The sequence below is a fragment of the Dyella lipolytica genome, from assembly GCF_030160075.1.
Classification (GTDB): domain Bacteria; phylum Pseudomonadota; class Gammaproteobacteria; order Xanthomonadales; family Rhodanobacteraceae; genus Dyella_B; species Dyella_B lipolytica.
This window is the reverse complement of sequence record NZ_BSNQ01000003.1, coordinates 2224128-2281798: the sequence shown is the minus strand read 5'-3', so window position 1 is coordinate 2281798 and position 57671 is coordinate 2224128. Positions and strand designations below refer to the sequence as shown.

At 61.5% G+C, this 57671-nt stretch carries 43 protein-coding genes (1 of these 43 only partly in view); 18 read left to right on the top strand and 25 right to left on the bottom strand.

All coding sequences use genetic code 11. The annotated features are described in order from the left end of the window. From QQL64_RS11610 to lpxC, 5 genes are all read left to right on the top strand, one after another. Positions 1-415, top strand: the final stretch of a protein-coding gene (locus tag QQL64_RS11610; RefSeq protein WP_284399505.1) for a D-alanine--D-alanine ligase. 521 nt of this gene lie to the left of the window's left edge; only the last 415 of its 936 coding nucleotides appear in the window; its start codon lies beyond the left edge, outside the window; the stop codon is at positions 413-415. Further along, a complete protein-coding gene (locus QQL64_RS11605) occupies positions 412-1149 on the top strand; it encodes a cell division protein FtsQ/DivIB (protein WP_284399502.1) in 738 nt (245 codons plus the stop codon). Before QQL64_RS11610 ends, QQL64_RS11605 begins: the two co-directional genes overlap by 4 nt. Next, the gene (gene ftsA, locus QQL64_RS11600) at positions 1146-2378 is read left to right on the top strand and encodes a cell division protein FtsA (protein ID WP_284399499.1); all 1233 of its coding nucleotides are present in this window, start codon (positions 1146-1148) and stop codon (positions 2376-2378) included. The genes QQL64_RS11605 and ftsA overlap by 4 nt, the downstream gene beginning before the upstream one ends. 114 nt (positions 2379-2492) lie before the next feature. Then, the gene (ftsZ, locus tag QQL64_RS11595; protein ID WP_284399497.1) at positions 2493-3674 is read left to right on the top strand and encodes a cell division protein FtsZ; all 1182 of its coding nucleotides are present in this window, start codon (positions 2493-2495) and stop codon (positions 3672-3674) included. Between the two features lie 477 nt (positions 3675-4151). Beyond that, the gene (gene lpxC / locus QQL64_RS11590) at positions 4152-5066 is read left to right on the top strand and encodes a UDP-3-O-acyl-N-acetylglucosamine deacetylase (protein WP_284399495.1); all 915 of its coding nucleotides are present in this window, start codon (positions 4152-4154) and stop codon (positions 5064-5066) included. Positions 5067-5270: 204 nt separating this feature from the next. Here the strand turns inward: lpxC and QQL64_RS11585 are convergent, their stop codons facing one another. Continuing rightward, complete coding sequence (locus QQL64_RS11585) at positions 5271-5753, bottom strand: DciA family protein (protein WP_284399492.1); 483 nt, start codon at positions 5751-5753, stop codon at positions 5271-5273. Positions 5754-5782: 29 nt separating this feature from the next. Between QQL64_RS11585 and QQL64_RS11580 the strand changes: the two genes are divergently transcribed. Further along, complete coding sequence (locus tag QQL64_RS11580; protein ID WP_284399490.1) at positions 5783-6715, top strand: peptidoglycan DD-metalloendopeptidase family protein; 933 nt, start codon at positions 5783-5785, stop codon at positions 6713-6715. A 187-nt stretch (positions 6716-6902) separates the two neighbouring features. Further along, a complete protein-coding gene (gene secA / locus QQL64_RS11575) occupies positions 6903-9623 on the top strand; it encodes a preprotein translocase subunit SecA (protein WP_284399488.1) in 2721 nt (906 codons plus the stop codon). A gap of 47 nt (positions 9624-9670) precedes the next feature. On the opposite strand, the gene QQL64_RS11570 is transcribed toward secA, so the two are convergent. From QQL64_RS11570 to QQL64_RS11545, 6 genes are all read right to left on the bottom strand, one after another. Continuing rightward, positions 9671-10519: a symmetrical bis(5'-nucleosyl)-tetraphosphatase gene (locus QQL64_RS11570; protein ID WP_284399487.1), complete on the bottom strand. Its 849-nt coding sequence runs from the start codon at positions 10517-10519 to the stop codon at positions 9671-9673. A gap of 48 nt (positions 10520-10567) precedes the next feature. Next, on the bottom strand, positions 10568-10951 hold the full coding sequence (apaG, locus tag QQL64_RS11565) for a Co2+/Mg2+ efflux protein ApaG (protein ID WP_284399485.1): 384 nt from the start codon (positions 10949-10951) through the stop codon (positions 10568-10570). Positions 10952-11017: 66 nt separating this feature from the next. Continuing rightward, on the bottom strand, positions 11018-11806 hold the full coding sequence (gene rsmA, locus QQL64_RS11560) for a 16S rRNA (adenine(1518)-N(6)/adenine(1519)-N(6))-dimethyltransferase RsmA (RefSeq protein WP_284399483.1): 789 nt from the start codon (positions 11804-11806) through the stop codon (positions 11018-11020). Further along, positions 11803-12846 carry a 4-hydroxythreonine-4-phosphate dehydrogenase PdxA gene (gene pdxA / locus QQL64_RS11555; protein WP_284399481.1) on the bottom strand — a complete coding sequence of 348 codons (1044 nt, stop codon included), beginning with the start codon at positions 12844-12846 and terminating at the stop codon, positions 11803-11805. The genes rsmA and pdxA overlap by 4 nt, the downstream gene beginning before the upstream one ends. Before the next feature lie 25 nt (positions 12847-12871). Next, complete coding sequence (locus QQL64_RS11550; RefSeq protein ID WP_284399479.1) at positions 12872-14224, bottom strand: peptidylprolyl isomerase; 1353 nt, start codon at positions 14222-14224, stop codon at positions 12872-12874. Positions 14225-14328: 104 nt separating this feature from the next. Then, a complete protein-coding gene (locus tag QQL64_RS11545; protein WP_284399475.1) occupies positions 14329-16761 on the bottom strand; it encodes an LPS-assembly protein LptD in 2433 nt (810 codons plus the stop codon). Between the two features lie 83 nt (positions 16762-16844). Here QQL64_RS11545 and msrB point away from each other — a divergent pair, with 83 nt between their 5' ends. Next, positions 16845-17246, top strand: coding sequence for a peptide-methionine (R)-S-oxide reductase MsrB (gene msrB / locus QQL64_RS11540; RefSeq protein ID WP_284399472.1), 402 nt, complete (start codon positions 16845-16847; stop codon positions 17244-17246). A gap of 18 nt (positions 17247-17264) precedes the next feature. On the opposite strand, the gene QQL64_RS11535 is transcribed toward msrB, so the two are convergent. From QQL64_RS11535 to QQL64_RS11525, 3 genes are read right to left on the bottom strand one after another with little or no spacing between them, the layout of a single operon-like run. Continuing rightward, positions 17265-18185, bottom strand: a complete 921-nt coding sequence (locus QQL64_RS11535; protein WP_284399470.1) for a histone deacetylase family protein — start codon at positions 18183-18185, stop codon at positions 17265-17267. 11 nt (positions 18186-18196) lie between these two features. Continuing rightward, positions 18197-18763, bottom strand: coding sequence for a cob(I)yrinic acid a,c-diamide adenosyltransferase (locus QQL64_RS11530; RefSeq protein ID WP_284399467.1), 567 nt, complete (start codon positions 18761-18763; stop codon positions 18197-18199). Between the two features lie 2 nt (positions 18764-18765). After that, positions 18766-19371 carry a hypothetical protein gene (locus QQL64_RS11525; RefSeq protein WP_284399464.1) on the bottom strand — a complete coding sequence of 202 codons (606 nt, stop codon included), beginning with the start codon at positions 19369-19371 and terminating at the stop codon, positions 18766-18768. 104 nt (positions 19372-19475) lie between these two features. Here QQL64_RS11525 and ubiH point away from each other — a divergent pair, with 104 nt between their 5' ends. From ubiH to QQL64_RS11510, 3 genes are all read left to right on the top strand, one after another. After that, positions 19476-20702, top strand: coding sequence for a 2-octaprenyl-6-methoxyphenyl hydroxylase (gene ubiH / locus QQL64_RS11520; RefSeq protein ID WP_284399463.1), 1227 nt, complete (start codon positions 19476-19478; stop codon positions 20700-20702). Continuing rightward, positions 20699-21901, top strand: a complete 1203-nt coding sequence (locus QQL64_RS11515) for a UbiH/UbiF/VisC/COQ6 family ubiquinone biosynthesis hydroxylase (protein ID WP_284399460.1) — start codon at positions 20699-20701, stop codon at positions 21899-21901. Before ubiH ends, QQL64_RS11515 begins: the two co-directional genes overlap by 4 nt. Before the next feature lie 64 nt (positions 21902-21965). Beyond that, positions 21966-22760, top strand: a complete 795-nt coding sequence (locus QQL64_RS11510; RefSeq protein ID WP_284399457.1) for a dienelactone hydrolase family protein — start codon at positions 21966-21968, stop codon at positions 22758-22760. Between the two features lie 43 nt (positions 22761-22803). On the opposite strand, the gene QQL64_RS11505 is transcribed toward QQL64_RS11510, so the two are convergent. Then, positions 22804-23808, bottom strand: a complete 1005-nt coding sequence (locus tag QQL64_RS11505; RefSeq protein WP_284399456.1) for a polyprenyl synthetase family protein — start codon at positions 23806-23808, stop codon at positions 22804-22806. A gap of 181 nt (positions 23809-23989) precedes the next feature. Between QQL64_RS11505 and ssb the strand changes: the two genes are divergently transcribed. After that, positions 23990-24505, top strand: coding sequence for a single-stranded DNA-binding protein (gene ssb / locus QQL64_RS11500; protein WP_284399454.1), 516 nt, complete (start codon positions 23990-23992; stop codon positions 24503-24505). 78 nt (positions 24506-24583) lie between these two features. Here ssb and QQL64_RS11495 read toward each other — a convergent pair whose 3' ends face one another. Then, a complete protein-coding gene (locus QQL64_RS11495) occupies positions 24584-26533 on the bottom strand; it encodes an esterase/lipase family protein (RefSeq protein WP_284399452.1) in 1950 nt (649 codons plus the stop codon). A gap of 83 nt (positions 26534-26616) precedes the next feature. Between QQL64_RS11495 and QQL64_RS11490 the strand changes: the two genes are divergently transcribed. Beyond that, positions 26617-27606, top strand: a complete 990-nt coding sequence (locus tag QQL64_RS11490) for an Lnb N-terminal periplasmic domain-containing protein (RefSeq protein ID WP_284399449.1) — start codon at positions 26617-26619, stop codon at positions 27604-27606. Between the two features lie 48 nt (positions 27607-27654). Here the strand turns inward: QQL64_RS11490 and QQL64_RS11485 are convergent, their stop codons facing one another. The 5 genes from QQL64_RS11485 to QQL64_RS11465 form a co-directional block, all read right to left on the bottom strand. Beyond that, positions 27655-29634: a M1 family metallopeptidase gene (locus QQL64_RS11485; protein WP_284399446.1), complete on the bottom strand. Its 1980-nt coding sequence runs from the start codon at positions 29632-29634 to the stop codon at positions 27655-27657. Positions 29635-29647: 13 nt separating this feature from the next. Beyond that, complete coding sequence (locus tag QQL64_RS11480; RefSeq protein WP_284399443.1) at positions 29648-30865, bottom strand: AGE family epimerase/isomerase; 1218 nt, start codon at positions 30863-30865, stop codon at positions 29648-29650. Beyond that, entirely contained in the window at positions 30862-31839 is a 978-nt protein-coding gene (locus QQL64_RS11475; protein WP_284399442.1) for a carbohydrate kinase family protein, read from the bottom strand. The genes QQL64_RS11480 and QQL64_RS11475 overlap by 4 nt, the downstream gene beginning before the upstream one ends. A 75-nt stretch (positions 31840-31914) precedes the next feature. Further along, positions 31915-33162, bottom strand: a complete 1248-nt coding sequence (gene fucP / locus QQL64_RS11470) for an L-fucose:H+ symporter permease (protein WP_284399777.1) — start codon at positions 33160-33162, stop codon at positions 31915-31917. Positions 33163-33257: 95 nt separating this feature from the next. Beyond that, on the bottom strand, positions 33258-34310 hold the full coding sequence (locus tag QQL64_RS11465) for a LacI family DNA-binding transcriptional regulator (RefSeq protein WP_284399439.1): 1053 nt from the start codon (positions 34308-34310) through the stop codon (positions 33258-33260). Between the two features lie 145 nt (positions 34311-34455). Between QQL64_RS11465 and QQL64_RS11460 the strand changes: the two genes are divergently transcribed. The 4 genes from QQL64_RS11460 to QQL64_RS11445 all read left to right on the top strand — a co-directional run bounded on the left by QQL64_RS11460 (position 34456) and on the right by QQL64_RS11445 (position 40809). Beyond that, a complete protein-coding gene (locus tag QQL64_RS11460; protein ID WP_284399437.1) occupies positions 34456-36795 on the top strand; it encodes a GH92 family glycosyl hydrolase in 2340 nt (779 codons plus the stop codon). A 139-nt stretch (positions 36796-36934) separates the two neighbouring features. Beyond that, positions 36935-38710 (top strand): sensor histidine kinase, encoded by a 1776-nt coding sequence (locus QQL64_RS11455; RefSeq protein WP_284399435.1) that lies wholly within the window; start codon positions 36935-36937, stop codon positions 38708-38710. After that, positions 38707-39153: a response regulator gene (locus QQL64_RS11450; RefSeq protein WP_284399432.1), complete on the top strand. Its 447-nt coding sequence runs from the start codon at positions 38707-38709 to the stop codon at positions 39151-39153. The genes QQL64_RS11455 and QQL64_RS11450 overlap by 4 nt, the downstream gene beginning before the upstream one ends. A gap of 72 nt (positions 39154-39225) precedes the next feature. After that, positions 39226-40809 (top strand): response regulator, encoded by a 1584-nt coding sequence (locus QQL64_RS11445; protein WP_284399429.1) that lies wholly within the window; start codon positions 39226-39228, stop codon positions 40807-40809. 27 nt (positions 40810-40836) lie between these two features. On the opposite strand, the gene QQL64_RS11440 is transcribed toward QQL64_RS11445, so the two are convergent. From QQL64_RS11440 to pgmB, 7 genes are all read right to left on the bottom strand, one after another. Continuing rightward, on the bottom strand, positions 40837-42279 hold the full coding sequence (locus QQL64_RS11440; protein ID WP_284399426.1) for a sigma-54-dependent transcriptional regulator: 1443 nt from the start codon (positions 42277-42279) through the stop codon (positions 40837-40839). Positions 42280-42359: 80 nt separating this feature from the next. Beyond that, positions 42360-43421: an alpha/beta hydrolase gene (locus QQL64_RS11435; RefSeq protein ID WP_284399425.1), complete on the bottom strand. Its 1062-nt coding sequence runs from the start codon at positions 43419-43421 to the stop codon at positions 42360-42362. 54 nt (positions 43422-43475) lie between these two features. Then, complete coding sequence (locus QQL64_RS11430) at positions 43476-45128, bottom strand: trehalase family glycosidase (RefSeq protein ID WP_284399423.1); 1653 nt, start codon at positions 45126-45128, stop codon at positions 43476-43478. A gap of 46 nt (positions 45129-45174) precedes the next feature. Then, a complete protein-coding gene (locus QQL64_RS11425) occupies positions 45175-47421 on the bottom strand; it encodes a glycosyl hydrolase family 95 catalytic domain-containing protein (protein ID WP_284399421.1) in 2247 nt (748 codons plus the stop codon). 45 nt (positions 47422-47466) lie between these two features. After that, positions 47467-48729, bottom strand: coding sequence for an MFS transporter (locus QQL64_RS11420; RefSeq protein WP_284399418.1), 1263 nt, complete (start codon positions 48727-48729; stop codon positions 47467-47469). A 183-nt stretch (positions 48730-48912) separates the two neighbouring features. Then, positions 48913-51459 (bottom strand): TonB-dependent receptor, encoded by a 2547-nt coding sequence (locus QQL64_RS11415; RefSeq protein WP_284399415.1) that lies wholly within the window; start codon positions 51457-51459, stop codon positions 48913-48915. A gap of 66 nt (positions 51460-51525) precedes the next feature. Beyond that, entirely contained in the window at positions 51526-54558 is a 3033-nt protein-coding gene (gene pgmB, locus QQL64_RS11410; RefSeq protein ID WP_284399413.1) for a beta-phosphoglucomutase, read from the bottom strand. A 289-nt stretch (positions 54559-54847) separates the two neighbouring features. Between pgmB and QQL64_RS11405 the strand changes: the two genes are divergently transcribed. Further along, a complete protein-coding gene (locus tag QQL64_RS11405; protein ID WP_284399775.1) occupies positions 54848-55810 on the top strand; it encodes a LacI family DNA-binding transcriptional regulator in 963 nt (320 codons plus the stop codon). Between the two features lie 3 nt (positions 55811-55813). On the opposite strand, the gene QQL64_RS11400 is transcribed toward QQL64_RS11405, so the two are convergent. Continuing rightward, the gene (locus QQL64_RS11400; RefSeq protein ID WP_284399411.1) at positions 55814-57418 is read right to left on the bottom strand and encodes a sensor histidine kinase; all 1605 of its coding nucleotides are present in this window, start codon (positions 57416-57418) and stop codon (positions 55814-55816) included. Between the last annotated feature and the right edge of the window lie 253 nt (positions 57419-57671).

The following is a 57671-nucleotide window of genomic DNA, read 5'->3' as shown; positions in this document are numbered from 1 at the left end:
ATACCCGGGTGATCTGTTGATGGAAACGCTGATCGAGGGTGACGAACTCACGGTCGGCATTCTCGGCCGACAGGTGCTGCCCAGCATCCACATCGTGCCCAAGGGTGCGTTCTACGACTACAACGCCAAGTACATCGCCGAGGACACGCGTTACATCTGTCCAGGCCTTGAAGGCGAGGCAGAGTCTGTCGTGCGTGCGCTGGCGCTGGAGGCGTTCGATGCACTGGGCTGCCACGGCTGGGGTCGCGTCGACGTGATGCGCGATCGGCAGGGTCGCAACTGGCTGCTCGAAGTGAATACGGCGCCGGGCATGACCTCGCATTCGCTGGTGCCCAAAGCCGCGGCAGTGGCTGGTATCGACTACCAGGCGCTGTGCTGGCGCGTGCTCGAAACCAGTTTCAGGGAGGATGCATGAGGGGAAGCATCCGCCTCGTTGCCTGGTGCCTGGCCATCGCTTTGGTGGTCTTGCCGATCGTCGGCGTGCTGTGCGGCTGGTTTGCCGCCGATCGCTGGCCGGTGACCCAGTTGACGGTGCAGGCCGAGTTCAAGCACGTCAATGCGGAGCAGATTCGCGCCGCCGTGCAGCCGCGCCTGGGCAAAGGCTTCTTCGCCATGAATCTGGATACGGTGCAAAGCGCCGTCGCCGCGCTGCCGTGGGTGGAATCGGTAGAGGCAAGCAAGCGCTGGCCTGACACCTTGTTATTACGTGTGTACGAACGGCAACCGTTCGCGCGCTGGAACACCAGTCAGCTGATCAGCGGCGAGGGCAAGGTGTTTTCCGTGCCTGACGCTGCCGACTACAACAAGCTGCCCGATTTGCGCGGACCGGACGATCACCTTGCTGAAGTGGTGAGCTTCTTTGCCGACGTGCAGAAGGCGTTTGCCGGTACGCATCTGAAGATCACTGGCGTCACGCTGACCGACCGCGGCAGCTGGAGCGTAGCCACGGATTCCGGCGCGCAGATCGTGATCGGCGACCGCAACCAGGCGGGTCGCCGACTGCGCCGGTTCCTCGATGTGTATCCGCAGGTGATCGCCGGTCACGACCAGGGCTTTGAGTATGCCGATCTTCGTTACACCAACGGCTTCGCCGTGAAATGGCCGCAAGCGCCGGCCGCCCCCACCGCCGGAGGCACGCCCCGCACATGAAAGGCAAAAACGAAAAGCAGTTGGTCGTCGGCCTAGATATCGGCACCTCGAAAGTGGTGGCGATCGTGGGCGAGTACGAGCCGGGCGAACCGATCGAAGTGATCGGCATCGGCTCGCATGTCTCACGCGGCATGAAGCGCGGCTCGGTGGTGGATATCGAATCCACCGTGCACTCGATCCAGCGTGCGGTGGAAGAGGCCGAGCTGATGGCTGGCTGCGATATTCGCTCGGTGTATGCCTCGATTTCCGGCAGCCACTTGGAAACGCGCAATTCGCACGGCACCGCCGCGATCCGCGACCGCGAAGTGGCGCCGGGCGATCTCGATCAAGTGCTCGAAGCGGCCAGCGCCGTGGCGATCCCGGCTGACCGCAAGGTCTTATATAAAGAGTCGCAGGAATACCGTATCGATGGTCAGGACGGCATTCGCTCGCCGGTGGGCATGAGCGGCGTGCGCCTGGAAGCCTCCGTGCATCTGGTAACCGGCGCGGCGGCGGCGGTGCAGAACATCAGCAAGTGCATCCAGCGCTGTGGGTTGTCCGTCGATGAGCTGGTGCCGTCGGCCTTGGCCAGCGCGAAATCGGTGCTGACCGACGATGAGCGCGAGCTGGGCGTGTGCCTGGTCGATATCGGCGCGGGTACCACCGATATCGCGATCTATACGCAAGGTGCGATCCGCTACACCAAGTCATTGCCGGTGGGCGGCGATCAGGTCACCAACGACATCGCCTACGGTGTGCATACCCCAACGGCGCATGCCGAAGAAATCAAGATCAAGTACGCCTGTGCGTTAGCGCAGCTGGCACATGCGGAAGAAACCATCCAAGTACCCAGCGTGGGAGATCGTCCACCGCGACGTTTGGCGCGACAGTCGCTCGCTCAAAGCGTGCAGGCGCGTTACGAAGAAATCTTCGAAATGGTGCAGGACGAGCTGCGCCGCTCAGGCTACGACAGCCTGGTCGCGGCCGGCGTGGTGCTGACCGGCGGCGCCTCCCGCATGGAAGGTGCGCTGGAACTGGCCGAAGAGATCTTCCACAAGATGGTGCGCATCGGCGTGCCGCAGCACGTCAACGGGCTCGGCGAAGTGATCGCCAGTCCATTGCATTCCACGGGTGTCGGCTTGTTACTGCATGGCTCGCGTTCCGGCGGCATGCGCATGAGCGGCACAACGGGCGGCAGCGTAGGTGGTTTGGTCGACAAGTTGCGCGGCTGGATCACCAAGAATTTTTAAGTTTGGCGGCGCAGGAGGCGCAGCCCGGGCGAATGGAGGTTCGCTCACCACCTCGGCATGACAGGAGTCGTACCGCGGTTACAACGACAACGAAAGCTTTACGGAGGACGGGAAATGTTTGAACTGGTCGAAAAACTCGCACCGAATGCGGTGATCAAAGTCATTGGCGTGGGCGGCGGCGGCGGTAACGCTGTGGCACATATGCTCAACGCCAACATCGAAGGCGTCGATTTTGTCGTCGCCAACACAGACGCGCAGGCCATGAAAGGTTGCGGTGGTCGTATCCACCTGCAGCTGGGCGCCAATGTCACCAAGGGCCTGGGCGCGGGCGCCAATCCTGAAGTGGGCCGTCAGGCCGCACTGGAAGATCGCGAACGCATCGAGGAAATGCTCGATGGTGCCGACATGGTGTTCATCACGTGCGGCATGGGCGGCGGTACCGGCACGGGCGCGGCACCGGTGGTCGCTCAGCTGGCGAAAGAGAAGGGCATTCTTACGGTGGCGGTGGTGACTAAACCGTTCCCGTTCGAAGGTCGTCGTCGCATGCAGGTCGCCCTGAAGGGCATCGAAGACCTGTCGCAGCACGTTGACTCGCTGATTACGGTACCGAACGAAAAGTTGTTGTCGGTACTGGGTCGTGAGGTGACCTTGCTCAATGCGTTCAAGGCCGCCAACGACGTGCTGCAGGGCGCGGTGCAGGGCATCGCTGATCTCATCACCAGTCCCGGTCTGATCAACGTCGACTTCGCCGACGTGCGTACGGTGATGAGCGAGATGGGTCTGTCGATGATGGGCTCGGGTACCGCCCGTGGCGATGATCGTGCACAGGCTGCGGCCGAAGCGGCGATCAACAATCCGCTGCTGGAAGACGTCAATCTCAACGGCGCATGCGGCATCCTGGTCAATGTGACAGCAGGCCCGAACCTCACCATGCGCGAGTTCGACGAGATCGGCCGCATCATCCACGACTTCGCCAGCGAAGACGCCACGGTAGTGATCGGCACCTCGCTCGACCCGGAGATGCAGGACGACGTGCGCGTCACGGTCGTGGCCACAGGCCTCAATCGCGTTGCCGCCCGTCAGCCGATTCGTCCGGTTGCGACCCAGCAGGTGGAGATGCGTCAGCGCCCGCGCCCGATGGTGCTGCGTACCGGTACCGGTAACGAAGTGGTCGATTACGCCCAGCCGGAAGTCGTGGCCAGCAATCCGCGTGGCGGCGACGGCCAGGCCAAGAGCGCTGATCCGAGCTTCGACTACCTGGATATCCCCGCTTTCTTGCGCCGGCAGGCAGATTAATTACGTAAAGATATGTGAATGTCATGAACTAACGACGTATTAACTTGTCAGTGTTCCCTGTGCTGGATAAGGAGGAGTACCCTCCCTGTCCGCGACCTGACCGCTGCCGGACGCCGGTTGCGAGGAGGGGACATCACTGATGTCGACTGACGTCGTGTTCGTGCGTTGAATGCGAGAGGCAGTGCGACCTAAGGATGGCGCACGATTGACAGTGTGGCGTGGAAGGATTTGCCGCCCTGCCGGTCCAAAATCCCGTTGCCGGACTTTCCCGTCCCCGGCGCGGGGTTTTGTGCCGAATCGCAAGTACTTGATCTATCTGGAGTGCTTGCAACATCGGAATGCGAATGAATCGCATTATGTGATGAAAGGAAAATGAAGGATTGGCCGGACTGTACGGTACGGTTTGTTTTCCCGCAGGTTAAGACTGTGTTAGCATCCCAGCTCGAATTGGCTGCTGCCCCTACAGGTACCCAATAAATGATCAAGCAGCGTACGCTTAAAAATATCATCCGTGCCACTGGAGTCGGTCTGCATACCGGCGACAAGGTCTACATGACGTTGCGTCCAGCGGCGCCGAATACCGGCATCGTTTTTCGCCGCACCGACCTCAATCCTCCAGTGGATATCCACGCTCGTCCGGATCACGTCGGCGACACGCGTCTGTCGACCACGCTGGTCAATGGCGATGTGCGTGTTTCAACGGTGGAGCACTTGTTGTCGGCGATGGCGGGCCTAGGCATCGACAACGCTTACGTGGATCTTTCCGCGCCGGAAGTGCCGATCATGGACGGCAGCGCTGGTCCCTTCGTGTTCCTGCTGCAATCGGCAGGCATCGAAGAGCAGTCGGTTGCCAAGCGCTTCATCCGCATCAAGAAGCCGGTGAAAGTGCAGGATGGCGATAAATGGGCCAGTTTTGAGCCGTTTGAAGGCTTTAAAGTCGGCTTCTCCATCGAATTCAATCACCCGATCATCTCCAAGCGCACGTCGCGCGCCGAGATCGATTTCTCCACCACGTCGTTCGTGAAGGAAGTGAGCCGCGCGCGCACCTTCGGTTTCATGCGCGACATCGAAATGCTGCGCGAACACAATCTCGCGCTCGGCGGCTCGATGGACAACGCCGTGGTGCTCGATGACTATCGCGTGCTCAACGAAGATGGTCTTCGTTACGAAGACGAATTCGTCAAACACAAGATTCTCGATGCCATCGGCGATCTCTATCTGCTCGGTCACAGCCTGATCGGCGCGTACTACGCGCACAAGTCCGGGCACGAGTTGAACAACAAGCTGCTTCGCACACTGATGGCTGATGCCTCGGCATGGGAAGAGGTCAGCTATCAGGACGATCCGGCCACCGCCCCGATCTCCTACGCGCATCCCGCCCAAGCGATCTAATTTCATCCGTGACACCCCAGCAAGCCGGGCCTTTCGAGCCCGGCTTGTTGTTTTTGTGACTTTCATCACACTTTCGTCACACCCCCGTTCACGCTATTACGACAGGTCCTAAAGACCTGGGTGGGGTGTTGCGTGGTATAAATCTGACACCTGTTCCGGGGGTGGGCTGAAGTCAGCCCTATCGATCCGGGACGACGCTTCAGCTCAGGGCGTCCTTTGAGGCTTGGAATCAGCGGTTTCGGCGACGGACGCCAGTTCTAGGAACAGCGCCCGCAATTCGGGGTCTTGGATCGAATTCGCGGCAGCCTTCAGGTGAAGCGCGGCCGTGGCGGAAAGCGGTTTAGATTGCTCCGGCTGGGGATCAGGCGGAGGAAGGGGGGCCACTTTCACGGTAACTGAGCCGGCATTCGCGCCAATGGCGCGTGCGGCAGCGAGGATTTGCGCCTGTTGCAGGCGCAGCCGCGATGCCCAGGCCGGCGAGGAAGCCAGGAAAACAAGGCGGTCGTCGCGAAAATTTGCGAATCTCACCTGCTCACGCAGGAGCGGCGGCAACATCTGACGCAGTGTGCGGTCCAAGGCTTCGAGCTTGGCGGCTTTTTTGGCCAGTGCAGCTACAGGACCGATATCGGCAAGGGATTGCAGTCCATGGCCGGTGCGGTTTGGGGCGGCGGGTACGTCGCGCTGCATCAGTAAAAAAACTTCGAATTGGTAACGACATGCAAATCATACTCGTCTCACGTGCAGGGAAGGTGCCGAGAACATTGGACCTCGCCAACCAGCGACTTCGCTGGCGTGTCTTGGGTATAGGCGCTGCTGTGGTGCTCGCCTTCGCCAGCGTCGGCGCCGGCGTGGCCCTGGCTGTAGCCAGTCCACGCGATCGCGCGCTTGCCGAAATCAATACCTTGCATCAACAGGTCAAGCAGCAGGACAAACAGCTTGGAGACCTGCGCGAAGACGCCCATCGACAGCTCGACGCGCTGGCCGCCAAGCTCGGTCAGCTGCAGGCCCAAGCGACGCGCCTGAACGCACTCGGCGAGCGGTTGGCCCAGGTCGGCAAGCTCGACAACGGCGAATTCAATTTCGACCAGCCCCCGCCGGTTGGCGGTGTTGAAGTCACTACCGGCAGCAGCGCGTTTGCCTTGCCGCAAACGCTAGATATCAGCATCGACCAGCTGGCGAGCCAATTCGATACGCAACAAGCCCAATTAAGCGCCATGCAGAGCCTGCTGCTCAATGCGCGCATCGATTCGGATCTCAAGCCGACCGGGATGCCGGCGGATGGTTATATCTCTTCTTATTTTGGTGTACGCGCTGACCCGTTCGATGGTCGTTCTGCCCGCCACACCGGCCTGGATATTGCGGTGCCATTCGGCAGCGAGGTCCACACCGTCGCCGAGGGCATGGTGACCTATGCCGGAGTTCGCAGTGGCTATGGCAATGTGGTCGAGATCGACCATGGCAATGGCTACATGACGCGTTACGCCCACAACAGCAAGTTGCTGGTGCATCCGGGCGAACATGTGCGGGTGGGCGACGAGATCGCCGAGGCCGGCTCCACCGGCCGCTCCACCGGCCCTCATGTGCATTTCGAGGTTTGGTACAACGGCCGCGTCGTCAATCCGCTGGCGTATGTGAAGAACCATCGCTGAGCGCGTCCTGGCGGCGCCCTTGAAAGCGTGTCGCCCTACCGCCACCCCTAAACCAGAACGTCCGGTGTAACCGGGTGTACCGCCGGTTCCGAGCGTTTGGGATACCTGGCGGACCCTAGTATCATCGCTCCTTTGTCCGCCGGACCTGTTCCAGCGGGCGTCCCCTGTTTCCAGATCCGGAAGATCGATGCTCAACCGTGCCCTGACGAGCCTTTTTGGCAGCCGTAACGACCGTGTACTGCGCCAGCTTTCCAAGACCGTCGTGCGCATCAATGCGCTCGAGCCTGAGTTCGAGAAACTCAGCGACGAGGCCTTGCGCGGCAAGACCGCCGAATTCAAGCAACGTATTGCCGGTGGCGAGACGATCGACAAGCTGCTGCCGGAAGCCTTTGCGGTAGTGCGCGAAGGCGCCAAACGCGTGCTCGGCATGCGCCATTACGATGTGCAGCTGATCGGCGGCATGGTGCTGCACATGGGCAAGATCGCCGAAATGCGCACCGGCGAAGGCAAGACCCTCGTGGCGACGGCGCCTGTGTACCTCAATGCGCTGGAAGGCAAGGGTACGCACGTCGTTACCGTCAATGACTACCTGGCCAAGCGCGACGCGGCCCAGATGGGCAAGTTGTACAACTTCCTTGGATTGTCGGTTGGCGTGGTGTGGCCGGGCATGGATCACGCCGACAAGTTCGCCGCCTACGCCGCGGATATCACTTACGGCACGAACAACGAATTCGGTTTCGATTACCTGCGCGACAACATGGCGTTGTCCAAAGAGCAGCGCTGCCAGCGCGGCTTGCACTACGCCATCGTCGACGAGGTGGACTCCATTCTGATCGACGAAGCGCGCACGCCGCTGATCATCTCCGGTCCGGCCGAAGACTCGCCGCAGCTTTACATCGCGGTGAACAAACTTGTGCCGCGCATGACCCGGCAGGCAGTCGAGGATGGCGCCGGCGATTACTGGGTCGACGAAAAGCAGAAGCAGGTACACCTTTCCGAAGAGGGCATGCAGCACGCCGAAGAGCTGCTGCGCCAGGCAAAGGTGATCGACGAAGACGGCAGCCTGTACGACGCCCGCAATCTCGCGATCGTGCACCACCTCAATGCCGCCTTGCGTGCCAACGCGATCTATCAGCGCGACGTGGATTACATCGTGCGCGACGGCGAAGTGATCATCGTCGACGAGTTCACGGGCCGTACCTTGGCCGGCCGCCGCTGGTCCGATGGCCTGCACCAGGCGGTGGAAGCGAAGGAAGGCGTGCCGATCCAGCGCGAAAATCAAACGCTGGCGACGGTCACGTTCCAGAACCTGTTCCGCATGTACAAGAAGCTGGCCGGCATGACCGGTACGGCCGACACCGAAGCGTATGAATTCCAGCAGATCTACGGGCTGGAAGTGGTGGTCATTCCCACGCACAAGCCGATGATCCGCCAAGACAATGCGGACATGGTGTTCCTGGGCCAGGACGTGAAGTACAAGGCGGTCATCGAGGACATCCGGGATTGCCACAAGCGCGGTCAGCCGGTGCTGGTGGGTACCGCCTCGATCGACGTGTCCGAGCTACTGTCCGACATGCTGCGCAAGGAAAAGATTCCGCACGAGGTGCTCAACGCCAAGCAGCACGAACGCGAGGCGCACATCGTGGCGCAGGCCGGCATGCCGGGTGCAGTGACCATCGCCACCAACATGGCCGGCCGCGGTACCGATATCGTGTTGGGCGGCAGTCTGGACGCCGCTCTGGCAGCGTTGCCGGAAGATGCCAGCGAGACGGACCGCGCCCGCGTCAAGTCGGAATGGAAAAAGCGCCACGAACAGGTGCTGGCGGCAGGTGGCTTGCACATCGTGGGTACCGAGCGGCACGAGTCCCGCCGTATCGACAACCAGCTACGTGGCCGCTCCGGCCGCCAAGGCGATCCCGGCTCCTCGCGCTTCTATCTGTCGTTGCAGGACAACCTGTTGCGCATTTTCGGCGGCGAAGGGCTGGTGCGCTGGATGAAGCGCTTCGGCATGAAGGAAGACGAGGCGCTGGAAGACCGCATGATCAGCCGCCAGATCGAAAAGGCGCAGCGCAAGGTCGAGCAGCACAACTTCGATATCCGCAAAAACCTGCTTGAATACGACGACGTCGCCAACGACCAGCGCAAGGTGATCTACCGTCAGCGCGACGAGCTGCTGGAAGGCGAGGACGTGTCTGCCACCGTGGCCGACATCCGTGAGGACGTGGCCGAGCACCTGGTGCACCGCTACGTTCCGGCCGACAGCATTGACGAGCAATGGGATATCGTCGGCCTCGAGCGCGAGCTCGATGGCGAATTCGGTATCTCGACCGATCTCAAGCATTGGCTGGAACAGCAGTCCGAGGCCGATTCCGGCACGGTGATGAAACACGTGCGCACCCTGATCGAGGACATGTTCCAGGCCAAGGAAAAGCAGATCGGTCCGGAGACCATGCGCCAGCTCGAAAAGCACATCATGCTGAGCGTGGTGGACAACGCCTGGAAGGAACACCTTTCCAGCATGGATTACATGCGCCAAGGCATCTATCTGCGCGGCTATGCGCAGCAGGATCCCAAGCAGGCGTTCAAGCGCGAGTCGTTCGACCTGTTCTCGCAGATGCTCGCGCGCATCAAGACCGAAGTGACCCAGATGCTGGCACGCATCCGCATTCGCAGCGAGGAGGAAGTCGCTGCGATGGAAGCCGAGCAGCAACGCCTTGCCGAGCGCATGCAGCGTCAGATGCAGGCCAGCGGCGGCGGTGCGCCGGCGGGAGGCGTGTTGGGTGTGGAGGCGCCGCAACAGGTAGCCGCCGCTGAGCCGGCGATAGGTGGCCCCAAGGTGGGACGCAACGACCCGTGCCCGTGCGGTTCGGGCAAGAAATACAAGCACTGCCACGGTCAACTGAGCTAAAGCCAAATAAAGAGAGGCGTATCTCGCGCCTCTTCGCTTTTTTGTTGTCAGTCGCCGCCCGGCGTGCGCTTGCGATGCGGCTCGGCATCCACGGTGATGTACTGCGGCTCTTCGCCATCCAGACGTAGTGCGGTGAGCTTGCCGCCCCACACGCATCCCGTGTCGATGCCATAGACATCCATGCCGACGAAGCGTCCCAATGTGGACCAATGACCGCACACGAAACGCGTCTCGCGACGACGTACGCCCGGCACTTCGAACCATGGATACATGCCAGGCTTTTGTGTGCCGGGTGCACCCTTGCTTTCGAAGTCGATCCGGCCATTGATGTCGCAAAAGCGCATCCGTGTCAGCGTGTTGATCGACGCGCGCATGCGCTCGATACCTTGCAGACGGCTCGACCAGGCAGCCGGTCGGTTACCGAACAGATTCTTTAGCAGCCGCGGATGATGCGGGCTGGAAAGCTCGCGTTCGATTTCAGCGGCGCAGCGCTGAGCTTGCTTGAGCGTCCAGCTGGGTGCGAGACCAGCATGCACCATCGTCCAGCCCAGCGACTCATCATGGTGCAGCAGCTTTTGGTTGCGCAGCCATTCGAACAGCACCGGAGCGTCTTCGGCGAACAGTACTTCGCGAAGCTCCGCATTGACTCGTGCTTGCGCATCCTGTTTGCGTTGTGCGATCGCCAGCAGGCTCAGGTCGTGATTGCCGAGCGTAACGATGGTGCTGTCCCGCAACGAGTGCACCAGGCGCAGCGTGTCCAGCGACTGCCCACCGCGATTCACCAGATCACCGCAAAGCCATAGCCGATCGCTGCTGGGATCGAAACGCAACTTCTCCAGCAATCGCTGCAATTCCGGGTAGCAACCCTGGATATCGCCGATGGCGTAGGTGGCCATCAGCGCATTGCCTTGGGGGTCTGCTGCACACGAATCATGAGCAGCTCCTCAGTGCAGGGTACGCGGAATGGAAAGCGTAAATGCTGGGATGGGGGCCTCGAAGCGTGTGCCGTCGTCGGCCACCATCTGGTAGCTGCCGTGCATGGTGCCCACGGCGGTTTCCAGCACCGCGCCGGAGGTGTATTCGTAATCATCGCCCGGACGCATCCAAGGTTGCTCGCCGACCACGCCTTCACCGCGCACTTCCTCGATTTTGCCGTTGGCATCGGTGATAACCCAGTGGCGGGTGAGCAGGCGCGCGGGAATGATGCCGGCGTTGTGCAGCTTGATCGTGTAAGCGAATACGTAGCGGTTTTCACCGGGCACGGATTGGTCCGGGACAAAGCGGGTATGTACCTGCACATCGATCGTGTAGGGGGATTTCTCGTTCATGGCGGGATTGTAAGCGTTAAGCACGCCTAAGGGATGCCCCGATCTATTTCGCGCACGCGTATGACATCAAGAGGCGGGTGCGGTCTTGGCCAGGCGCACGAAGTCCTCCGGCGCCAATGTCTCCGCCCGTGCCTTGGGATCGACGTCGGCGAGCCGGATGGTATCGGCATCCATCAGTTGGCGAAGCGCATTGCTGAGCGTCTTGCGCCGTTGCGCGAAAGCCGCTTTCACGATGGCGTACAGGCGATCCGGGTCGGCGTCATGACGCGCCTCTGCCGCGAGTGGCACCAGGCGCACCACCGACGAATCGACTTTCGGCGGCGGCCGGAACGCACCGGGCGGCACATCGAACAGCGGCTCGACACGGCAAGCGAGTTGCAACATCACCGACAGCCGCCCGTACACTTTGCTGCCCGGCTCAGCGGCCATGCGATCCACCACTTCCTTCTGCAGCATGAAATGCATGTCGGTGATGGCTGCCGCATGATCGATGCAGTGAAACAGGATCGGGCTGGAGATGTAATAAGGCAGGTTGCCGGCAATGCGCAGGCGCTCTGCGCCATGACGATGCGCCAACGCGGTGAAGTCGACCTTCAGCACATCGGCGTGCACGATCGAAAGCTCGCCGACGCCGGCAGAATTCGCCTGCAAGTTAGGGATGAGATCGGTATCCAGCTCGATCGCCGTGAGCTTGCCCGCCGCAGCGAGCAGCGGAAAGGTCAGCGCACCTTCGCCCGGGCCGATCTCTACCAGAAAATCCTCGGGACGAGGCGAGATGGCGCTGACGATGCGCTCGATGTAGCGGCGCTCGTGCAGGAAGTGTTGGCCGAAGCTTTTCTTTGGGCGGGCGCTCATACGGCCTTAGATGAAGCGGTTCCCTCACTCTGGAGGGGTGTCGATGAATGGGTGGCACGTCGCGCCACGAGATTTAATGCCATCTGCGCAGCGGCGATCAGGCTGGACGGATCGGCCTTGCCAGTGCCGGCAAGATCCAGCGCTGTGCCGTGGTCGACGGAAGTGCGAATGAAGGGGAGGCCGAGCGTGAGATTTACTGTGCGATCGAACGCTTCGCTTTTCAGTACCGGCAATGCCTGATCGTGATACATCGCGAGCACGGCGTCGTAATGCTGGCGCTGCGCGGGCACGAACGCCGTATCGGCCGGCATGGGGCCCAGTAATTGCATGCCTTGTTGGCGCAGCTTCTGCAGCACAGGAATGATCGTATCGATTTCTTCGCGCCCGAGATGGCCGTTTTCGCCGGCATGCGGGTTGAGGCCCAGCACGGCGATGCGCGGCTCGGCAAAGCCGAATTTTGCCTGCAGTTCGTTATGCACGATGCGTAGCGTTCGTTCCAGCGACGTGGCATCGATGGCCGCAGACACAGCATTCAACGGCAAGTGAGTGGTTGCCAACGCGACACGCAGTTCCGGGCTGGCCAGCATCATCACCACGTCGGCGTGGCTATGTGCGGCGAAGAATTCGGTGTGGCCGCTGAAGGATATGCCCGCGTCGTTGATCGAGGACTTCTGCAGCGGAGCCGTGATCAAGGCGCCGTAGCGACCGCTTATGCATCCATCGGCGGCTTCCGCCAGCGTGGCGAGAACATGTTGGGCATTGCGCGGGTCGGGACGGCCAGGAACTTCGTTGGCCGCGAGCGGAATATGTCGAATGCGCAGGGTGCCTGGCGATCGCTCCTCGACGTCCCCGCCATCGTCATCGATCAAATTGATCTCGACGCCGCACCGGATAGCCGCGCGTTCGAGCAAGGCACGATCGGTGATCGCAACGAAATTGGCCGCCAACGAGGTGGCGGCCAATCGGACAAGCAACTCGGGACCGACACCGGCCGGCTCGCCTGCAGTGAGGGCGAGCCGCGGTAGCGCGAGCCTGTTCACGGGATACCCGCGCGTCGTGGCGCCATTACGAAGACGCCTTGTTGTCCGAACCGGCGGGCTCCTCGAGCTCTGGCGCGAGGATCTTCACGTACGAGCTGGAGCGCAATTCGCGCAGGTAGTCGTCGTACGCCTGGTCGGCCTTGCGGTTGCCGATCGCCTGACGCGCCTGTTCGCGGGCGACTTGCGTGGTCATATCGCTGCTGCGCGTGCTCAGACGCTGGATGATGTGCCAGCCAGCCTCGCTCTGGAACGGCTGCGATACTTCACCATCCTTGAGCTCGTCCAATTTCTGGCCGATCAGCTGACCCCAGTCACTCTGCTGGAACCAACCCATGTCACCGCCGGCGTTGGCGGTCGTGTCGTCATTGGAATCGTCTTTCGCCAGTTTGGCGAAGTCTTGATGCTTGTTGGCGATGCGGTTGTAGATGTCCTGCGCTTTTTGCTGCGCCTGTGCCGCCGAAAGCAGCTCGCTCGGGCGGATCAGAATCTGGCGGGCGTGATATTCGGTCACCATCTGCTTGGACGGTTCGCGCTGACCGATCAGCTGGATGATGTGGAAGCCCGTGGGGCCGCGCAGGATGCCGCTTACGTCGCCGGTCTTCATGCCGCCGATGGTGTCGACGAAGGCCGACGGCACCTCGTCCATGCGACGCCAGCCGAGATCGCCGCCGTCCAGCGCATCAGGCGCATCGGAGAAGCGGATGGTCGCGGCCTTGAAGTCCATACCGCCCTTGATGGCAGCAAGCGCCTGTTCGGCCTTGCTCTGCGCGTTCTGGATATCGGCGGCGCTCGCACCGCTAGGAATGCTGATCTGGATATGCGCCAGGTGCACTTCGCCAGCCTTGTAGCTGGAGCTGTTGAGCAGGTTGTTGATTTCGCTGTCAGTGATCGACACCGAATCGCGCACCACGCCTTGGTGCAGCTTCTGGACGACCAGCTGATCGTGCAGCTGCTGACGGAAAGCCGCGTAGCTCAGGCCGCTTTGTTCCACCGCGGCGCGCAGCTGGTCGGGCGACATCTTGTTCTGGGTGGCGACATTCTGCACCGCCTGATCGACGTCGGAATCGGAGGCGCGGATACCCTGGTCGTCGGCGCGCTGCAGCTGCAGCTTCATCAGGATCAGACGGTCGAGCACCTGTCGGCGCAACACGTCGATGGGGGGAAGCTGCCCCGGTTGACTGGCATATTGCTGCTGGATCGCGGCGACGGCGTCGTTCAACTCACTCTGCAGAATCACGTCGTCTTCGACGACGGCGACGATCCGGTCGACCGGTTGCAGGCCGGAGCCTGCGTCCTGCGGCGACAGGAGCTGAGCCTGGGCCAGCGACGGAGCCGCCGAAACGATCGTCAGCAGGAACAACGCAAAAATCTGCTTCATCAGTGAACAGCCTTCTATCGCCAATGGCGAGCGAATTAACGGTGATCTCAAAAACGGCCTACGTAGCCGTTTTCTTGAGGGCGCCCAAACCTTGCAAAGCGCCCTTATTGATAGCCAAGGATATCACGCCGCAGGATGCTGTCCGTCTGACCGCTGAAAGCACCCATGCCCTTGAATTCCAACTCGAACATGACAGCGGTATCGCTGCCGGGAATGGCCTGGCCTGGCAGCAGGTTCGTGATGACGCCGTCATAGCCCGTCACATAGTGGCGAGCCACCAGGCTGACCTTGACGCAACAGCCTTCGTACTGCACCCCGGCGACTGCCTCCACGGTTTTCTTGTCCATCACCGAGTACGTCCAGTCGCCGATCAGGCGCCAGCGGTCGGTGAGTGGATAGACCGCCGAGGCGTCGTATTGTTCCAACTGGCCCTGGCGGAAGCGGTAGGAGAAGTTGAGGATGCCGTCGAAGCCGAGACGGCGCTGGACGGTAAACGTGCCCAGATCGGTCTTGCGGGTATTCGGGTTCCACAGATACTCGGTGCTCATGGTCCACTGGTCGTTCAACTGACTGCTCAGTTCGGCCACGTAGTCCGAACCCGACCAGTTCGTAGCAGCCACCCCGGGCGTTTGCACGAGCTGAGGGGTGAAGTAGCGAATCTGTCCAAACGTCGCCGACAAGCGCTCCACGCCGCCATCGTCGAGCAATCGGGTGGTGACCGCGGCAGTGAGGTTGTTCGCATTCATCTGGCGGTCGGCGCCCGAGAACTGGTTCGGGGCGAACAGCATCCAGTCGTCGAACGCCATCAAGCCGGTGTCGAACAACGGCAGGTTGTTCTGATTGCGGTAGGGCACGTAGAGGTAATAAAGGCGCGGTTCCAGTGTCTGCGTGTAGTTCGTGCCGAACAGCGACGTGCTGCGGTCGAAGATCAGGCCTTGGTCAAGACTGACGATCGGCAACGAACGGCTCGGGTTGCTTTGCGGGAACGGATAGAACGTCGTTCCCGTTGAGGTCGTCGTGGCGGTGTAGAAATTCTGGTAGCCCGAGTCGAGTGAATAGGCCGTATAGCGGTAAGCCAGCTTAGGCCTGATAAACCAGGCGGCCCCTTGAAAGTCCGCGTCGACATAGGGGTAGAGATCCAGTCGGCTGCCTTCCACGCTGTTGGTTTTGCGGAACGACACGGCTTCGCTGGTCATGCCAACGTCGTACCACCGCGCGAATGGGATATCCATATTGAACGTGGCGCGCGGCAGGCGTTTGTAGGGCTCTACGCTGTTGGGCTGCGAAGGATCCACGTTCTGCCACATGTCTCCACCGACAGCGGCACTCCACCAATTACCCGAGCCATTGAGGTAAATGCTGGAGTAGAGGAAGGTCGTGGAAATGCTGAAAAGGTCGTCGCCGAAATCGTGCATGTAGTTCTGATCCGACGCACGATTGATGTTTGTGTTGAGGCTCCACCCTGGCCACAAGCTGGTGTTGTTGACGAATTTGTATAGATAACGTTCCTGACCTTGTGTATCCGGCGCGGTCGGCGTGATTTTCTGGTCGTTGTAATTGTCGCTAGGCAGGAATTCGATGTTGAATGTTCCACTCGTCTTCGGAAACAGATAACGGAACTCAGCGCCGAGCATCGCGCCGCGCTTCGTGTAGTAGCGCGGATCCAGCGTCGCGTCGTAATTCGGTGCCAGATTGAAATAGTAAGGAATTCTGAACTGATAACCGGCGTTGCCCGTATGCTCGAAATACGGATACAGAAAGCCGCTCTGGCGATCGTTGTTCAACGGGAACGACATATAGGGCGTGTAGAAGAACGGCACGCCGTAAAAGTTCATCGTGGCGTTGCGTGCGACACCGCGGCCGGTGTTCTGGTCGGTATCAATAGTCTTCGCGCGTATTTCCCAGATGTGACGACCGATATCGCACGTGGAATAGGTGGCGACGCTGTAGCGATTGCGGTTTTCGTCAATCATCTCGCCACGAACGGCGGTGCCGTTGCCATGCGAATCCAGCATCTGGAAGCGCACGTTGCCGGTGGCGACCCCGGTGCTGTTGTTGGTGTTGCCGACAATGTGATCGGCCGAGAGCAGATGCGCGGCCTCCTGGTAGTGCACGTTGCCGCGCGCGTCATAGTCCGTCGTGTCGCTGTTGTAGTCGGCGATGTCGGCGTGCAGCTCCTGGTCGGCGCGGACCGTTTTCACGTGGCCGGTCAGGTGATAGATGGTCTGGTCCGGGCTCTCCACTTGATCGGCCCACACATGGGTCTTGGCCGTGTCGCGCAGCGAGGAGTCCTTGCTCAGAAAAGGATCGTAGAACTCGAGCAAGCCGTTGGGGCGGCACAGTGCGAAGTTGTCCGGGCGCGGTGCGCAGATAAATGTGCCCAGCGGGCAGACGACCTGCGAGCCATCCAGCGTGGCCTTGGGGCGTCGATTCTGGGATCCGGCATGGGCGCCCTGGCTGCTGATCAAGGCAGCGGCGGCGGCGATTGCCAGCAGGCGGCGTGGAGGCAGAGAACGCAAGGGCGGCGTAGGCTTCACGGAGGGCAGTCAATCGGCGGCGAAGGGGCGTTAAGCTAACAGAAAGGCCCTTCGGACGGCACACGTCCGCGCGAGGATTCAGCATGAGTCAGCACAAACCCGGCAAGACCGACGAACAATGGCGGGAAAGCCTGAGCCCGGAGCAATACGCCGTATGCCGTTGTTCGGCGACGGAGCCGCCTTTCAGCGGCAAGTGGTACCGGCATAAAGAGCCCGGTACCTATATTTGCGCGGCTTGCAGGGCGCAGTTGTTCGCCTCCGAAGCCAAATACGACTCCGGTTCCGGCTGGCCAAGTTTTTTCCAGCCGATGACGCGTGCGGCGGTCAGCCTGTTGCAGGACGAGAGCCATGGCATGCATCGCACGGAAGTGCGATGTGCACAGTGCGAGTCGCATCTTGGGCACGTCTTTCCGGACGGCCCCAAGCCCACCGGTATGCGCTACTGCATCAACTCGCTGGCGCTGGACTTCGTGCCAGCGAAATGAGCCTGCGCAGCGTAGGGGTCAATCGATAAGCGCAGCTACATGTGCGCTTACGCTGGCCGCCAAAGCCGCCAGGTCGTAGCCGCCCTCAAGCGTAGACACCAGTCGGCCTCCGGCGTGCATTCTGGCCACATCGACCAGGCGCTCCGTGATCCAGGCGTAATCCTCGGTCTGCAGGCGTATGTCGGCCAAGGGGTCGTTTCGATGGGCGTCGAAACCGGCTGAAACCAGCACCAGCTGCGGCTTGAACGCATGTAATCGCGGCAACAGCGCGCCATCCCACAATTCACGGAATTCGTAAGAACCATCGCCCGGCGACAAGGGGGCGTTGACGATATTGCCCGCACCATGTTCCCCCGCGCTTCCCGTTCCCGGATAGAGCGGCGACTGATGGCTGGAAATAAACAGCACACGCGGTTCGCGCTGAAAAATGTCCTGAGTACCGTTGCCGTGATGGACATCGAAATCGGCGATCGCTACCCGCTTCAAGCCGTGGGAAGTCAGGGCGTGTGCAGCGGCGACCGCGATATTGTTGAACAAGCAAAAGCCCATCGCCGTGTCGGGCGTCGCGTGGTGGCCGGGCGGCCGTACCGCGCAGAACGCGCGCGTCGCCGCACCCTGCATCACAGCGTCAACGGCGGCAACCAGCGCGCCGGCCGCACGCAGGCCGGCCTCGGCGGAGGCTGGCGACATCAAGGTGTCTTCGTCCAGACGCACCGTGCCTGAATCGGGCAAGGTGCTAAGAATCCGGTCGACATGGGCCGCTGTGTGTACTCGCAGCAGCTGTTCGCGTGTTGCCCGTGGCGCTTCGATCCGGTCCAGCACCGCAAAGCGATCCTGGTCCAGCGCTTGCAGCACGGCACGCAAGCGGGCCGGCGATTCGGCATGCCCCGGACCCGGGTCATGCTGCAGGCAAACGGCATGAGTGTAGAGCTGCAGCATGACGTGGCAGATCAGGCGTTGGGTTTGCGGCGACGCTCGTGTTCCCAGAGCACCTCGCCGTGTCCGCTGGAGCGGGCCAGCACGCGGCACAGCACGAACAGCAGATCCGATAACCGGTTGAGGTAATGATGGGTCTGCGGTCGGATGGGTTCCACGCGCCCTAGCGCAATGACCTCCCGTTCGGCCCGACGGCACACCGTACGCGCCAGATGGCAGCAGGACGCCGCCATACCGCCGCCGGGCAGGATGAAATCCTTCAGCGGCGGCAGCGGTTCGTTGAAGCCGTCGAGCGATTGTTCGAGCCGGGTGATATCGGCATCGTCGATCATCGCCATGCCGGGAATGCACAACTCGCCGCCGAGGTCGAACAGCTCGTGCTGCACCTGCGTCAGGGTCTCTCGCACCGCGTCATCGACACCGTCGCAGGCCAACACCATGCCTACGGTGCTATTGAGCTCGTCGACCGTACCGTAAGCGGCAACGCGCAGAGAATCCTTCGCCACTCGCGAACCGTCGCCAAGGCCGGTGCTGCCGTCGTCGCCGGTGCGGGTATAGATCTTGGAAAGTCGGTTGCCCACGGTTAGTGCTGGGTCTGTCCGCGATGCTGGGCCAACCGCGCCACTTGCACAGCCAACACATGCAGCACCGCGCCAAGCCCAACGTATAACGCCGTGGTCTGCAGGAACGGCAGGTACCAGTCGCCAAGATTTTCGAACCAGGCCGCGAAGCTGCGGGGCGCCGGTACGTTGGCGCTAATCCAGTAGAAGCTACCGTTGGAGATCAGGTAGCACAGGCTTTCGCTAACCAGCAGCGCGACCACGGCGAGCGCCAGGGTGGACAGGCGCAGGCCGACCTGATGTTTCGCCAGCCAGCTACCGCCCAGCCACAACGCGCCATAAGACGGAATCAGGAACCAGTAGCCCGCCGAAACGCAGTAATGACTCCAGAAGTCGATGCCCAGATGGGTGATCACCACATAGTCGATCAGTACGGCTTCGGCCATCAGCAGCGGGAACGCCCACCGGGCCGCGCCGCGCAGCCAGAACCCGGCGAGGAAGAACACTCCCCAGCTCGCATCGGGCAAGGCATCGAAATGATGCAGGGTGGAGTGATGTATACGGGTCGCCGCCATCACCAAGGCAAGCGCGGCAAAAATGCCAAAGCGCTGGGTCTGCGTCATCGCCATGAAGAACTCCGTGAATAGACAGGCGGCCAGAGAAGACGCCCAGTTTAGCCCAATGCGACTGCATAGAGACCCTAGGCGCGCATTCAACGCGTATTATTTCGTGCATGAATGCCTCTCCTCCCTTTGCCGCCCATGGCAACGTACTGATCGTCGGTGGCGGCCTGGTCGGCGCCAGCCTCGCCATTGCGCTGGATGCAGCCGGTTGCCACGTCACTCTGGTCGAAGCGGCTGCACCGCGCACGGACGCCCAACCCAGTTACGACGAGCGCAATCTTGCACTGGCACGTGCCACGGTGAATGGATTGGTTGCCATTGGCGTCTGGCCGCTGGTTGCTGCGCAGGCCACGCCGATCCGCCACATCCATGTCAGCCGCGCCGGCGAGTTCGGAAGCGCGCGGCTGGATGCGGCGCGCCATGGCGTCGACGCGCTCGGCTGGACCTTGCCTGCGCGCGAGCTGGGTGCTGCGCTGCTGCGGCGACTGGATGATTGCAAGCGGCTCGTGCGACTTGCGCCGGCCAGCCTCACCGATCTTGAGAAACACGCCGACGGCTGGCGTGCGCAGATCACGACCGAACAGGGTCACCAGCACATCGATGCCGCCTTGCTGGTGGGCGCCGACGGCACCGAATCGTTCGTGCGTACCCAATTGGGCATCGAAGCCGACACGCACAATTACGCGCAAACCTTGTTCGTCTGCACCGTGACGCCAGAGCGCGATCCGGCGAACCGTGCCTGGGAGCGTTTTTCAGACGAAGGACCGATCGCCATGCTTCCGCTGGCCGAACGGCGTTGCGGACTCGTACTTACCGTCCCGTCGGCATCCGCCACCGAGGTCGCGGCCATGGATGACGCTCAGTTCATCGCACTGGCGCAGCAACGCTTCGGTTGGCGGTTGGGGCGGCTAAGCCGGCCCGGCAAGCGTCATCCGTATGCGATTCGACGCGTGGCCGCGCGCCAACTGACTGCCGCACGCTCCGTACTGGTCGGCAATGCAGCGCAGACGGTGCACCCGATCGGCGCGCAAGGCTTCAACCTCGGCTTGCGCGATGCATTGACGCTCGCCGAACTGGTGCAGGATGCAGCCGATCCCGGTTCGCCGGCATTGCTGGACCGCTATGCCATGCAACGTGCTCCCGATCGCGAAGGCACCATGGCCATGAGCCACGACCTGGTGCGTTTCGCTTGTATGCCGCAACCGTGGCTTGCGCCCTTGCGTTCGCTTGCGTTGCTGGCCTACGACCGCGTGCCGCCGCTGCAGCAAGCCTTAGCGCGACGTGGCATGGGTTTTCGCGGCGAACCGCCGCGCGCCGTCCTGGAGCGCTTGTCATGAGGTCCGCACCAGCCAACCTTCGGCGCGGTCCAGCACTGGATATTGCCGTAGTGGGCGGCGGCATGGTGGGTGCCGCCGCAGCCCTTGCGCTGAGCCGAGCTGGCTTCAGCACGGCCCTGCTGGAGGCGCGACCGCCAACGCCGTGGAGCCCCACGGACGAGGTAGACCCGCGTGTCGTGGGATTGGCGCCGTCATCGATAGCCTTGCTCGATGAGCTGGACGTCTGGACGTCCATTCGCGATGCACGCGCCTGTCCCTATGCGCACATGCACGTATGGGATGCCGAGAACGGTGCGGCGATCGATTTCGATGCCGCCGATGAGGGCCGCGATCTGCTCGGCTACATCGTCGAGAACAATCTGGTGCAGTGGACGCTTTGGCAGTCGATCGAGGCCGCTGGCGTGCGCCGCATGTGTCCTGCCACCGTCAAGGATTTCGACACGCGATCCGACCGCATTGCGCTGGAACTGGCCGATGGCGACAGCGTGTCGGTGCGTTTGCTGATCGCTACCGATGGCGCCGGTTCGCCACTACGCGAGCTCGCCGGCATCGCCACACACGGGCGCGACTACGCGCAACGTGCCGTGGTGGCGCACGTCACCACCGAGCGCGCGCATGCCCATACCGCTTGGCAGCGCTTTCTTCCCACCGGGCCGCTGGCGTTGCTGCCGCTGGCGGACGGACGAAGCTCGGTCGTGTGGTCGCTGCCCGAAGCCGAGGCACGCCGCGTGCACGCGTTGGATGACCAGGCGTTCCTCCATGAACTGGGTGTCGCCAGCGATTTCCGGCTAGGACGGATAACGGCCAGCACCCCACGCGCCGCGTTTCCGTTGAAACTGCAGCTTGCCGACACTTACCAGGCCGAGCGTTTTGTCCTGCTCGGCGATGCCGCACACACCGTGCATCCGCTGGCCGGGCAAGGTGTGAATCTCGGTCTGCGGGATGTGGTCGAGTTGCGCGATACGCTCGTCGTCGCGCGCGACGCGGGGCGCGACTTCGCTGCCGCGCACGTGTTGCGGCGTTACGCACGCCGTCGGCTCAGCGCGGATACGCTGGATGCCTATGGTTTCGATGCCCTGGCGCGCATCTATGCCTGGCAGGCGTCGCCGCTGGTGGCCATGCGCGGTCTGGGCGTGCGCGTACTCGATCGCCTGGTGCCGCTGAAACGGCGCATTGCCGCGCACGCCGCCGGGCTTTGATTGCTTCATTCTCATCCGCCCTCGTGGCGGATTTTGTTTCATAGCCAAGCAGAGGAATCACGCCATGCGCTTCGTTCGACTGGGTTGTCTCGCCTTACTGGCCGGCTTCAGCTTCGCCGCACAGGCAAAGATGGTTCATCGTCCCGTGGAATGGACCTTGGATGGCACGCACTTCAAAAGCGTGCTGGTGTACGACGACGCGGTCAGCGCCAAGCGCCCAGGCTTGGTGATGGTGCCGAACTGGTACGGCGTGAACGACGCTGCCGTGCAGAAAGCCGAAATGATCGCGGGCAAGGACTACGTCATCCTGCTCACCGACATGTACGGCGAGAACGTACGGCCGCAACCCGGCCATGCGGACCAGGCGCAGGCAGCGACCAAGTCGCTTTATAGCGACCGCACGTTGATGAGAAAGCGCATCAACGCAGCCCTTGCGCAATTGAAAGCGCAGGCAGGAACGGCACCCATCGATACCACTAAGCTGGCGGCCATCGGTTTCTGCTTTGGCGGCACGGCGGTGCTCGACCTGGCGCGCAGCGGTGCTGATGTTGCGGCCATCGTGTCCTTTCATGGCGGGTTGACGACCGACGATCCGACACTATCCAAGAACATCAAGGCGCGGGTGCTGGTGATGAATGGCGCCGACGACAAAGGCACCATGCCGGACGCCGATAAATTCATGGACGAAATGCGTGCCAGCCCAGCCGACTGGCAATTCGTCGTGCTGGGTAACGCCGTGCACTGCTTCACCGAAGTCGGCGAGAACTCGCAAGGCTGCAAATACGATGCGCGCGCTGCTACTCGCAGTTATCGTCTGATGCACGACTGGTTGCACGCCGCTTTCAGCGGCACGCCTTAAGCCTTAGATTTTTCTCCCTCTCCCCGTAGGGGAGGGGGAGCCATCAAAATGTTCGCTGCACCGAATAATCGGCCAACGTCGCTAAGGCATCGCGATAAGAAGATGCGGGGAGCGCCACGAGTGCATCGCGCGCGGCGTGGGCATGCCGGAGCGCGCAGTCACGGGTACGCTCAATGGCACCGGATTCACGGATCGCAGCAAGAATGTGATCGAGCGAATCCAGCCCACCGTGCTCAATCGCATGCCGCAACTCGCGAGCCTGCTCCAAACCGACGCGCTGCAGCGCGTAGATCAGCGGCAGCGTGGGCTTACCCTCGGCCAGGTCATCGCCAATGTTCTTGCCCAGCGTGCCGGAGTCGCTGACGTAGTCGAGCAAGTCGTCGGCGATCTGGAAGGCATAACCCAGTTGCATGCCGTAATGGCGCAGCGCCGCGACCTGGGCATCGGGCAGTCCGCCCAGCAAACCACCCAATTCGGTGGCAGCGGCAAAGAGCACGGCAGTCTTGCGCTCGATAACGGCCAAATAGGCCGCTTCGTCCACGTCGGCATTGCCGATGTTGAGCAGCTGCAACACCTCGCCCTCGGCGATGGTGTTGGTGGTGTCGGCCAGGATGCGCATGATGCGCATATCGTCCAGCTCCACCATCAGCTGGAAGGAGCGCGAGTAGAGAAAATCTCCCACCAGCACGCTGGCGGCGTTACCCCATAGCGCATTGGCCGTCTTGCGTCCGCGGCGCAGATCCGACTCGTCCACCACATCGTCATGCAGCAGGGTCGAGGTGTGGATGAACTCGATCACCGCGGCCAGCTTGAGGTGCTTGTCGCCGGTATACCCCGCGGCGCGGGCGGCCAGGGCGTGCAGCATGGGGCGCAGGCGCTTGCCGCCGCCGGCGATGATGTGGTCGGCGATCTGGTTGATCAGCACTACGTCGGAAGCCAGCCGCTGACGGATCAAGGCATCGATGCGCTGCATATCGCCTTCGGCGAGCGCGCGCACGCTTGCGAAGTCGCGCGCGGTATCGATGGTCTGGAGAACGGAGGTGTTCATGCGGCGGGTACTGGACATAGAACCCAGATTATAGGGGCGCTAGCCTGGCCCCGTCCCGGATTTTCGCCCAGCCGCGAACGGCGCAGGAGGGCAGGTTGCCAAGATGCTTCCCGGCATCGGTCCCAGGGCCGTATGTTACGATGCCAAGCCAGTCCGTTACACGGCATCGTTTGAGGTTCTCATGGCACGTGGCATCAATAAAGTCATTCTGGTTGGCAACCTCGGTGCCGATCCCGAGGTCCGTTACACGGGCGGCGGTACCGCGATCGCCAGCCTGAGCATCGCGACCTCCGAGCAGTGGACCGACAAGCAGAGCGGCCAGAAGCAGGAGCGCACCGAGTGGCATCGCGTCAAGCTGTTCGGCCGTCTGGCGGAGATCGCCGGCGAGTACCTCAAAAAGGGTCGCCAGGTGTACATCGAGGGTTCGCTGCGCACTGATAAATACACCGGCAAAGACGGTGTCGAACGTTACTCCACCGACATTATCGCCAACGACCTGCAAATGCTGGGCGGCGGGGCCGAAGGTGGTGGCATGGGCGGTGGCGGTGGTTACCGCGAGCGCTCGCAGGGCGGTGCATCGCGTCAGAGCCAGAGCCAGGCCCAGGGCGGCGACGACTACGGCCATGCGCCGCAGCGTCAATCCGCACCGCCGCCGGAGAGCAACAACAACTTCGACGACGACGATATTCCGTTCTGATCACTGTTTCGGCATTTTTGCCGCATGCCAAAAAAGAGCCCGCGATATCGCGGGCTCTTTTTTTCCCGGCGCCGAAACTCATGGTGCTGTTGACGCCATGCAAGCCGGGGGCACCTGTCCTGCGTCGTCCGATCCTTCACGTTGCAGACAATGCAGCTCGTTGGCGTGAAGCCGAAGAATGCGGCGCAGCTCGATGATCGCTTGCGGCGTTTCCTGCACGTTGTGCCAGGCGGGAACTGCCAGTTCGGAATCGGCGCCGTCGAGATGCGAACTGGCGTATGGCACAACGCCGTCTTCGGATTCTGCCAACGGTCCTTTCGATTTATAGACGCCGACGATGGTGTGGTAGTGCACGTTGGGTGAGATCGGTAGCGTGCTCGACGCCTTGATAAAAGGATCGGCATCGCTGAGGTTGTCGATACTGTTGGGCAGGCGAGCCGGCGCATCAGGAGCGGCGTTCTTGCCTTGGATAGCGTCGGTGATGCCCTTGCCTTCTTCCAACAGCGTGACCGGCAGGCGGATCAGGTCGCCGATCCAGCGCGCCAGCTTCCATCGCGCAACGGGTGTTCCCCGATGTGGTGCTGCGAGAAACACTGCGCGCGTCACCTGTGGCATAGGCTGAAATTGCAGATAAGGCGTGAGGCGCTGACGCAGCTTTTGCTTGGCTGCCTCCGAAAGGCCAGGGCGTGCCTGGACCACGCTCCATAACTTGTCGCCGCTGGAGGACACCAGCAGGCGCGCGATAACGCCACCCATGCTGTGGCCGATCAGCATGATATGGTTGGACGCCACAGCACGTCCTGACGGATCGAAGTGATGCAGCGTGTCGTCGAGGGCGCGACGGATCTGCGCGAGATTGACGGCCACCGGCACATTGGTCGGGTAGTACACCTCCCACACCTGATAGGTGCGGCGTAGCTGGTCGTCGCCCATCACTTCGTTGACCACGTTGATCCATGCTTCCGGGCTGCTCGCCAGCCCATGCAGCATCACGACGGTGAGCCGGTTGGGATCGTAAGGCTGCATCAACAGCACTTGCGGTTTGGTGAGGCCGCCACGCCCTAAGAGCGAACGAAGGGATTCCTGCGCAAAGCCCGAACGTGCCAGCCACACGCCATAGGGAGCGGTGAAATTGGCGGCGAGCGGCACGTTCTGGTTGTCGAGCGTGATCGAACGATCCAGATAGGGATTCTTCGCATACAAGCGAACGTCATGGGTTTCGAGCACGCTGTGCAGCGTGTCGCCTGGAAATTGCAATACTGCCGTGAGCGGTACGTAGTTCGATTCTCGCCATGGCTGATCGGTGTTTACCAGCGGTGCGCCGACAGCGACGAATTCCGAACCAAAGCCGTCGCGACGGTAGATGTTGCGCAGACCACGAAAGTGCAATCCTTCGGCGGGAATCAGTTCTTTCGGAATGTAATCGCCCGAACCAAGATAAACGTCGGTGCTGGGCTTGAGCAGCGTCCAGCCCGCTACCGGCGCGGTGGTCCAATCCGTACCGAGGGTGGGAAGTAGTTTGAAGAAGCTACCGACCGACCGTTGTGCGGCGTAGTTATAAAAATCCAGCACCTGTGATTGCCGCGTCTCGAACGCACGTTCGCCCGGATTGCGTGCGGTATAGAACAGGTATGCGTAGGCGTAGCGGGCCGACTGCAAGTACGCATCCAGCGCCGAATCGTTCGTGGCCTGGTTTTTGCCGGCATGGTCGGCCTGGATGGCGAAGGCCAGCCATAACTCCGCGAGTGCCGAAAGGCGGCGCTCGTCGTCGATGCCGTCGGAGTAAAGCAGGGTATGGGTACAGCGCGGAAAATTTGCTGCGCAATCATCCTGGCTGAGCGCTACGACGTTGAGGGTCTGGATCGTGCTGTCGCTGAGCGTGCGCGTACTCAGTACGTCGCTGCGACGCTGGATGGCATATTCCTTTTGCGCGACATGTCGCACGCCGACGATGTCGCAGGCGGTGACCGGCAGCAAGGTAGTCAGCGCAACGACGCGAAGGATCCAGATTAGCGTGCGGCCTGTCATCGATTCTTCTCGGGCGTGGAAGCGGGATGAACGGTCGTTGCCGTTCTATTATCCATGTATCGGTGGCTCTGAGGAGAGTGGGCGTGATCGTGCGAGGAATTCTCTACGTACTGCTCGTCCTGGTCGTGCTGCTATCGGGTAGCTGGGGTGCCTTGGCCCTGTGGTATCAGGTGCCGGGTGGCATCCTAGTTCGCTGGTTGGTCAGCATCATCTGGGGCCTGATCGTGCTGGCGGCGATCGTGTTCGCCTGGTCGCGGCGCAGCGGCTTGCCCCTCGCCGCTTATGCGCTGGCGTTGATGGTGTTGCTGGCATGGTGGAGCACGATCGCACCGTCGAATCATCGGGACTGGGCCGACGATGTATCGCGCATGTTGACCGGCAACGTTGAGGGCGAGCGCGCAACCCTGTACAACGTGCGCAACTTCAATTGGCGCTCCGATCAGGATTACGACGCTCGCTGGGAAACGCGCAACTACGATCTCGACCAGCTTTCGAACGCCGACGTCATTCTTTCTTCCTGGGGTGTGCCGGGTATTTCACATGCGCTTTTGTCGTTCGGTTTCGCTGACGGCTCGCACGTCGTTTTTTCCGTAGAGATCCGCCGCCGGCGTGGGCAATCGTTTTCGTCCATCGGCGGCTTTTTCAAGCGATACGAACGCACCATCGTCGCTGCGGACGAGCGCGATGTGATCCGCGTGCGCACCAATGTGCGCGGCGAGGACGATCATCTGTATCGGTTGCAGATGAGCAAGCCGGCCATGCGCGAATTGTTTCTGGCCTACGTTAAAGAAGCCAATGAGCTTGCCGCCAAGCCCGCGTTCTACAACACCGCGACGTCCAATTGCGTGACCATCGTGTACGGCATGGCCAAGCAGATCGATCCTGGGTTGCCTTATGACTATCGCTTGTTGCTGACGTCCTATCTACCTGGCTATCTCTACCAGGTCGGTGCACTGGACACAGGCTACCCGCTTGCCGTGCTGACTAAGCAGGGGGACATCACGGCGCGAGCACGAGCCAGCGGGACGAGCGATGATTTTTCGCGTGCCATTCGCACGCCGCCTGAGCCATAGCAGAGCATGAACTCCCTCCCCTGCAAGCAGGGGAGGAGCGTGCCGGATTCACTTCACCGTAAACGTGTTATTGCTCCGATCCACATCCGGAATCAGGTGACGAGGATCGATCGTGACCGACTTCACCGGCTTGTTGCCATCCGCGCGAATCGTATAGCTGCGATGCTGCATCCAGGTTTCTACCGGCAGCCGAATATCCTGCTTGCTGCCATCGGTATAGACCACTTCCAGCGTGGCGGGCATCACCAGTTTGTTTAAATTGGCTACCGTCACCTGTGCACCTTTGCGCCAGTCGCCGTCCACGGCCGTTACCTTCTGTACGGCCATATCCAGCTGCCAGTTGTGCTGGTACCAGCCACGCCAGAACCAACCCAGATCCTCGCCGGTTTCGCTTTCCATGAAGCGGAAGAAGTCCGACGGGCCGGGATGTTTGTACGCCCAGGTTTGAATGTATTTGCGGAACGCCGGATCGAAACGTTCCGGCCCGATGATCTGTTCACGCAGCAAGATCAAGCCATAAGCAGACTTGAAGTAGGTCACTGGGTGACGGTACTTCTCCTGGACTTGATCGGCGCGGCTCAGTAGCGCCGGCGCGTCCGGATCGGTAAGTACTTTGACGATCTCGTCGGCTGGATTGCCGCCACCCGGCGCGTATTCGGGGTCGCGCTTGGGTGCGTATTCGCCGTGATTGAATTGATCGGCTTCGTAGACATCGATGAAGGTGTTGAAGCCCTCGTCCATCCACGCGTTACGCCGTTCGTCGGTGCCTACGATCATCGGGAACCAGGTGTGACCGATCTCGTGCGCGATCAGCGCATGCAGATCGCTGCCTTTTGCTTCTTTCGCGTCGAAGGTGATGCTTGGGTATTCCATGCCGCCGGCCGAACCGGCTTCGTTGATCGCAACGGTGTAGGGGTACGGGTACCACTGTTTGGAGAAGTATTCGGTCGATGCTTTCACGTACTCGGTCGCGCGGCCCCATGCACCGTTGCCGGCGCTTTCCACCGGATAGGCGGATTCGGCCAGCGCGGTTTTGCCATTCGGCAGATTGATGCGTGCGGCGTCCCACACATACGCCTTCGATGCGCCGAACACCGCGTCGCGACTGTTCTGAATACGGAAGTGCCAGGTGAGTGTGCCGCTTTGCTTGGGACGCGTGGCCGGATCGTTCACTTCCTCCGGCGAGCGGATCATTACCGTCGCATCGCTATGACGGGCTTGCTCCAGGCGCTGCAGCTCGGTCTTGGTGAGCACGTCCTGCGGGTTCAACAATTCGCCGGCACCCACCACGATCATGTTCCACGGCACGGTGACCGAATAGTCGTAATCGCCGTATTCGAGGTAGAACTCGTTGTTGAGGTAAGGATCCGTCGTCCAGCCGCGCAGGTCGTCGTACACGCACATGCGCGGGTACCACTGTGCGATCTCGAAAATGTCGCCGTTCTTGCTTGGGTTCACATCGGTGCGACCGCCGAATTCGCCGGGCACCGTGTAGCTGTAGCTGATATGCAACCGCAACTTGCCATCGTGTGCCTTCAGCGGTTGCGGCAGGCGCACCTGCATACGGGTGTCGGAGATAACCCATTCGGCCTTCTGCAATGTGCCGCTGGCGCCTTCTATCGCCACCGATGCGATGTGCTCGCCATCAGTGAATTCAGTGGGAAACGCCTCGTCAGCGAATGCGCCGCGCGCATCCTTGCGATAGCGGTTCTGTTCCACTTGCAACCACAGCACGTCCAGATCATCCGGGCTGTGGTTGGTGTAGGTGATGATTTCCTCGCCAGTGAGCTTGCGCGTGTCCGGATCCAGCGAGGCCTTGATCTGATAGTCGGCATGGTTCTGCCAGAACAACGGGCCCGGCATGCCACTGCTTGCGCGATAGGCGTTGGCGGATTGCGGATAAACGTAGGGTGCAAACGTCTGGAGAGGATCGTAGTTCGATGTCGATGGTGTCTGCGCCGCCATTCCGGCGCTTGAGGCGAGCAGTAGGGCAGCGGCAAGCGGTCGAAGCAGGGTCAGGCGACTCATGGATTTCTCAGGATTAGGGGACAGCGCCGGCGCGAACCAGGGAAAGCACTTCGTAACAGGCACCCATGGTGTGGTAGTCCGTCTTGCCGGCAGGGCTCTTCTCGTCGCTGTAGGAGCGATTGTCCCGCGTGAGGATGCGGAACCATGCGCCATAGCGATGATCGACCAGATGCTCCCACGCATAGGCCCACAGCTTCCCATACCATTGGTCATAGTCGGGCACACCCGTTGCCGCGTGCAGCAGTGCTGCGGCAGCCAAGGACTCGGCTTGCACCCAGAAATACTTGTCGTCGTCGCAGATCGTGCCGTCGGGCGCGAAGCCGTAGCAAAGGCCGCCGTACTGGTTATCCCAGCTACGTGCGACAGCGGTATCGAACAGATGCCTTGCAGTCGGCACCAGCCATGACTCTTCACGACCACGCTCAAGCAACAGCGGTTCGAGGATCAGTAGCAGCTTGGCCCATTCGGTCTGATGGCCCGGCTGGAAACCCCACGGACGGAACAGGTGCTTGGGATCGTCGCGGTGGTAATTCCAATCGATCGTCCAGTCGGTGTGGTAGTGCTCCCACACCAGGCCATCGGCGAGCGCGGCCTGCTTGCGCGTCATGGTGTCGGCGAGCGTTAGCGCGCGCTCGAGATAGCGCGGCTCGTCGCTGGCCTGATAGGCCGCCAGCATCGCCTCGCACATATGCATGTTGGCGTTCTGGCCGCGATAGTCGCTGAAGTGCCAATGCGTATCGGCTTCGTCGCGGTAGAGGTTGGCCTGCGCATCCCAGTAGCGTTGTTCCAGCAGCTGCCAGGTTTCGTCCATCCACGCGGCGGCCTCGCTGATGCCTGCCTTCAACGCCGTGGAATAGGCCAGCAGCACGAAGGCGACACCGTATGCGTGATTGGTGCGGTCTTCCGGCTTGCCGTCGCGAATGGTCCAGGCATAGCCGCCGGTGGCGGCATCGCGATGAACGTCGCGCAGGTAACGCAGGCCATGTCGCGCCGCGTTGAGGTAATCCTCTTCGCCGAACTCGATTGCCGCCATCGCGTAGTTGAAGACAAAGCGCGTGCTGCTGACCAAATGCCGGTGACTGCGGTCGTAAACCGTGCCGTCATCGCGAAAATAATGGAAGAAACCGCCAGCAGGATCGATCGCGCGCGGGTGATAGAACGCCATCGTCTTGGCTATGTGGTCGCGCAGAAATGCTTCGGAACGGAAATCCGGTAGGGCCGGCTTGGTCATGCGTAAATCTCCATAAAACGGTCTACGTCGTCGGCATTCGCCATGGCGGCAAACGAACCATGCCGCGTCACGGCGATGGCACCGCAAGCGCTGGCATAGCGCAGGGCGGCGTGCAGGCGCGGTAGGGTTGCCACCCATGCGTCGAGGTTCTCGGGGGTGACGGCTTGAGCGGCCAGCTGATGCAGCAGACCACCTACGAATGCGTCGCCAGCGCCGGTGCTATCGACCATTGGCACGCTATAACAGGGCAGTTCGCCTTCGGCGTCGGGGTGATACCAACGCAACGGCAAGGCACCATCGGTCACTACCAGAAAGCGCGCGCAACCGCTCCAGAGGCGATCGAGCAGGGCCTGTTCGCCGTCGGTCGCCAGCCAGTCGAATTCCTCGGCGCTGAGCTTTACCACGTCGGCAAGTTGCAGCGCGGGCCATACAACGCCGCGCGGCTCGCTGCCGTGTGGCCACAGTGCCGGGCGCAGGTTCAAGTCGAAACTGACCAGGGCGCCGGCCTTCCGCGCGCGCTGCATGCCTTCCAGCGTCGCTGCCGCCAGGCCGGGATCGGTCAGGCTGTTGGAGCATGCGTGGAACGCCGCGGTGTTGTCGAAGGTTTGTGCACGAAAATGTTCGGCGCGAAAAAGCAGATCGGCGGAGGGCGGTCGATAGAAGCTGAAGCTGCGTTCGCCGCGCGAGTCCAGCGTCACGAAGGCCAGCGCGGTATTGGCTTCGCCGGTACGCGCGACATCGATGGTGTCCACACCGGCTTGTTGCAAGCTGTGCAGCAGGAAATCACCGAAGCGATCATGCGCCAGCATGCCTGCGAATCGCGCATGCCCACCCAGTCGCGCCACCGCTACCGCAACGTTGGCAGGCGCGCCGCCCGCAAAGGGCAGGTAGTGCCGCGCAAAGCCATGGCCATCGTCGCCTTCACCGTGCATATCGATCAAAGCCTCGCCGAAGCAGAGGACGGAATGTTTCATCAAATAAACCCCAATACGTCGTAGTGCCGCGTCAGTTGGCAGCGCACAGATTGCACGCTCCGTGGATAGAGATATTCAGTGCTGCGCATCGACCGGCGCGGTGCGAATCCGCGAACCGCTGAGGCCGTAAAACACGATGTACGCGTAGCACAGCAGCGGCAAGAAAAACGCGTGCTGTACACCGATGTTATCGGCCAGGAACCCTTGTACGTAGGGCATCAGCGCGCCGCCCACGATCGCCATGATCAGCAGACTGGATGCCTTGCCGGTAAGCGGTCCCATGCGTTCGATGCCAAGCGAAAAAATGGTGGGGAACATGATCGAATTGAACAGGCCGATCGCCACGATGCTGTACATGGCCGTCATACCGCTGGTCGACATCGTGGCCAGCAACAGCAGCATGTTGACTGCGGCGAACACTGCCAACAATTTGCGCGGCGACATCTTCGCCAAGAGGGCGGAACCCAAGAAACGTCCGACCATTGCGCCGCCCCAGTAAAGCGATACGTAATGAGCAGCCTGCTGCTCGCTCATATGGCCGATGTCGGGTTGCGACAAATAGTTCACCATGAAGCTACCGATCGACACCTCGGCGCCGACGTAGAAGAAAATGCCGAGCACGCCGAACAGCACATGCGGATAACGCAGTGCATCGAGCAGGGTGTGGTGGCTGGTATCGGCCTTCTCCGTGCTTTCTTCCAGCGAAGGCAGGCGGAATATCCACACAAACACCGCCAGCAGCACCAGCACCACAGCCAGGCCGATATACGGCGTTTGCACCGCCTGTGCTTCCTGTGTGCGGTAGAGTAGTTGTCCGCTGGCGGACAAATCCGCGATATCGGCGGCGCTCTTCACCTTGGTCGAAAGAATCAGCAGACTGCCGAACCAGGGTGCCAGGAACGTGCCGAACGAATTCAGCGCCTGCGCCAATGTCAGGCGACTGGAACTGGTTTTCTCCGGCCCCAGCAATGCGACATAAGGATTCGCCGCGACCTGCAGCAACGTAATGCCGGTGGCCAGCACGAATAGCGCACCGAGGAATGCCGGGTAGAGCCGCAAGCCTGCGGCGGGCCAAAAGCCAACGGCGCCGACACCGGCAATGATCAGTCCCGCGACGATGCTTTTCTTATAACCAAGATGCGCCACCACGCGCCCAGCCGGCAACGACATCAGGAAGTACGCGCCGAAGAACGTGAATTGCACCAGCATCGCCTGCGCGTAGTTCAGCTCGAATACGGCTTTGAGATGCGGAATCAGAATGTCGTTCAGTGCGGTGAGGAAGCCCCACATGAAAAAGACCGCGGTGATCACGGTCAGTGCCATCGGATAGTACGTATAGCGTTGGCTGTTCGAAGCAGTGGTGGAGGTCGAAGAGGGAGCGGTCGGTGCAGTAAAAGCCATGATGAATTCCGTATGGATCAGGCGACGTGTGGCGGACAGCTGCTGGCACGTACCAACAATTGCACCGGAACGATGGTCTGGCGCGGTGACGACGACGGTTCCTGCAAACGCTGCAGGATCAGTTCCGCGGCCTGGCGGCCGCGCGCACGGGGCGTTACCGCCAGTGTCGTCAGCGGCGGTGCGCTGACTGCCGCTTCGGCGATATCGTCGAAACCGGTGAGCGCGAAATCGCGGCCCGGTTGCAGTCCGCGTTTATGCAGGCCAAGCATCAGGCCCAGTGCGACCGCGTCGTTGTAGCAAACGGCTGCGGTGGGCGCCGCGCCGTCGGCGAACAACTGATCGCATTGCGCGACGGCATCGAGGCGGTTGGGAATGCATTCCACCATCCACGACGCTGCCACCGGCAAACCCGCTTTACGCATCGCGTCGACATAGCCGGCGCGGCGCTGCTGGCAGGAGCTGGAGCTGAGATGCCCGCCGTAGAAGGCAATGCGCCGGTGTCCTTGGGCGATGAGGTGCTCGGTCGCCAGCCGCGCACCATGCTGGTTATCCAGAAACAGGCGATCCCAGTGATCGCAGGCAGCGATATCGCCGCCCACCTCGCGGTTAAACAGCAACAACGGTGTCTGCGTGCCGACAGCGGCCAGGATCTGTTCCGCGTCGCCACCCTCGGCCGGGGAGAGGATGATGCCGGCCGGTCCGTGTTCCATCAGCGAACCGAGCACGGCCAGCTCACGCGCGGTCGATTCGCCGGTGCTGCCAAGCAGAGTAACGAAACCAGCATTGCCCAAAACTTCATCGACGCCGGCCGCGAATTCGGCGAAGAACGGGTTGGCCAGGTCGTTGAGCACCAGCGCAATGCTGGATGAGGTGCGACGGCGCAGATTCGCCGCGGCGCGGTTATACACATAGCCCTGCCGCCGCAGCTCCTCTTCGACACGGGCGCGGGTGTGCTTGTTGACCAACGGGCTGCCTCGCAGCACCAGCGAGACGGTGGCGCGCGAAACGTCGCAACCGGCTGCGATGTCGCTTAAGGTAACTTTTCGACCTACTGGCTGTGTGTTCCCCATTTATCCCCGATCCTTGCATTTGGAACGATCCAAATTTACCTGAATCGGCGAAATTGCTATCGCGCACTGCAACATGCGGAGAAAAATCGCCGGTGTTAGTTTGCCGAGTTTAGAACGATCCAAACCCACTATTGGCCCCCATTCCATGAATCGTCGCCCGATTTATACCTTTCTTACCCTGTTCTTCACGGCATCGCTTGGCGTTTTTGCCGCTACGGCCTCCCAGGCCGCCGAGCAACACGCTGCAAACGTCGATCCTCGCATAGGTACCGGGGGCGATGGACACCTGTTCCCCGGCGCCACCGTGCCCTTCGGCATGATCCAGCTGTCACCGGATACCGCCATGCCGGATTTCAAGCACGCCTACAAGTGGGCGGCAGGCTACCAGTATGGCGATGCCACCATCATGGGCTTTTCGCATACGCATTTTTCCGGTTCGGGTCACTCGGATCTAGGTGATGTGCTGGTGATGCCGATTGCCGGGGACGTGCGGCTTGACCCGGGTGACGAGAAGGTCCCCGGCAGCGGCTACCGCTCGCGGTTCGACCATGCCACGGAGGTGGAGCAGCCCGGCTATTACGCCGTCACGCTGAGCGACTACGGCGTGCGCGCCGAATTGACCGCCAGCCGCCGCGTCGGTTGGCATCGCTACGCCTTTCCCACGGGCAAGCCCGCCCATGTCTTGCTGGATCTTCGTCCCAGCATCTATGACTACTCCGGCAAGGTGCTATGGGCGAACGTGCAGGTGCGCCCCGACGGCACGGTCACCGGCTGCCGCACCACGCGCGGCTGGGCGCCGGGACGCGAGCTTTGCTTCGCCATGCGCTTCAATCAGCCGATGACCTCGCGCGAGCTCTATAACCGCGAGACCGACCTCGTTTACAAGGGTTTCAAGGGGCCAGGCAACCAAGCCGAAGATGCCGTTGCGCAAAACGGCCGCGCGCTTGTCGGTGTGTTCGATTTCGGCGAACTCAAGCAGCCGTTGCTGATGAAGGTGGCGATTTCGCCGGTCAGCGAAGCAAATGCCATCGCCAATCTCGACCAGGACGGGCGGGGCTGGCTCTTCGATGCGCACCGCGCGGACGCGATGGCTGCCTGGAACAAAGCGCTGTCGCCCATCGATGTCGATGGTTCGCCTTCCGTGCGCACGCAGTTCTACACCGCGCTCTATCACGCGATGATCGCTCCGAACTTGAGCATGGACGTCAACGGCGAATATCGCGGGCCGGATCATCAGGTACATCACGCCGACGGTTTCGACTTTTATTCCAGCTGGTCGATGTGGGATGTGTATCGCGCGCAGCAACCGTTGTTGATCTTGTTGCATCCCGATCGCACCGTCGATTTCGTGCGCTCGTTGATAGCTTCGCAGGAAGCCAGCCCGTTCGGCATGTTGCCGGTATGGTCGTATCAGGGGTTGGAGACCTGGTGCATGACCGGCTATCACGCCGTGGCGATCATCGCCGATGCCTATGTCAAGGGCATCCGCGGCTTCGATGCCGACAAGGCGATGAAAGCGATGGTGTCCACTGCCACCTATGGCGATTACGGCGACCTGGCCGATTACATGAAGCTCGGCTACGTGCCGATCGACAAGGAAGTGGAAGGCGGCTCCAAGACGCAGGAGTACGCCTATGACGACTGGGCGATCGCGCAGATGGCCAAAGCGATGGGCAAGACCGATGTTTTCGCCACCTTCGAAAAACGCGCCACCAACTGGCGCAATGTCTGGGATCCGAAGACGGGCTTCATGCGTGCGAAGTTGAGCAACGGTCAGTTCCGCGAACCCTTCGATCCCGCCAGCGCCGGCTATGGCGACGATTACACCGAAGCCAACGCCTGGCAGTACTCCTGGTATGTGCCGCAGGACGTAGCCGGCCTGATCACGGCCATGGGTGGCGACGATGCCTTCAACCGCAAACTCGACCAGCTGTTCGATGCCAAGGTGGACCCGGCCATCTTCAAAAACGTGGAAGACATCACCGGCCTGATCGGCTGGTACGCGCACGGCAACGAGCCCAGTCACCACATTGCCTATCTCTACGACTACGCCGGCGCGCCGTGGAAAACGCAGCAGCGGCTCAAGCAAATCATGGACAACGAATACGGCCCCGGACCCTCGGGGTTGATCGGCAATGACGACCTCGGCCAGATGTCTGCCTGGTACATCTTCACTGCGCTTGGCTTCTATCCCGTCGCGCCCGCCAGCGACGAATACGCCATCGGTCGGCCGTTTGTGCCGCGAGCGGCCATCCACCTGAGCAACGGCCACACCTTCACGATTACGGCTACGCCGATGGATGGGACGCATCCCTATGTCGGCGCGGTCACCCTCAACGGCAAGCCGCTGGATCGCGTTTATCTGCGGCACGCAGACATCCTGGCGGGCGGGGAGCTGCATTTCACGATGCAGGCCGAGCCGAACAAAAGCTGGGGTCAGGCCATTTCCGCACGTCCCACAGCGATGAGCTCCTACTCGCGCTGAGCGGCGACTACTTCGCCATCCGGGCTAGAACGGGCTGGTCAGTAGCGGCAAACATGCGCAGAATGCGTGCATCATGCAGGATGCGCATGCTGACCAAGGGCCGTCGATGATCCGTAGGGGGATGCGACAAGTAACGGCGATGCGCTGGCGCACTGCCGGTCTGCTGTTTGCCGTGTTCGTCATCGTGACCCTGCCGTATCTGATCACCCGTGGCGGTTCTCAGCAGTCCCTCAACGCCGGCGAGCTGGTGACCCGCTCGGCGGAGATCCAGGCGCTGGTCTATCGTATCGCCGATCAGACGCACGATAGCGAATCGGCCGTGCAGCATCTGCTGGCGAACGACCCATACAGCCACGCTGAAGTGACCGCGCAAAACGCCGGGAAAACCGTGCCGGCGTTGCTCGACGAGCTGCACCGCTTGTCGGCCGACAATCCGGCGCAACAGCATCTGGTGGATCAGCTGAACGCAAAGGAGAACGGTCGGCTGGCGTTGTTGCAGCAGGCCCTGCAGCGTTATCAGCAAAACGATCGTGCCGGTGCCGATCAGGCTTTGAGCGATGCCGGCGCGTTATTCCAGATCGACGACATTGCCGAAAAGATCGTCGACAACGCCGAACAACAACTGCAGCTGCGCCGAGAGAGCGCCAAACAGCGTTCGGTCGACAATCGCCTGGTATTGGCGCTCACCGCCGCCATGCAGCTGCTGATGCTGATGATCGTGGTGGTGGTATCCGAGCGGCAGATCGGTCGACGACTGCGCGCTGAAATACGCGAGCGGCAAGCAGTGCAACGCTCGCAAATGATCCTGCAGGCAGTGCGCGAACCGATCGCCCTGCTCGACAACAGCTTGCGCACGCTGCAGGTCAATGCGGCCTTTAGCGAACTGTATGGCGTGTCCGAGGACAGTCGCGCGGAATACCTCGATGAGGTCGGACAAGGCGCATGGGCTGACGAAGTGCTGCAACAGCGCCTGCGCGACGTGCTGCTACGCGACCGCGAATTGTGGGATTTCGAGCTGATTCAGCGCACCATCGACGGTGTCGAACGGCACGTGGTGATCAATGCGCGGTGTCTGCAACAGCAGGATAGCGAGAAGCCGGCTTTGCTCCTGACGGTGAGCGACGTCACCGCGCGCGCCCTGGTCGAGCAACAAGTGAAGGAACTCAATCATCAGCTCGAAAGCAAAGTGGCACAAATTTCCGACGTGAACCGCGAGCTGGAAGCTTTCAGCTATTCCGTATCCCACGACCTGCGTGCGCCGCTGCGACACATCACCGCCTTTACGCAGAAATTGGAACTACACCAGGGCATAGGCGTCGACGAAACGACACGCCACTACCTGGGCGTGATCCGCGATGCGGCCCAGCGCATGGCACAACTGATCGAAGATCTGCTGGTGTTCTCCCGGCTCGGACGCGGTGCCTTGCGGCTACAGGCGGTCGACATGCAATCGTTGGTCGAGGAGACGCGCACGCTGGCCGAGTCGGAAGTGCCGGACCGCTGCATCGAGTGGCAGATCGAGCCGCTGCCGGTGGTTGTCGGCGACGAGAACATGCTGCGCACGGTATGGCAGAATTTGATCGGCAATGCCGTCAAATACACGGGTCAATGCAAGGTCGCCCGTATCGAGATCTCCGTTTGGCGCAATGACGCCGGTGACTACGAGTTTACTGTCGCCGACAACGGCGCCGGTTTCGATATGCGCTACGTCGACAAGCTTTTTGGCGTATTCCAGCGCCTGCACAAAGCTAGCGAGTTTCCCGGCAACGGCATTGGCCTGGCCAACGTGCAACGCATCGTGACGCGGCACGGCGGTAAGGCCTGGGCAGAAGGCGAGCCTGGGCACGGCGCGCGCTTTCATTTCACGCTGTCGGGGGTCGAAGCGCCAACGCCCGATGGATGGTTATCGTCATGAAACAAGGTCCCTTGCGCACGATTCTGTTGGTCGAAGACAGCCCGGTCGACGCCGAGATGACGATGGACGCACTGCGCGGTGCGAATCTCGCCAACCCCATCACCCATGTCGAGGACGGGGTGGATTGCATGGACTGGCTCTATGCGCGCGGCGCCTTCGCCCAACGGCAGGGCGACGATCCGGCGGTGGTATTGCTCGATATCAAAATGCCGCGCATGGATGGCCTGGAAGTGTTGACCTTAATGCGGGCGGACGAGCGGTTTCGGCGCTTGCCGGTCGTGATCCTGTCTTCCTCCCGCGAGGAAAGCGACCTGGTGCGCAGTTGGGATCTTGGCGTCAACGCGTATGTCATCAAGCCGGTCGATGTTGCGCAGTTTTTCGAGGCGGTGCGTACCCTGGGCCAGTTCTGGGCGGTGCTCAATCAGGCGCCGGATTCCGAGTAAGGACCACGATAGAAGCGCGCCGGCGGCAATGCATTGAAATATGATGGATAGGGTGACCCAGAGGCCCGCAGGATGCCGGATAAGTCCAACCATCAACGATCGCTGCCTCGCATTCGTGTCCTGCAGGTGGAGGACAGTCCTCTCGATGCCGAGCTGATCCTCACCGAGTTGCAGGCCGACGGTATCGACTATGACGTGCGTCTGGTCGATGACGAGCCGGCCTTTGTCGAAACGCTGGAGCAGTTCAAACCGCACATCGTGCTATCGGACTTGAGCATGCCCGGCTTTTCCGGACAGCGTGCGCTGGAGCTATTGCGCGACCATAGCGTGGATATTCCCTTCATCTACGTCTCGGCCACCCTCGGCGAGGAGGCGGCCATCGCAGCGCTGCGCGAAGGCGCCACCGACTACATCTTGAAACAGAATCCGGCGCGGTTGGCCTCCGCCGTGCGTCGCGCCCTGCGCGAAGCGGAAGAACAACGCGCGCGGGCGCATGCCGAGGCCGAACTGATCCGCGTCCAACGTTTCGAAAGTCTCGCCATGCTGGCCGGCGGTTTGAGTCACGACTTGCGCAACCTGCTGCAGCCGCTGTTGCTGGCCGGCGACAGTCTGCAGGATTACCAGGACGATCCGCGCCTGGCGCGACTCGGCGCGCTGGTGCGCGATTGCGGGCGACGCGGATTGGAGATGGTGCAATCCATGCTGTCGTTCGCACGCGGCGCGCGGCGAGCCGAGCAGGTCAGGGCGCAAGCGCTGATCGACGCGCTGGCCTTGCTGCTGCAGGGAAGTGTGCCGCGTTCGGTGCACCTGGACATCGAAGTGACCGATCCCGAGCTCAGCTTCGAGGGCAACCACACCGAGTTGCAGCAGTGTCTGCTCAACCTTTGCCTCAATGCGATCCAGGCCATGCCCGATGGCGGCATCTTGCGCGTCGTCACCACCAAGGTGTCATTGGGTAGCGACTTCTTTCTGGAACACGAAGAATCGCTGGCGGGCGATTACGTGCGTCTCTCGGTCTCCGACACCGGCCAAGGTATGCCCGAGGAAGTGCTCAAGCGATTGTTCGAGCCGTTCTTCACTACCAAGGAAGGCGGTACCGGGCTTGGTCTGCTTTCCTGCCGCCGCATCGTCGCCAGCCACGGCGGTGTGATGCGCCTGGACAGCATTCCGGGCGAAGGTAGCTGTTTCGAGATCTATATTCCCTTGTCCCGTCCCGCCGCCGACGCATCCGCGCTCATGGATGGCGACACCAGCCTGCACGGCAATGCCGAACACGTGTTGCTGGTGGTGGAAGAAGCCGGGCAGCTCACGCTGCTGACCGACACCCTCGATACCTGGGGTTACGAAGTACACGCGAGCCAGAGCGGCACCGCGGCACTGCAATGGATCGAAGCCTGCGGTCTGCCCGATCTCGTAGTGATGGACGCGGACATGAGCCTGTTCACCAGCGAGCGCACTTTGGCGGCATTGAGCCAGTACGGCTATCGCAATGGCGTGCTGGTGCTCTGCAGGACAGACGATCGGCTCGATGCCGACATGTTTCCGGTGCCCGGTCAGCTTCGTCGCCTGAACAAGCCAGTGAGCACCAGGGCATTGCTGCAAGCAGTACGCGAAGCGTTGAACAACACACGTACCGCGCGTGTCGGTCGCGAATAGACGGTCTACGGGAACCCGAAAAGCCTGCTAGTCGATGCCGAGTTTCTTTAGCTTGTAGCGCAATGCACGGAACGTGATACCCAGCTTCCGTGCTGCGGCGGTCTTGTTGTAGCGCGATTCTTCCAACGCCTTCATGATCGCCGTGCGTTCGAGATTGCTGATGTAGTCATCCAGCGGCAGTTCGCTGGATGGTGCGGGGGCCGGTGGTGCGGAAGGTGCGGAACCGAGCTGCGTAACGCCGGATTGCGCATGATGATGGGTATGCATGGCGGCGGCGGTATCCGCGCTCTGACGTGGCGGGCGTTGCGGCAGCATCAGATCGGTGGTGTCGATGCGGTCGCCATCGCACATGGCGACGGCGCGTTCGAGAATGTTTTCCAGCTCGCGCACGTTGCCTGGGAAGTCGTATTCCTCCAGCGCTTGTCGCGCTTCGGGCAGCAGGCGCACGGCGCCGCTTTCGCTCTTGCTCTTCGCGGCGAGCTGACGCAGCACGAAATCGGCGAGCAGCGACACATCACCGCGACGTTCGCGCAGCGGCGGCACGCGCAGCTCGATCACGTTGATGCGGTAGAACAGATCCTGGCGGAACTGGCTCTGGTCGACGAGCGCGGCGAGGTTTTTGTGAGTGGCGGAGAGAATGCGCACGTCCACGGCCACTTCCTCGCGGGCGCCGATCGGGCGCACGGCTTTTTCCTGGATCGCGCGCAGCAGCTTCACCTGCATGTGCAGGGGCAGCTCAGCGACTTCGTCCAGGAACAGCGTGCCGCCGTGGGCGGCCTGGAACAGGCCTTCTTTGTCGGCGCCGGCGCCCGTGAAGCTGCCTTTGCGATGGCCGAAGAATTCGCTTTCCATCAGCTCCGACGGAATCGCGCCGCAGTTGACCGGTACGAACGGTCCGGTGGCGCGCGGCCCTTGTTCGTGGATCAGCCGCGCCACCAGCTCCTTGCCCACGCCTGATTCGCCGGCGATGTAGACAGGCGCCTGGTTGCGGGCCAGTTTGCCGATGGTGCTGCGCACCTGCTGCATGACCGCCGAGTCGCCGATCAGGCGATCGCTGGAATGGGTCGCTGCACTGCCGGCACCGGCGCCGCTGCGTTTTTCCTCGGCCAGTTTCAGCGCGGTGCGCACGAGCCGGCGGAGCATCTGGATGTCGACCGGTTTGGAGACGAAGTCGAAGGCGCCGGCCTTCAGTGCGGTCACGGCCGCGTCGACATTGCCGTAGGCGGTGATCATCGCCACGGGCGTATCGGGATGTTCCGCTGCGATCAGCTCGATCACTTCCTGGCCGCTACCGTCGGGCAGGCGCATGTCGGTGAAGCACAGGTCGTAGCTGCGTTCACCTAGCGCGTGGCGCGCCTCGGCCACGGTGCCGACGGCATCGACCTTCAGGTCCATGCGGCCTAGGGTGATGGTGAGCAGTTCGCGGATATCGCGTTCGTCGTCGATGACCAGGACGGTCTGTTGGCTCATGGTCCGGAGGCGAAGGTAGGGTGTGTTTCAGGATACTCGCCGCGCCCGTCAGTGGCAAAGCGCGATGTGTGTACGTAGCGTCAACGACTCAAGTGTTGTAGGAAAAAATGGACGATGGTGCGATAGGCCTCCTTCGACTCGGGCAGCTCCGGGTCGGAGAAGAAGGAGTGCCACATGCCTTCCCAAACATGCAGTTCGGTCTGGGCACCGGCGCGGTCCAGCAGCTGCTGGCTATAGAGCACCGAACTCATCGTCATGTCGCGCGTACCGGTGATCAACAACGTGGGCGGGAATTTGGCCAGCAGGGTCGGCGACAGCCCCGGCTGCACCAGCGGATCGTTTAGATTTACACCGTGGAAATAGGGCAGCTCGGCCAGCCCTAGCGGATGCGCCGGTATGCCCTGACCGTTCAACAACGGGGCGACATAGGCCGAATCGCCGCTGACATCCACCAGCGAGCCGCAAAAGGTGCCGATGGCGCCAGGAACGGGAAGCTGGTCGGTGATAAAGCGGGCAACCGCCTCGCTGGTGAGGATGCCGCCTGCGGAGCAGCCGTAGATGCCGATCTGGGCGGGCTTGTACTGCTTGAGCAAGGCGCGATAGACCGCCTCCACATCGTCGCTGGCGGCCGGAAAGGTGTGCTCGGGCCCTTGCCGGTAGTCCACGCTGATGACCTTGATCCGACCGATGCTGGCGATGGGGATGGATTCGACCAGGCCACCGCTGTGCGCCCCCCACAGGAAGCCGCCGCCATGCAGATTGATCAGCACGCGATCGCGATTTTCCGGCGCAATACCTTCCGCGGGCAGCACGACATCGGTGCCGACGCCGGCGATGGTCTCGCTATGGATCTTCACCGGATAGAGCTTTTCCATGCGCGCGGCGCGATCGCTGTTCATGCGGTCGTAGAAGGCACGGTTCTGCGCGATCGGTGCGGTTATCGGTGGCGCCTTGCTACCCGCGGCCAGCATCTTGGGAAAAAAGTCGTGCGCTTCCGGCGAGGCGAGGGCCGAGTAGGGCACGGTCGCAACTGACGAGCTTACGCTGCCGTCGGGAGTGACACTGGGAGAGGCGTTTTGTGCGAATGCGGCTGTGCACAGCAGGAAGGCTGATGCGGCAGAAAGAAGGCGTACTACATGCATGATGTTCCCCTTAGAGCGGGCCACGTTCATCATCAACCTACGCATAACTTCGAATTACTTCACGATGACGGGTTGTGTGGCGGACGGGCCATGCAAGATCTCTTGCAGCTTCAGGTACACGCCGTTGGTCCACCCGAAACCAATCACATTCGCGGTGTAGCCCGCACTCACCTTCACGTCGGCATTGCCCAGCGCCATATTGTATTTCTCGCGAATGGTGCCGTCCGCCGCGAAGCTGCGATCGACGGTGGCGTCGAACTTGCCGGCGATGCGGCGTGCATCGTCGTGAAAACCATAGGCGTCGAGACCGGATACCGCCAGCCAATTGGTCGGTGCCCAGCCGAAGGGACTGTTCCATTGCGTGCCGCTGGAACGGTTGTCCATCGTCAGTCCGCCAGGCAGTTCGAAAATGGAAAGCTTGTCGCGGACTGCTGCCGCTTGTTGCGCCGAAGCGGCGCCGGCCCACAGTGGATAGAAGGTGGTGAGGTAAGGCGCATCGGAAGGCTTGCCGGCGACAAAATCGTAATCGCGATACATGCCAAATTCGGGGCGCCACAAGTATTTGTTCATCGCTCGCTTGCGCGCCGCCGCCGCTTGCGTCCAGCGCTCGGCATCCGCCGTCTTGCCCAGCCGCATGGCGAAATCGTGCAAGTCGCGTTCGTAGCGATAGAGCAAGCTGTTCAAATCCACCGCCGCATAGTGATGCGTGGAACCGCCGAACGGACCGAAGTGGAAATTGGTGTCGAAGCCCGATTCGCGCATGGCGCGATCGCCGTGGTAGTAGTCGGCCGTGAGTCGATAGCCATCCACCCATGCGCCGGCGCAGACCTTCGACGCGCGCACGTCGCAGCTTTCCGTTTTCAGGCGTGCCGCCTCGGCGTCATCCGGATGTTCCGACGCTTTCACGAGATAACCGGGATTCTCGGACGGATGCGCCAGCAGCCACTTGATCACGCCGCGATAAAACTCACTGTCGAGCGCTTCCAGCACGGGACCACTGCCCAGGTCGTAGTAACGCGCCAAGCCGGTATCGCCAGCGCGATGCTCCGGTCGTGTCCAGATCCGATAATTGCGCACGGCAAGCGGATAGGCCTGTTCAAGCCAGGCGCGCTTTTCAGATGCGTTGTGAAAGCTCGTCGGATCGTCGAGCAGGGCCGCCATCATGGCGGAGAGGAACGGCGGCTGCGAACGACTCAGGTAATAGCTGCGGTTCGCGTTGAGCACGCCGCCGTAGTACTGCACTTCAAACAAGGCGTTGTCGACCATGCTGCGCGCGAGGTCGATGTGGTGGTCGGCAATCAGGCCGAGCGTGATGAAGTAGCTGTCCCAACCGTACATTTCGTTGAAGAAGCCACCGGGAACGACATAAGGGTGCGGCAGATAGAGCAGGCCCTGTGCGGGCAGCTTTGTCGCGTCGACATCGCCCAGGTTTTCGATGGCGCGCGGCAGGGGTTGCACGTCGACGTTGCAGCGCTTCTGCACCTGAGCCAGGTCCACCGGCATGGAGAATTGCGCGGGTACGTAGAGCACCGGGCGATTGGCGACCTTGATATCCACCAGTGACGCGCAGTCGTCCGTCGAGCGCGTGAGCGTGCTCCAAGCCTGGTCGATATAGGCGCGCGTTTTGGCGGGATCCGGTTGCGTCGCCATCGTTCCCGTACTGAGCGTCGCCGATAGAAGCAGCAGGGAGAATGTTGAGAGCTTCATGTTTGTTCACCCATCAATGCGTTTTGCGTGGTGTGGCGTCTCTTTTTCACAATGCATGACGTATCAACGTCGCCTTGCCTTGCGCGTCGCGCTGCACGGTAATGTCGTATTGCTTGCCCTGGAAACGGATGCGTTTGAGCGTCAGCGATGTCCACGTTGGCGGCAACGTGGGCGCGTACGCCGCGTCGAGCCCCTTGTCGTCGATACGCAGGCCGGTAAGGCCATACACCATGCTTTGCACGAAGCCCGCCGACGTGGCGAGGATGTAGCCCGCGTTGTTGGCGACTGTTTCGGTGCGTACGTTGAAGGGAGGCTTGAGAAAGCCGACCAGGTTACGTTGAATCCAGTCGCCGGCGGTCTTCGCATCACCCAGCTCGGAAGCCGCGACTGCAAGCATCACCATCATCATTTCGTTCGGATCGTCACCATGGACTTTCAGCTCGTGCAGCTGGAAGTCGAAATCGTTCCGGCGCACGGTTTCCGACATCGGCAGGTCGAGGTTGGGATACATCAACCACGCCAGCGAGGAACCCATCCACGTGATTTTGTCGTGCGGTACGGATTCGTCGAAATCGAGATGACGTTGTTCCTTCTCAAGGAACGGGATGTACATCTTGGCTGCCATGTTTGACCACTGCGGATCGGCTGGCTCGCCGACTGCTTTCGCTGCTTCAATAGCGATCAGCAGCGCCTTGCGCGCCGCGGCATTGGTGAACGAATCGTTTGGCACGTCGTCATAAGCCTCGTCCGGCGACGTGACGTGCATGATTTCGTAGCGATCTTGCGCCTTGTCGTAGGTGACGCGGCTGGCCCAGAACTGCGCGATCTCGTGGATCACCGGCCAACCGTATTGCTTCAGCCACGCAGTGTCGCCGCTGGCGAGGTAGTACTGCCATTGCGCGATGGCGATATCGGCGTTGACGTGGATCTCGCGATAGACGCCGTAGGCGAAGTGCGGCGTATTGTCGACGCCGGTTTGCGGATCGGCTTCCCACGGATACATCGTGCCCTTGGCCCCATATTGCACGGCACGCTCGCGCGCCGGTTGCATGGTGCGATGACGGAACATCACGATCGGCTTGGCGCGCTCGGGATGCAGCAGAAGCAGTGCGGGGAACACCCAGGAGTCGCTATCCCAGAACGCATGGCCTGCGTAGTTCGGCGTCAGTGCGCAGGCGCCCATGGGCCACGCCGTATCGACGGTGGTGTTGGAAAGCAGATAGTAGAGATCGGAATGCACGGCCTTCTGAACTTGCGGATCGCCGTCCACGACGATGTCGGACTGCCACAGTTCGTTCCACGTGGCCCGGTGTCTGGCGAGCAGTGCCGCAAAGCCCGCTTGTCGTGCCTGCGTGGCAAGCACGACATCGTCTTTCGCCGCACCGCCCCAATCCTGGCGCGAAGCGGCGAGGTATTTGGTGAAGGTGTATGTCACGCCTTTTTTCACCTTCGCAGTGATGTGCAAGGAGAGCAGGTCGTGGGTCTTCTCGAGTTTTACGTTCTCTACGGTCAACGATGCAGGCAATTCGATCGCCGCCGCCTCGGCCATGCTCAGGCCTTGCTTGGCGCGGCCATCGAGCCACAATGTCAGTGCCTTGGTGTTGCCGTCGCTGGATAACACCTGGGTGTAGCCCGGATACCACACCGCAGCGCGATCGGGGGTCGGTATCGGCTTGTTATCGAGCGTTTGCCCGCTCGCTATGACCGACGCGATCATCTGATCGCCGCTCATGCTTCCAATCGGAAAGCGCGGCTGGTATTCGGACCACAGGCGAAGCGGAAAGGTGAGTTCCACACTGCCGTCGAATTGCGGCGTGATGGTGATTTGCGTCGCAGCGAGATGCGCATTGGCCTGGCTGACGAAGGTAACCACCTGCACGTCCGTCGCTTTGTTGGCGTAGTCGAAGCGATAGCGTGTGGTGAGCGTGCCGTCGTACATGTCCAGCGTTTGCGAATAGTCCGCAAAGATCTTCTTGTCCAGGCGTGTCGCATTCAGCCAGCCTCCGCCGGGGTTGTAGTCGATCTCGCTCCAGCCCGGTATCGCTGCGGGGCGCGAAATGTCGGCTTTGTCGTAATCCATGAACGCGACCATGTATGCGCGATTCGGCTCGGTGCCGCGTGGCGAGGTCATCGTGGAGAAATAGCCGTTCGCCAAATAGCTGGGAAAGTAGCTGCCGAAGTTATCGGACGTGGCGGTGAGCAAAAAGCTTGGATCCGTGGCACCCCGGGCGGTGGCCGCGGCGGCGCACGCAGCAAGAAACAGTCCCAACATGCCGATGTTGCGAAAACTCATGGAAACTCCAGCGATGGCGCGTTGCACGTTTCGGCCCGGACAGCGCTATTTGGCCGTGAAGGTGATGCGTGCCGTCTTCTGGCCCGCCCGATCGGTTTCGCGCTTGAAGAGGAATAGCGTGATCAAGATCAGCGACATGGGCACCAGCGAGAAATAGAACGCGTGAATGCCGTTGAAGCGTGAAAAGATAATGGCGGTGATGCGGGAGCCGAGGGTGCCGCCGAGTGCGGAAAAAATCACGATCAAACCGGTCATTGCCGCATGCGAAGGTTTCGGCAATGAGCTCAGTGCTACGGAATTGATCACTGGATAGATCGGCGCCATCAGCAAGCCGATCAGCGGGATCAGGTACGCGGCAATCGGAGCGTTGAACCAGCCGATATCGGTGCGTGCCGTTACACCGTGCGCCAGCGGCAAGGTCAGCGTGACCAGCAACCCCATGCCGACCACGCACAGGTTCAACAGCGCATACCAAGGCATGCGGCGAAGCACTTGTCCGGCTGTGATGCGGCCGATGGCCGATGCGGCGGCGAGGATGCTGGCGACCTGGATGCTCATCGCATTGGGCAGCTTGAGTATTTCGTTATTGAAGGTCGGCAGCCAGGTGCTGAAGCTCTGCTCGATCAACACGTACAGAAAGGCCGAGGCGAGGAATACATAAACCAGCGGCCGCAAGAACAGATGCAGCATTTCGGCGAGCGAGCCGCGCATCGATGTCGTTTCATCGGTACGCGCAGCCGATTCGTCGAGCTGCGACGTAGCGAGCAGCACGATCACAAGTACGCAGATCACCGCAAGCACCCAGTAGACGTTGAGCCACGAAGGATTTGCCGGTGCACTACGATCGACGAAGGCACTGAACAGCCAGCCGGCTATCAGCACGCCCACCATGAATAGCCCTTCGACGGTGTTGGTGAGACGGCCGTGCTCGCTGCGGTCGTTGGTCAACAAACCGATCGAGGAATACACGGCTACTTTGGTCAGCGCAAACGAAATGCCGACGCACGTAAAAAGCAGCTCGGTGGTATGGAAGCTCGGATAGAGCGGCATCAGCACGCAGGCAAAGGCGACGATGCCGAGCGCGATCATCATCGCGCGCCGGTAGCCGAACAGGGGAAGGAAGGAAGCGACCAGCAGAGAGGTGATCGCGATCGGCAGATCCTTGAACAGTTCCAGCAGGCTGGCCTGTGGCTTGTCGACGCCGAAGGTAGAGATCGATTGCAGGATAACCGTGCCGACGCTATTGAGCAGGATCGCGAAGACCATGTAGATCAGCGCCAGCGCGGCAAGCATGCGGAATCGATTCATGGCGACCTGCTTGGAAATGAATGCGTGAGCGAAAACATGATAGTCACCGCCACTGCGAATAGCGCGGGAAGCTGCCGCGCATGGCACCGCCAACTCTACAACTTGCCTCGTGAGGAAAGTCCATGGCCGGATGTGTGACATCCGGCCATGGGTGCCCTAGGAGGGGAGGGCGATGAACACGTATCAGAACTTGTATTTGATCTGTCCCTGCACCTCGCGGCCTTCGATCGAGCGCGCCAGAATCACGCCACCGGTACTGGCAAAGCCGAACAAGCGGGCATTGCCTTCGGTGATGCCGATCTGGTTGGTCAGGTTGGTGCCCTGCACGCTGTATTCCCAGTGTTGGCCGACATTGGCGAGTACGCCGAAGCTGAGATCGTAGTAACTGCCCAGCGGCTGCTGCTGGATCAGATCGCCATAGCGATTGCCGATGTGTTCATAGGTGATCCACACCTTGACGTCGCCCCAGCTTGCGGGGAGGTCGTAAGAGGGCGTCAGGCGGGCCTGGAACTTCGGCTGGCGTTGCAGCTGCATGCCGTTGATGCTTGCGCATTGCGTGCTGCCGTTCTGGGCCGTGTACGTGACGCAACCGACGTAACGGTTGTAATGACCATCCATGTAGTCGCCGGAGAAGGTGATCGCAGCGTGCTCGAATGGCTGCACGGTGGTGGTGAAATTCACGCCCTTCGTTTGCGATCCATACACGAACGTCTGCTGGCCGGTGTCCGTGGTGATGGTGTACGGCACGTTGTAGAACAACCTGCGGTAAGCACTGACGTCGGCATAGATCCAGTCGGCCTGGTACTTGAAACCAATCTCGTAGTTCTTGACCTTTTGCACCGGAGTGGTCGGCAAGCCGCGGAGGTCATCGAAACCCGGGAAGTGGATACCCAGATTCGCGCGAACGTAGGCGCTCATGTTCGGGTTGAACTCGTAATTGGCGCCGAGCGTCCAGGACTTTTCCGTCTTCAAGTAGTGGATGTAGCTCTGTCCCGGTGCGAAGTATATGGAGCTGTTGTTGTACAGCGTGTACGGATTGGCATCGAGATCGCCGGTAGTGGTGTTGGCGATAGCGCCATTCGCCTGTTGGCGTTCTACGCGCAAGCCACCGTCGAACAGCCAGTTGTCGACTTTCCAGCTGTCGGTAGCGAAGAACGCGGTATTGAATCCGCTCCAGCGTTCGCGGATGGCCGCTGCAGACACAGCACCAGCGAAGCCCTGTGGGCTGGTGAGCTGCCATGTATTGGCGCCGTTAGTGAGGTCGACCACAATCGGATTCGGATTGTTCTGGGCCTGCAGCAGCATGTTGTTGCCCAGGAACCATGTGTCGTGATCGTTGTAGACGGCGGTGTAGTTGCCGACGGTCAGCGTGTTGCCATCGAACAATTCCTTGCTGACATGGAATTCGTTGCTGATCGCCTGGATGACCTTGTGCACGTACCAGAGTCCCTGCGTGGTGACGTTCTGGTTCATGCTGGCCGGGCTGCCGTTGGTGTAGGTGGCGATGGCAGTGAGGCCGGTGGGAAGCTGCGTGTCAGCGGCTTCAGCCGTAGCAATGTAGTTTGCCAACGAGGTGGGGTTGTTGCCCGTGCTGAAGAACGACACGGTGTTCATCTCGCCGCCGGTAAAGCCCAGCTTATCGGAGAGCGACCAGCCGTTGCCGAAATCCCAATCGAAGTTGGTACCGAATAGGTGTATGTCTGCGCCGCGTCCCTTGGCGAGGTTCACGTCGAGGCCGCCCGGTGTGCAACCTGCGGTGAAGCAAGGCGTGGTCTGGATAAATTCGCGCTGGTCGGCCTTGCTGCCGAAGGTGCCAGTTAGCGCGTTGAAGCCTGGATAGTTGGAGAAACTGCCCTGACCCGGATTGAGAATCGGCGTATCGGTGACGAACTGGTTGTGATCCTTCAGCGAGCGTGCGTAGAACATTAGCGAACCGCTATCCCAATCGCGCGTCAACGTAGCCGTCAACTGGCCGCCGTTATCGGCCGGGAATTGGGGATCGCGCACGCCGTCGGACCGGCGCCAGAATCCGCCGACGCTGCCGTACCAATTGTTGGCGATCTTGAAGCCAATAAAGCCGTCCAAGCGCTCCATCCCTTCAGAGCCGTAGGTGAAGCCGAGATCGCCCGAAGGTACGTCCGTGCCTTCCTTGAGGATAAAGTTCGCCGTCACACCGGGCTGTCCGTTGCCATACAGCACCGAGGGACCGCCTTGCACGATTTCAGCGCGATCGATGGTGTCGTCGAGGCGGAACATGGAGGAGTTCTCCATGAACGAGAGGGTAGACATCGGATAAAGCGGCGTGCCATTGAGTTGGTACGTGGCATAAGGCGCGTCGCCGCCGCCCGGGAAACCGGCCACTTCGATGTTCGCGCCGGTCTGACCGCCGGAGGATTCCGGATAGACGCCAGGCGATGCTTTCAGCAGGTCGGCGGCGCTCTTGGGGTTGGCTTCCTTGATTTGCTGGGCGGACATCGAAGTGATCGAGTAGGCCGCGTCGATCTTCTTGATGCCGGCGAAGGTGGCCGTGCCTGTCACCACGACCTGCTCAAGCGTCTTGGTGTTCTTGTCATTGGTCGGTTGCCTGCCGGGATTGGCGTTGGTCGTGGTCGTCGCGGGCGGCGGCGTGGTCTGGGCCTGGTTGCTGTCCTGTGCATAGACGACACCAGATGCGAGCGTGGTCGCGATCGCCGCTGATAGCGCTAGGCGTGTGAGTGGCTTGTTGTTCATCAATCGTTCTCCCCAACGGTTTGTAAGTGATCGCGTGGCGCGGGCCACGTCTGTCTGTTAGCCGCTTTATGTCGTAAACACGCTGATGTCGAACGCGGCGACGCTCGGCAATAGCAGGTCTGCCCCGGCCAATGCTTGCGCATGGCCAATTCCCACTGCTTTCATTCCTGCGGAGTGGATGCTGGCAATGCCCGCCGCGGCGTCCTCCACGCCAAGGCATTCGCTCGGTGCCAGGCCGAGGCCGCGCGCGGCGGCCAGGAAAATCTCGGGATCGGGTTTGGCGCGACGGATGTGGTTGGCGTCCACCACGTAGTCGAACAAATCGGCGATGCCGAGTCTTTCCAGCAGAAGCGGTGCGTTGCGGCTGGCCGAAGCCAGCGCGGTTTTCAGTCCGGCGCGGCGAACCGACTCGATCGCATGGCGCGCGCCAGGCAGCAGGTTCTCTGGGCCGAGGTGTTCGATCTGTTGCCGGTAGTAGTTGTTCTTGCGGGTGGCGAGCGTTTCTTTTTCGTCCTCGGAAAATGCGTGCGACGTCTGCTCGAGCAGGATGTCCAGCGAACTGCGACGATCGACGCCTTTCAGCCTTTCGCCAATCGCATCGTCGAAAGGTATGCCGATCTCGGAAGCGAGTTGTTTCCAGGCGGCGTGGTGCACCACGGCAGTGTCGGCAATCACGCCGTCGAGATCGAAGATCACACCCTTGAAGAGCAGGCCTTTCAGGCTCTGCGAAGCGGACGCGCGCAGTGGCGCGCTGAGAGGTTGCCCGACGCGCAACGTCAACGGCTGGCCGTGATGCAGGATTTCCGTCGGTGCGCCTTCGGTCAGCGTGTATTCCACGCGATCTTTTCCAACCGATACGCGAATGTGGCTGTTCTTCCAACGCACACCGAATCGATAACCGCGCCATGCAGCCGGCAGCACCGGCGCGAAAGCCGAGTGGCCATTCATTGCCCGCATGCCACCGAAGCCCCAGGCCAGCGCCAGCCAGCTGCCGGCCATCGCGGCCATGTGCACGCCGTGCGACGTATTGCCGTGCAGATTGTCCAGATCCACGCGCAAGGTGCCGAGGAAATAGCGGTAGGCCTTGTCGGCATAGCCCACTTCCGAAGCGACGATGCTGAAGGTCGATGCCGACAGCGTGGAGTCGTGCACTGTGACGCCTTCGTAGTAATCGAAGTTACGGCGCTTGCTGTCCTTGTCGATCGCATTGCCGGCCAGCACGAAGGCTTGCAGCACATCGGCCTGCTTGCATACCTGGTGGCGATAGATCGTCAGCGGATGCATTTGCAGCAGCAGCGGACGATGTCCCAGTTCGTTCGAGTGCGTGGCGGGGAGACGCGGCTTGTCGAGAAAGTCGTCGTCCTGCGGAAAGATACCTAGTGTCGGATCGACCGGCAGATACATGGCATCCGCGGCAGCGAGCCACGACGCGATTTCTTTTTCCGACAGATCGATCGCGGCGGCGATGCGCGCGTAATCCTGCGGCTTGTCCTGCGCCAATTGCGCCGCGACAACGGCGGCGTAGCGCAGGTGTTGCTGCGCCATGTGGTTGGTGTAGTAGTTGTTGTCGACCAGTGCCGTGTATTCGTCGGGGCCGGTGACCTGACAGATGCAGAACGCGTTGTTGCGACGCGGGTTGTAATAGCCCACGTGATGCCAGAGGCGCGCCGTCTCGAACAACACGTCGGCGCCGCCGCGCACGAGAAAATCCGTATCGCCGGTGGCGTCGACGTAAAAGCGGATCGCGAAGGCGATCGCGGCATTGATGTGATATTGCGCGGAGCCGGATGGGAAGTAGGCCGAGCATTCGTCGCCGCTGATCGTGCGCCATGCGTACAACGCGCCGACCGGATGATTCATTTCGCGTGCGTGGTTACGTGCACGCGCGAGTGTGTTGACGCGATATTCGAGCATGCTGCGTGCTTGCGCTGGCGAAGTCAGCGCGAGCACGGGCAGGACGAAGGCTTCGGCGTCCCAGAAGTAGTGGCCCTCGTAGCCCTCGCCGGTAAGGCCTTTGGCGGCCGCGCTGCCGTTGCCGTCGCGGCCGGTCGACTGCAGCAGATGGAACAGATTGAAGCGCAGCGCTTGTTCGACAGCCGGATCGCCGTCGATCATCAGCTCGGCCTCGCGCCAGAAAGCGTCGCAGGCCTTTGCCTGGTCGGCGTGGTGGGCGTCGAAATTCTGCGCCAGTGCCCGTTCCAGGCTGGCGGCGACGGCGTCGAGCAGGTGCGCTTCGGTATCGCTGCTTTCGGGATGGCTCCAGGCGTAGGCCACGTACTTTTCCAGCATCACGCTTTGGCCTGGGTGCAGCTCAGCGCTGTAGTGCTGCTGTGCGCCTTGCCCATCTTCAATGATGGCGCGGGTGAAGCTCAGTCCGGGTTCCCTCAGTCGATGGCGCTGGCCGCTGGCAAGTCGGATGTGGCTGTTTTGGGTGCGCTGGCAGATCGAGGCCAGCGTCTGATCCGAATCCAAGGCGGTGATGCTTAGACCGCCGTCGAGACGCGTGCCGATACGCGGGTCGTCGCCTTGCGTGGCTGCGGCGGTGTTGGCGACCAGGGCCGATTCGAGGGTGATCGGGCCGCTGTAGTCGATAGAGGTGACGCGGTAGCGGATGCACAGGAGGTTCGGCGTGTGCAGGGGTACGATCCGCTCCGCGTCGATCTGCAGAGTGACGCCCGTGGGGGAGCGCCAACGCAGAGTGCGTTGCAGGCAGCCGGCGCGCAGATCCAAAGCCTGCTCGAATGCCAGCCATTCGCCTTCATCCAGATCCACCGGTGTTTCGCCCAGGCGCAGGCCGATGCGCGTACCGTCGGCGACGGGGATGCGCGTATCGGTGCTGCGAGCGAAGCCGGGGAAGCGTTCGTGATACTCGATGGGCGTACGTTCCCAGACCCCAGTAAGGAAGGTGCCTTGGGTCGGGCTGCGGCTTTCTTCCAGGCCGCCGCGCACGCCAAGCATGCCGTTGGCGAGGGCGAACAGGCTTTCCAGCCTGGCCCGCTCGCTATCGGCCGGGCGATGCGTATGCACCAAGCGCCAGGTGTCCGGAGATACCTGATGTGCCGTATCCCTGGCTGGTGTTGGCGCATCGTGGCTGTGCACGCACTCTCCCCTCGGCATCGTTGCTTGGTCTTCTCGTCGGCCCTGAGGCCTCTTGTGGGGCGAGCATAGAAGCGAATGATATCGATATCAAGATATCGATATCATATGCGGCATCGCACCAACTTGCGCTCGTGAACGGGCTGAAAACATCGCTGGATTGGACGCCGCCGCGGTTCGCGGGCCACACTTGTCCGGGTATGCGGCATTGCTCCGCGCACCGCCTTTCGAGGGCAGCCTCTTGACGCACGCCAAGAAGAAACAACCCCTTGCGCAACGCCCCGGCCTGACCATGGCCGATCTGGCCAAGTTGGCGGGGGTATCCAAGATCACCATTTCGCGGGCGCTGAGCGACAGTCCGCTGGTGAATGTGGAAACGCGGGAACGCCTTCAAGAGCTGGCGCGCAAGCATGGCTACAAGCTGAATGTCAGCGCCCGCAATCTGCGCCTGCGGCGCAGCCACACGGTGGCGGTGATCGTGGAAATGAAACCGTCCTCCGGGCGCACCATGTGGGATCCGTACCCGTTGTCCCTGCTAGGTGGTATCTCGCAGGAGCTGACGTCGGCCGGCTACAGCGTGCTGCTGACCACGCGCCAGGGCGCAGCGGACGCGTCGGTGCAATCCGCCGATGGCCTGATTCTGCTGGGCCAGGGTGTGCGCCAGGATGCTGTGCGTCTCTATGACAAGCTGGGCATGCCGATGGTGGTGTGGGGCGCGGCCGGGCAGGGTGGCGATAGCCATATCGTGGTGGGCAGCGACAACCGACAGGGCGGCATCAGCGTGGCCGAGCGCTTTCTTTCCATCGGGCGGCGCAATCCGGTTTTTATAGGCAACCCGGATCACCCCGAAATGGCGCAGCGCCTGTTCGGTTTTGTCGACGAGCTGGCTGACCACGGCATCAAGCCGCTGCTTTTGCGCCGAGCGGATTTCACCCTCGAATCGGGCGTCGACGCGGTGCGTTCGCTGCACAGTCGAAAGGTTCGCTTCGATGCGATCTTTGCGTGCAGTGACTTGCTGGCGATGGGCGCGATCCGTGCCCTGGTCGAACTCGGGCTATCCGTGCCGAACGATGTTTCGGTGATCGGTTATGACGACACGCCGCTGGGCGCGAGCTTTCTGCCGCCGTTGAGCACGGTGCGCCAGAACTGGCAGGAGGGCGGTGTGCTGCTGGCGCGCAAAGTGCTGGCGTTGATTCATAGCCAGCCGGTGCAATCGCAGATGATGGCAACCACGCTAGTGGTTAGATCGACCTGATCGCTACACCGTCGGTTCGATGCGCGCCGGTGGCGTGAGCACCAGCCGGAAGCAACTCCCGCCACCTGCAACGCGCACGTATTCGAGCGCGGCCTGATTGGCCTCGGCCATCTGCCTCGCCAGATAAAGCCCCAGACCCGTGCCGTATTCGTGCGTGGTGTAGAACGGCTCGAAAATCTGCGCCGCGACTTTCGGTGCAATGCCTGGACCGCGATCGATCACTTCCAAAATCGGCACGCCATGCTCGCCGTGACGCACCACCACCATCACACGTGCAGCCTCTCCAGGCATGCGGCCGTAGCGCAGCGCGTTTTGCACCAGATTCCATAAAACCTGCTGCAGCTGCTGCGGATCGGCCACGGCCGCCACGGGTGCCGGGCTGTTGTCGACCACGCGCAGCGAATCGCTCCCCAGATCGTTGCCCTGCTTGTATTCCTCCACAAAGCTGTGCGACCAGTCGCCGAGATTGAGCGTCTCGGGACGCGAACGTTCGCGCCGCGACAGCTGCAGAATGTTCTCGATGATTTCATTGAGGCGGCTGCAATGGTTGTTGATGATCTCGACCATGCGCAGGTCGGTGGGATTCATCTCGTTGGACTCGGCAAGCAGCTGCGCGGAATAGCGGATCGCCGCCAGCGGATTGCGAATCTCGTGTGCGATCGACGCAGAGAGGCGTCCCAACGAACTGAGCGTGAGTTCCTCCGCGCGCCGGGACACCAGGGAGGTGTCGTCCAGAAAGATCAGCACCAGCGAATCGTCGTTCGGCGCCAGGCGGCTGAAACGCGGCACCACTTCCGGCATGCCGTCCGCCAGCTGCGTGGCGGTTTCGTCCAGCTTGCCCGAGGTGATCCAGTGATACAGGCGGCGCGACAGTTCGGGTGCCACGCGGCCCAGGTCGCGCTGATCGGAGGACGGATTACCCAGCAACATCCACGCCGATTCGTTGATCTGGTGGATGCGATTGGCATCGTCGACCAGCATCACGCCGGTTTTCATGCGGCGGATGATCAGCTCGTTGACCTGCGAAAGGTTGACCAGGTCGATACTGCGCTGTTCGGCCAGGGCCTCGCTGGCGCGTAACTGGCGACCCAGCACGTTGCACAGCACGACGATCGAGAAATAGGCCATGCCGAACAGGCCGGACTCGAGAAAGTCGCGATCATCGGCCAACACCAGATGCGGCAAGGCCAGCAGGGTGCGGCCGAGCACGCCCAAGGTGGCGACTGCGGCAAGGAACAACGCCAGTCGCAGGGGCAGCAGCAGGGCGCCGGCAGCCAGGTTCACGGCCAACATCATGGCGATGCCGATGCGGGCATCGTTCATGGCCGTGATGGCCAATACGGCGGCAACGATATCGACGAACACGGTGCCCAGAATGGCCAGCCAGCCTAGGGTCTTGGTCATGTGGGTGACCGACACCACGGCCCCGGCGAAGATCAGGTAGAGCGTTGCGACGATGCGCGCCAGGCCGACGTTGTCCAGGTGCGGCCAGCCGATTCCGACGGGGGTGAAGGCAAGTCCGACGTAAACCAGTGCCTGGGCCAGCCTGAAATAATTCAGGAACAACAATTCGTGGCGGGTCGTCGTGCTGTTGGGCGAGTCGGACATCGCGCGGCTGGACACAGTTGTGGGCACTCGGCGGCAGGAATAGGAGGGGGCATTAGCCATCTACTCCCTCTCCCCTCCGGGGAGAGGGTTGGGGTGAGGGGCCAATCTTGCGATTGGGCTAGCTCGAAGCGGGCTTCGATGCGCCACTTTCGCAAGATTGGCCCCTCACCTCAATCCTCTTTGCATCGCCAAGTCTTTCTCCCTCTCCCCTTCGGGGAGAGGGTTGGGGTGAGGGGCCAATCTTGCGATTGGG

What these genes read in the sequence shown, in the direction of transcription:
- QQL64_RS11420 (WP_284399418.1), bottom strand. Translation starts at nt 48,729, where the DNA reads ATGAATCGATTCCGCATGCTTGCCGCGCTGGCGCTGATCTACATGGTC.
- QQL64_RS11455 (WP_284399435.1), top strand. Translation starts at nt 36,935, where the DNA reads ATGCGCTGGCGCACTGCCGGTCTGCTGTTTGCCGTGTTCGTCATCGTG.
- QQL64_RS11400 (WP_284399411.1), bottom strand. Translation starts at nt 57,418, where the DNA reads ATGTCCGACTCGCCCAACAGCACGACGACCCGCCACGAATTGTTGTTC.
- QQL64_RS11510 (WP_284399457.1), top strand. Translation starts at nt 21,966, where the DNA reads ATGCGCTTCGTTCGACTGGGTTGTCTCGCCTTACTGGCCGGCTTCAGC.
- QQL64_RS11605 (WP_284399502.1), top strand. Translation starts at nt 412, where the DNA reads ATGAGGGGAAGCATCCGCCTCGTTGCCTGGTGCCTGGCCATCGCTTTG.
- QQL64_RS11550 (WP_284399479.1), bottom strand. Translation starts at nt 14,224, where the DNA reads ATGAAGCAGATTTTTGCGTTGTTCCTGCTGACGATCGTTTCGGCGGCT.
- QQL64_RS11440 (WP_284399426.1), bottom strand. Translation starts at nt 42,279, where the DNA reads ATGAGCCAACAGACCGTCCTGGTCATCGACGACGAACGCGATATCCGC.
- QQL64_RS11505 (WP_284399456.1), bottom strand. Translation starts at nt 23,808, where the DNA reads ATGAACACCTCCGTTCTCCAGACCATCGATACCGCGCGCGACTTCGCA.
- QQL64_RS11480 (WP_284399443.1), bottom strand. Translation starts at nt 30,865, where the DNA reads ATGACCAAGCCGGCCCTACCGGATTTCCGTTCCGAAGCATTTCTGCGC.
- QQL64_RS11515 (WP_284399460.1), top strand. Translation starts at nt 20,699, where the DNA reads ATGAGGTCCGCACCAGCCAACCTTCGGCGCGGTCCAGCACTGGATATT.
- secA (WP_284399488.1), top strand. Translation starts at nt 6,903, where the DNA reads ATGCTCAACCGTGCCCTGACGAGCCTTTTTGGCAGCCGTAACGACCGT.
- msrB (WP_284399472.1), top strand. Translation starts at nt 16,845, where the DNA reads ATGAGTCAGCACAAACCCGGCAAGACCGACGAACAATGGCGGGAAAGC.
- ftsZ (WP_284399497.1), top strand. Translation starts at nt 2,493, where the DNA reads ATGTTTGAACTGGTCGAAAAACTCGCACCGAATGCGGTGATCAAAGTC.
- QQL64_RS11495 (WP_284399452.1), bottom strand. Translation starts at nt 26,533, where the DNA reads ATGACAGGCCGCACGCTAATCTGGATCCTTCGCGTCGTTGCGCTGACT.
- QQL64_RS11485 (WP_284399446.1), bottom strand. Translation starts at nt 29,634, where the DNA reads ATGAGTCGCCTGACCCTGCTTCGACCGCTTGCCGCTGCCCTACTGCTC.
- apaG (WP_284399485.1), bottom strand. Translation starts at nt 10,951, where the DNA reads ATGAACGAGAAATCCCCCTACACGATCGATGTGCAGGTACATACCCGC.
- ftsA (WP_284399499.1), top strand. Translation starts at nt 1,146, where the DNA reads ATGAAAGGCAAAAACGAAAAGCAGTTGGTCGTCGGCCTAGATATCGGC.
- lpxC (WP_284399495.1), top strand. Translation starts at nt 4,152, where the DNA reads ATGATCAAGCAGCGTACGCTTAAAAATATCATCCGTGCCACTGGAGTC.
- QQL64_RS11445 (WP_284399429.1), top strand. Translation starts at nt 39,226, where the DNA reads ATGCCGGATAAGTCCAACCATCAACGATCGCTGCCTCGCATTCGTGTC.
- QQL64_RS11435 (WP_284399425.1), bottom strand. Translation starts at nt 43,421, where the DNA reads ATGCATGTAGTACGCCTTCTTTCTGCCGCATCAGCCTTCCTGCTGTGC.
- QQL64_RS11535 (WP_284399470.1), bottom strand. Translation starts at nt 18,185, where the DNA reads ATGCTGCAGCTCTACACTCATGCCGTTTGCCTGCAGCATGACCCGGGT.
- QQL64_RS11580 (WP_284399490.1), top strand. Translation starts at nt 5,783, where the DNA reads ATGCAAATCATACTCGTCTCACGTGCAGGGAAGGTGCCGAGAACATTG.
- QQL64_RS11570 (WP_284399487.1), bottom strand. Translation starts at nt 10,519, where the DNA reads ATGGCCACCTACGCCATCGGCGATATCCAGGGTTGCTACCCGGAATTG.
- QQL64_RS11465 (WP_284399439.1), bottom strand. Translation starts at nt 34,310, where the DNA reads ATGGGGAACACACAGCCAGTAGGTCGAAAAGTTACCTTAAGCGACATC.
- QQL64_RS11415 (WP_284399415.1), bottom strand. Translation starts at nt 51,459, where the DNA reads ATGAACAACAAGCCACTCACACGCCTAGCGCTATCAGCGGCGATCGCG.
- ssb (WP_284399454.1), top strand. Translation starts at nt 23,990, where the DNA reads ATGGCACGTGGCATCAATAAAGTCATTCTGGTTGGCAACCTCGGTGCC.
- rsmA (WP_284399483.1), bottom strand. Translation starts at nt 11,806, where the DNA reads ATGAGCGCCCGCCCAAAGAAAAGCTTCGGCCAACACTTCCTGCACGAG.
- ubiH (WP_284399463.1), top strand. Translation starts at nt 19,476, where the DNA reads ATGAATGCCTCTCCTCCCTTTGCCGCCCATGGCAACGTACTGATCGTC.
- QQL64_RS11430 (WP_284399423.1), bottom strand. Translation starts at nt 45,128, where the DNA reads ATGAAGCTCTCAACATTCTCCCTGCTGCTTCTATCGGCGACGCTCAGT.
- QQL64_RS11585 (WP_284399492.1), bottom strand. Translation starts at nt 5,753, where the DNA reads ATGCAGCGCGACGTACCCGCCGCCCCAAACCGCACCGGCCATGGACTG.
- QQL64_RS11405 (WP_284399775.1), top strand. Translation starts at nt 54,848, where the DNA reads ATGGCCGATCTGGCCAAGTTGGCGGGGGTATCCAAGATCACCATTTCG.
- QQL64_RS11460 (WP_284399437.1), top strand. Translation starts at nt 34,456, where the DNA reads ATGAATCGTCGCCCGATTTATACCTTTCTTACCCTGTTCTTCACGGCA.
- QQL64_RS11475 (WP_284399442.1), bottom strand. Translation starts at nt 31,839, where the DNA reads ATGAAACATTCCGTCCTCTGCTTCGGCGAGGCTTTGATCGATATGCAC.
- QQL64_RS11425 (WP_284399421.1), bottom strand. Translation starts at nt 47,421, where the DNA reads ATGAGTTTTCGCAACATCGGCATGTTGGGACTGTTTCTTGCTGCGTGC.
- fucP (WP_284399777.1), bottom strand. Translation starts at nt 33,162, where the DNA reads ATGGCACTGACCGTGATCACCGCGGTCTTTTTCATGTGGGGCTTCCTC.
- QQL64_RS11450 (WP_284399432.1), top strand. Translation starts at nt 38,707, where the DNA reads ATGAAACAAGGTCCCTTGCGCACGATTCTGTTGGTCGAAGACAGCCCG.
- QQL64_RS11525 (WP_284399464.1), bottom strand. Translation starts at nt 19,371, where the DNA reads ATGGCGATGACGCAGACCCAGCGCTTTGGCATTTTTGCCGCGCTTGCC.